Annotated in this window: 45 protein-coding genes and 2 tRNA genes; 3 read left to right on the top strand and 44 right to left on the bottom strand. The window is 41.8% G+C overall.

The features are described from left to right. Positions 1-94: 94 nt before the first annotated feature. From HMPREF2917_RS10010 to HMPREF2917_RS09990, 5 genes are all read right to left on the bottom strand, one after another. Positions 95-1,021, bottom strand: coding sequence for an ATP-binding cassette domain-containing protein (locus tag HMPREF2917_RS10010; protein ID WP_003010296.1), 927 nt, complete (start codon positions 1,019-1,021; stop codon positions 95-97). Positions 1,022-1,031: 10 nt separating this feature from the next. Beyond that, the gene (locus HMPREF2917_RS10005; RefSeq protein ID WP_070590560.1) at positions 1,032-2,099 is read right to left on the bottom strand and encodes an ABC transporter ATP-binding protein; all 1,068 of its coding nucleotides are present in this window, start codon (positions 2,097-2,099) and stop codon (positions 1,032-1,034) included. Positions 2,100-2,110: 11 nt separating this feature from the next. Next, positions 2,111-3,037, bottom strand: a complete 927-nt coding sequence (oppC, locus tag HMPREF2917_RS10000) for an oligopeptide ABC transporter permease OppC (RefSeq protein ID WP_003010290.1) — start codon at positions 3,035-3,037, stop codon at positions 2,111-2,113. Then, positions 3,037-4,536: an ABC transporter permease gene (locus HMPREF2917_RS09995; RefSeq protein WP_070590557.1), complete on the bottom strand. Its 1,500-nt coding sequence runs from the start codon at positions 4,534-4,536 to the stop codon at positions 3,037-3,039. The genes oppC and HMPREF2917_RS09995 overlap by 1 nt, the downstream gene beginning before the upstream one ends. A 73-nt stretch (positions 4,537-4,609) precedes the next feature. Further along, positions 4,610-6,595, bottom strand: coding sequence for a peptide ABC transporter substrate-binding protein (locus HMPREF2917_RS09990; RefSeq protein ID WP_070590554.1), 1,986 nt, complete (start codon positions 6,593-6,595; stop codon positions 4,610-4,612). A 205-nt stretch (positions 6,596-6,800) separates the two neighbouring features. On the opposite strand from HMPREF2917_RS09990, the gene HMPREF2917_RS09985 reads away from it, so the two are divergent. Then, a complete protein-coding gene (locus HMPREF2917_RS09985; protein WP_070590551.1) occupies positions 6,801-8,042 on the top strand; it encodes a serine hydrolase in 1,242 nt (413 codons plus the stop codon). Positions 8,043-8,100: 58 nt separating this feature from the next. On the opposite strand, the gene sufB is transcribed toward HMPREF2917_RS09985, so the two are convergent. From sufB to HMPREF2917_RS09940, 9 genes are all read right to left on the bottom strand, one after another. Continuing rightward, positions 8,101-9,513, bottom strand: a complete 1,413-nt coding sequence (gene sufB / locus HMPREF2917_RS09980; RefSeq protein WP_003010279.1) for a Fe-S cluster assembly protein SufB — start codon at positions 9,511-9,513, stop codon at positions 8,101-8,103. 32 nt (positions 9,514-9,545) lie between these two features. After that, positions 9,546-9,980 (bottom strand): Fe-S cluster assembly sulfur transfer protein SufU, encoded by a 435-nt coding sequence (gene sufU, locus HMPREF2917_RS09975; RefSeq protein ID WP_003010276.1) that lies wholly within the window; start codon positions 9,978-9,980, stop codon positions 9,546-9,548. Continuing rightward, positions 9,967-11,193, bottom strand: coding sequence for a cysteine desulfurase (locus HMPREF2917_RS09970; protein WP_070590550.1), 1,227 nt, complete (start codon positions 11,191-11,193; stop codon positions 9,967-9,969). The genes sufU and HMPREF2917_RS09970 overlap by 14 nt, the downstream gene beginning before the upstream one ends. A 9-nt stretch (positions 11,194-11,202) precedes the next feature. Next, complete coding sequence (sufD, locus tag HMPREF2917_RS09965) at positions 11,203-12,465, bottom strand: Fe-S cluster assembly protein SufD (protein ID WP_070590541.1); 1,263 nt, start codon at positions 12,463-12,465, stop codon at positions 11,203-11,205. 66 nt (positions 12,466-12,531) lie between these two features. Further along, positions 12,532-13,302 carry a Fe-S cluster assembly ATPase SufC gene (sufC, locus tag HMPREF2917_RS09960; RefSeq protein ID WP_003004238.1) on the bottom strand — a complete coding sequence of 257 codons (771 nt, stop codon included), beginning with the start codon at positions 13,300-13,302 and terminating at the stop codon, positions 12,532-12,534. 134 nt (positions 13,303-13,436) lie between these two features. Beyond that, positions 13,437-14,594 (bottom strand): glycosyltransferase family 4 protein, encoded by a 1,158-nt coding sequence (locus HMPREF2917_RS09955; protein ID WP_070590538.1) that lies wholly within the window; start codon positions 14,592-14,594, stop codon positions 13,437-13,439. Then, positions 14,591-15,328 carry an adaptor protein MecA gene (mecA, locus tag HMPREF2917_RS09950; protein WP_003013950.1) on the bottom strand — a complete coding sequence of 246 codons (738 nt, stop codon included), beginning with the start codon at positions 15,326-15,328 and terminating at the stop codon, positions 14,591-14,593. Before mecA ends, HMPREF2917_RS09955 begins: the two co-directional genes overlap by 4 nt. Before the next feature lie 135 nt (positions 15,329-15,463). Beyond that, a complete protein-coding gene (locus HMPREF2917_RS09945) occupies positions 15,464-16,300 on the bottom strand; it encodes an undecaprenyl-diphosphate phosphatase (protein ID WP_070590536.1) in 837 nt (278 codons plus the stop codon). Between the two features lie 108 nt (positions 16,301-16,408). Continuing rightward, positions 16,409-18,316 carry a DUF2207 domain-containing protein gene (locus tag HMPREF2917_RS09940; protein WP_070590531.1) on the bottom strand — a complete coding sequence of 636 codons (1,908 nt, stop codon included), beginning with the start codon at positions 18,314-18,316 and terminating at the stop codon, positions 16,409-16,411. A gap of 117 nt (positions 18,317-18,433) precedes the next feature. On the opposite strand from HMPREF2917_RS09940, the gene HMPREF2917_RS09935 reads away from it, so the two are divergent. Then, a complete protein-coding gene (locus HMPREF2917_RS09935) occupies positions 18,434-19,996 on the top strand; it encodes an ABC transporter substrate-binding protein/permease (RefSeq protein WP_070590528.1) in 1,563 nt (520 codons plus the stop codon). After that, positions 19,996-20,736, top strand: coding sequence for an amino acid ABC transporter ATP-binding protein (locus HMPREF2917_RS09930; RefSeq protein ID WP_003004663.1), 741 nt, complete (start codon positions 19,996-19,998; stop codon positions 20,734-20,736). Before HMPREF2917_RS09935 ends, HMPREF2917_RS09930 begins: the two co-directional genes overlap by 1 nt. Positions 20,737-20,855: 119 nt before the next feature. Here HMPREF2917_RS09930 and HMPREF2917_RS09925 read toward each other — a convergent pair whose 3' ends face one another. From HMPREF2917_RS09925 to HMPREF2917_RS09780, 30 genes are all read right to left on the bottom strand, one after another. Then, positions 20,856-21,071, bottom strand: coding sequence for a capsule biosynthesis transcriptional regulator (locus HMPREF2917_RS09925; protein WP_003004771.1), 216 nt, complete (start codon positions 21,069-21,071; stop codon positions 20,856-20,858). A 108-nt stretch (positions 21,072-21,179) separates the two neighbouring features. Next, positions 21,180-22,073, bottom strand: coding sequence for an SPFH domain-containing protein (locus HMPREF2917_RS09920; RefSeq protein ID WP_003010253.1), 894 nt, complete (start codon positions 22,071-22,073; stop codon positions 21,180-21,182). Between the two features lie 109 nt (positions 22,074-22,182). Beyond that, entirely contained in the window at positions 22,183-23,433 is a 1,251-nt protein-coding gene (ilvA, locus tag HMPREF2917_RS09915; protein ID WP_070590525.1) for a threonine ammonia-lyase IlvA, read from the bottom strand. A gap of 71 nt (positions 23,434-23,504) precedes the next feature. After that, positions 23,505-24,527, bottom strand: coding sequence for a ketol-acid reductoisomerase (gene ilvC / locus HMPREF2917_RS09910; protein WP_003010246.1), 1,023 nt, complete (start codon positions 24,525-24,527; stop codon positions 23,505-23,507). A 68-nt stretch (positions 24,528-24,595) separates the two neighbouring features. Beyond that, complete coding sequence (ilvN, locus tag HMPREF2917_RS09905) at positions 24,596-25,072, bottom strand: acetolactate synthase small subunit (RefSeq protein ID WP_003010242.1); 477 nt, start codon at positions 25,070-25,072, stop codon at positions 24,596-24,598. Then, positions 25,065-26,765: an acetolactate synthase large subunit gene (locus HMPREF2917_RS09900; RefSeq protein WP_049475096.1), complete on the bottom strand. Its 1,701-nt coding sequence runs from the start codon at positions 26,763-26,765 to the stop codon at positions 25,065-25,067. The genes ilvN and HMPREF2917_RS09900 overlap by 8 nt, the downstream gene beginning before the upstream one ends. A 187-nt stretch (positions 26,766-26,952) precedes the next feature. Further along, positions 26,953-27,552: a response regulator transcription factor gene (locus HMPREF2917_RS09895; RefSeq protein ID WP_070590523.1), complete on the bottom strand. Its 600-nt coding sequence runs from the start codon at positions 27,550-27,552 to the stop codon at positions 26,953-26,955. 1 nt (position 27,553) lies between these two features. Further along, entirely contained in the window at positions 27,554-28,651 is a 1,098-nt protein-coding gene (locus tag HMPREF2917_RS09890; protein WP_070590520.1) for a sensor histidine kinase, read from the bottom strand. Then, a complete protein-coding gene (locus HMPREF2917_RS09885) occupies positions 28,648-29,388 on the bottom strand; it encodes an ABC transporter permease (protein ID WP_061604940.1) in 741 nt (246 codons plus the stop codon). Before HMPREF2917_RS09885 ends, HMPREF2917_RS09890 begins: the two co-directional genes overlap by 4 nt. Beyond that, positions 29,357-30,274, bottom strand: coding sequence for an ABC transporter ATP-binding protein (locus tag HMPREF2917_RS09880; RefSeq protein WP_061604941.1), 918 nt, complete (start codon positions 30,272-30,274; stop codon positions 29,357-29,359). Before HMPREF2917_RS09880 ends, HMPREF2917_RS09885 begins: the two co-directional genes overlap by 32 nt. Beyond that, entirely contained in the window at positions 30,261-30,458 is a 198-nt protein-coding gene (locus HMPREF2917_RS09875) for a hypothetical protein (RefSeq protein WP_049475101.1), read from the bottom strand. Before HMPREF2917_RS09875 ends, HMPREF2917_RS09880 begins: the two co-directional genes overlap by 14 nt. Then, the gene (locus HMPREF2917_RS09870; protein ID WP_014712940.1) at positions 30,455-30,646 is read right to left on the bottom strand and encodes a hypothetical protein; all 192 of its coding nucleotides are present in this window, start codon (positions 30,644-30,646) and stop codon (positions 30,455-30,457) included. The genes HMPREF2917_RS09875 and HMPREF2917_RS09870 overlap by 4 nt, the downstream gene beginning before the upstream one ends. Positions 30,647-30,781: 135 nt before the next feature. Beyond that, on the bottom strand, positions 30,782-31,336 hold the full coding sequence (locus tag HMPREF2917_RS09865; protein ID WP_023919327.1) for an SP0191 family lipoprotein: 555 nt from the start codon (positions 31,334-31,336) through the stop codon (positions 30,782-30,784). Between the two features lie 284 nt (positions 31,337-31,620). Next, positions 31,621-33,285, bottom strand: coding sequence for a DAK2 domain-containing protein (locus tag HMPREF2917_RS09860; RefSeq protein WP_070590518.1), 1,665 nt, complete (start codon positions 33,283-33,285; stop codon positions 31,621-31,623). 2 nt (positions 33,286-33,287) lie between these two features. Beyond that, a complete protein-coding gene (locus tag HMPREF2917_RS09855) occupies positions 33,288-33,653 on the bottom strand; it encodes an Asp23/Gls24 family envelope stress response protein (protein WP_003004393.1) in 366 nt (121 codons plus the stop codon). A gap of 142 nt (positions 33,654-33,795) precedes the next feature. After that, positions 33,796-33,984 (bottom strand): 50S ribosomal protein L28, encoded by a 189-nt coding sequence (gene rpmB / locus HMPREF2917_RS09850; RefSeq protein ID WP_001140948.1) that lies wholly within the window; start codon positions 33,982-33,984, stop codon positions 33,796-33,798. Between the two features lie 118 nt (positions 33,985-34,102). After that, positions 34,103-34,798, bottom strand: coding sequence for a LiaF transmembrane domain-containing protein (locus HMPREF2917_RS09845; protein WP_061604943.1), 696 nt, complete (start codon positions 34,796-34,798; stop codon positions 34,103-34,105). Between the two features lie 4 nt (positions 34,799-34,802). Beyond that, positions 34,803-35,249 carry a LytTR family DNA-binding domain-containing protein gene (locus HMPREF2917_RS09840; RefSeq protein WP_070590515.1) on the bottom strand — a complete coding sequence of 149 codons (447 nt, stop codon included), beginning with the start codon at positions 35,247-35,249 and terminating at the stop codon, positions 34,803-34,805. Positions 35,250-35,549: 300 nt separating this feature from the next. Further along, positions 35,550-35,861, bottom strand: coding sequence for a LiaF transmembrane domain-containing protein (locus HMPREF2917_RS09835; RefSeq protein ID WP_070590581.1), 312 nt, complete (start codon positions 35,859-35,861; stop codon positions 35,550-35,552). 200 nt (positions 35,862-36,061) lie between these two features. After that, positions 36,062-36,134 (bottom strand) — tRNA-Thr (locus tag HMPREF2917_RS09830). A gap of 46 nt (positions 36,135-36,180) precedes the next feature. Continuing rightward, positions 36,181-36,642 carry a GNAT family N-acetyltransferase gene (locus HMPREF2917_RS09825; protein WP_070590580.1) on the bottom strand — a complete coding sequence of 154 codons (462 nt, stop codon included), beginning with the start codon at positions 36,640-36,642 and terminating at the stop codon, positions 36,181-36,183. Positions 36,643-36,680: 38 nt separating this feature from the next. Continuing rightward, entirely contained in the window at positions 36,681-37,466 is a 786-nt protein-coding gene (locus HMPREF2917_RS09820; protein ID WP_003014021.1) for an ABC transporter permease, read from the bottom strand. A gap of 1 nt (position 37,467) precedes the next feature. Further along, positions 37,468-38,286, bottom strand: a complete 819-nt coding sequence (locus HMPREF2917_RS09815) for an ABC transporter permease (protein ID WP_061591408.1) — start codon at positions 38,284-38,286, stop codon at positions 37,468-37,470. Position 38,287: 1 nt separating this feature from the next. Then, positions 38,288-39,280 carry an ABC transporter ATP-binding protein gene (locus HMPREF2917_RS09810; protein WP_070590513.1) on the bottom strand — a complete coding sequence of 331 codons (993 nt, stop codon included), beginning with the start codon at positions 39,278-39,280 and terminating at the stop codon, positions 38,288-38,290. Positions 39,281-39,639: 359 nt separating this feature from the next. Then, positions 39,640-40,578: an alpha/beta fold hydrolase gene (locus HMPREF2917_RS09805; RefSeq protein WP_070590511.1), complete on the bottom strand. Its 939-nt coding sequence runs from the start codon at positions 40,576-40,578 to the stop codon at positions 39,640-39,642. Between the two features lie 84 nt (positions 40,579-40,662). Beyond that, positions 40,663-41,544 carry a class II fructose-bisphosphate aldolase gene (locus HMPREF2917_RS09800; protein ID WP_003004573.1) on the bottom strand — a complete coding sequence of 294 codons (882 nt, stop codon included), beginning with the start codon at positions 41,542-41,544 and terminating at the stop codon, positions 40,663-40,665. Between the two features lie 190 nt (positions 41,545-41,734). Beyond that, positions 41,735-42,187: a hypothetical protein gene (locus HMPREF2917_RS09795; protein WP_070590508.1), complete on the bottom strand. Its 453-nt coding sequence runs from the start codon at positions 42,185-42,187 to the stop codon at positions 41,735-41,737. 80 nt (positions 42,188-42,267) lie between these two features. After that, a tRNA-Leu gene (locus tag HMPREF2917_RS09790) sits at positions 42,268-42,353 on the bottom strand. Between the two features lie 124 nt (positions 42,354-42,477). After that, positions 42,478-44,091: a CTP synthase gene (locus tag HMPREF2917_RS09785; protein WP_070590506.1), complete on the bottom strand. Its 1,614-nt coding sequence runs from the start codon at positions 44,089-44,091 to the stop codon at positions 42,478-42,480. A 173-nt stretch (positions 44,092-44,264) separates the two neighbouring features. Beyond that, positions 44,265-44,960: a B3/B4 domain-containing protein gene (locus HMPREF2917_RS09780; protein ID WP_070590505.1), complete on the bottom strand. Its 696-nt coding sequence runs from the start codon at positions 44,958-44,960 to the stop codon at positions 44,265-44,267. Positions 44,961-45,062: the final 102 nt, after the last annotated feature.

Below are 45,062 nucleotides of genomic sequence, written 5' to 3'. Positions count from 1 at the left end.
ATCATGACCTTACCTTACTGTCAACACTTTTTCTCAAAAAATTTTATTTTTTTGAAAGTTTTTTTGAAATAAAAAAATAGAGAGGGAATCCTCTCTATTTATATTCTTGTCTGTATTTGTTTTCTTCAGCTTTGTTAGCCCATACATAATGACCTGGTTTAATTTCAACCATTTGTGGTTTATCTTCAGAGTAATCATGTTGTTCTGGATCATAGATTTTTAGAACTTTTTTACGTTCTAGAATTGGATCTGGAATTGGGACTGCTGAAAGTAGGGATTGTGTGTATGGATGGATTGGGTGGTTAAATAGCTCTTCAGTTTCTGCCACTTCTACAATAACCCCTTTATAGATAACTGCAATACGGTCAGAAATGAAGCGTACAACTGACAAGTCATGGGCAATAAAGAGATAGGTCAAGCCTAATTCTCTTTGGAATTTTTTCAAAAGGTTCAAAACTTGCGCACGTACTGAAACGTCAAGAGCTGAGATTGGTTCATCCGCAATGACAAATTCTGGTTCCATGACAAGTGCACGGGCAATACCGATCCGTTGACGTTGACCACCTGAGAATTCGTGAGGGTAACGTGTCAAATGTTCTGCAAGAAGTCCAACTTCATGCATAATATTTTTTACTTTTTCCTGACGTTCTTCTTCACTGTTAAACAAATGGTGGTTGATCAAACCTTCAGAGATAATATAATCAACTGTTGCACGTTCATTCAAACTTGCTGCTGGGTCTTGGAAGATCATTTGAATCTTACGGATCAACTCTGATTTTTCACTATGAGAGTTTTTTCCGTTGATCTTGCGACCGTCATAAATAATTTCTCCAGCACTTGTATCATTCAAACCGATGATCGCACGTCCAATTGTTGTCTTCCCACTTCCTGATTCACCAACAAGAGAGAACGTTTCTCCCTTATTAATGAAAAAGTTGGCGTTTTTTACAGCAACGAATTTTTTACTTCCTTCACCGAAGGAAATTTCTAAATCTTTAATTTCAACTAATTTTTCAGTCATTTCCTTCCTCCTATTCTGTAATGTGAGTGAAGCCCATTTTTGAGCCAATCTTTTCGTGAAGGTTTTCGATTACTTCTGGTTTATGAACTGTTGGTGCATCTGGATGGAGCAACCATGTCTTCGCCCAGTGAGTATCGGTTACTTTGAAAGCAGGTGCCTCTTCTTCAAAATCAATCTGCATTGCATAGTCTGAACGAAGTGCGAAGGCATCTCCTTTGATTGGAGCATACAATGATGGCGGAGTCCCTGGAATAGAGTAAAGATCACCATCTGAGGTTGACAATTGAGGCAAGCTTGAAAGCAAGCTCCATGTGTATGGATGTTTTGGATCGTAGAAAATTTCTTCTACTTTACCAAACTCAACAATTTCTCCAGCATACATAACGGCTACTTTATCTGCAATACTTGCAACCACACCTAAGTCGTGGGTGATAAAGATAACTGTAAATTGGTATTCTTTTTGAAGGGATTTCAACAAATCAATGATTTGCGCTTGAATGGTTACGTCAAGGGCTGTTGTTGGTTCGTCACAGATTAAGATATCTGGACGGCAGGCCAAGGCGATGGCAATAACGATCCGTTGACGCATCCCACCTGAATATTGGAATGGATACTCATCAAAACGACGTTCCGCATCTGGAATTCCAACTTTCTCCATATAGTCCAAAGCCATTTCTTTGGCTTCTTTAGCTGTTTTCCCTTGGTGTTTGATAATGACTTCTGTAATTTGTGAACCAATTGTGTTGATTGGGTCCAAACTTGTCATTGGGTCTTGGAAAATTGTAGCGATCTTAGATCCACGAATATTTTCCCAATCTTTATTCGATTTCAAATCTGTCAATTCTTGACCACGGTATTTAATCGAACCTTGGGCAATACGGCCGTTATCTTCTAACATTCCGGTGAACGTTTTTGTCAAAACTGATTTCCCTGAACCTGACTCACCAACTAAGGCAAGAACTTCACCTTCTTCTAGCTCAAGCGATACGCCACGAATAGCTGTCAATACGCGATCGCGCACGTCAAATTCCACTACGATATCTTGAGCAGATAAAATAATATTCTTATTTGATGTCATATCTACTCCTCCTATCTATGTGTACGTGGGTCGCTGGCATCGGCCAAGTTTTGTCCGACGATAAAGAATGACAAGGATACTAAAATCAAAACAGTAAGCGGAATCCAGAATAGGTAGGCATTTGTAGTTACGTTTTGAGAATAGTCAGAAATCAAGCGTCCCAAACTTGGAACTGTGATTGGAAGACCAAGTCCGAAGAAGGAAAGGAAAGCTTCGTAAGAAATAAAGCTTGGAAGTAACTGTGATGTTTGTGTCACGATAACAGATACCAATTGAGGCAAAATATTTTTCGTAACAATTTTCAAAGTTGGTGTTCCTAATGTTCGGCTGGCCAAGTTGTACTCCAAATCACGGTAACGCATGATTTGGACACGAATGGTATAGGCAATTCCGATCCATCCAGTTAAGGACATGGCAAGAATCAAGTTCCAGAAACCAGATCCCATTGAGTAAGTCAAGACGATAACGATCAACATAAACGGAATGTTTGAAATAACGTTATAAACTTCCATCATGATACGGTCGATGGATTTTGAGATCCCCCAAATTCCACCAACGATAACTCCGACAACCACGTTAATAACAGTGGCGATGAAGGAAATGATAATTGAATTCCGAGCACCAAACCAAACTCCATCAAAGAGGGATTTACCGTTATTATCTGTACCAAAGAAAGCTTTGGCACTTGGTGGATTCAAACGTGCTGAAAAGTCATTTACCTTACTTACGTCGTTGTAATCAAAATTTGAAAACATAGGATAGACAAAACTCATCAAGAGAATCCCAATCAAAATAGCAAGCATAATGATAGTGGTTCTTTTTTTCAAGAATTGTCTGAATACAGATTTCCAGTATGAATACGCTGGAGCATCGATTACTTCAGAGGCAAAGTCATCACGTTTTACAAACTGAAATTTATTTTTATCGATTGTAGCCATTATTTGCCTCCTTTCGTATTCGTTAATTTAATCCGTGGATCAAGCACTGTCATCAAGATATCACCTAACATGGCAGCAAAGATACCAAGTGATGTGAAGATGAAGACAAGTCCGATGACCATGGTGTTGTTTGATGCTTTAATAGAGTCAATCAACATTTTACCCATACCTGGGAAAGCGAAGACTGTTTCAGTCAACGTCGCACCTGAGATAACTCCAATGATAGCCCCTGGAATTCCAGAAACTAGTGGAACCATCGCATTTTTGAAGATGTGTTTTCTTGAGATCTCACGTTCTGACAATCCTTTTGAACGAGCAAAACGGACGAAATCTTGCGAATGGATATCGATCATATAACGACGAATCCAAACGGCGATAAATGGCGCACTCAATAAACCAAGAATCAGAGACGGCAATACATATGAACGCCAGTCCTGTGCTCCAAGTACTGGGAATGAGTCAGGAAGTCCAAAGAATGAACCTGCTAGACGCACGATATAGACAAGGGCAATGGTTGGGAGAGACATCATAAATGTCAAGACCGCAGTAGAGATGCTATCAAACCATGAGTCCTTGAAAAGAGCCATATAAGATCCTAGCGGGATCGCAATCAAGTAGGCAATCGCAATACCAATCAAACCAATGATTGAAGAAGATGCAATCATGGATGGATTCTCATAGTTGCTCAACGTTGCTGTATAGGCATCCCCTTTACCAAATCGACTGATATCTTGTGAGTCTGCCTTACTTGGTGATTTGTAGGTACGTGAGTAGATATCGATGGAAGATGTCTTTTTACCTGTTGGGAAGTTCACTTCACTCTTCTTAGTCGTTCCTTGTCCTTGGGTAATCACTTGAAGAACTGGGGTATTTGAATAAGTTGGATATGAATTTCCAAGGTTTAAGGTCACAAAGTTTTGGTGTACATATGGGAACTGACCATTGAAGTACAAGAGGTATTTGTGTTTCGTACCAGAACCTACAACTGACCAACCAATAGATGGATCATTTTCAATACGGATATAGCGTTTAAGATTTGGATTCGAGGCATCTTTCACCCAACCTGGATGATCAAATTGAATCAAATTCGCATAGAAGCTAATAACACGTTCAAAAACCGGAATTTCACGCACCGCATAGAAAGACTTACTTTCTGGGAAACGTTTCAACTGCCAACCATGACCTAATTTTTCAATATATTTTTTGTAGATCTTTTCATTGGCATTTGTCGCATCAACCGTTACGGAAGAATCTTCTTTACTTGCTTTTTGTTGCAAGCTCTTTGAATCCATGTATTCCAAATAACCCATGCGATCGTAGACTGTATTTTCGTAGTTGATCTTCGAATCTTTTGTCTTCGCTACTTTATTGTAGTTAGGGTCATTTTTAAAGATGAGATTTCTCGGTGTTAGCGTATAGATAATCATGTAGGTTAATGTCGTGACGAGAAAGATCGACACTAACGAACGCAAAATACGCATAAAAACATATTTTTTCATATTTCATTCCTTTAATGTCCAAAAGAACTTTCTCCCCTAGAAGAGAAAGTTCTAATGAAAAGCAATAATTTAATTATTTAACGTGTTTTTCAAGATCTTGTTGAGCTTTTTTGTTTGACTCAGCTTTTTCTTTTTGCCATTTTTCACGTGCTTGTTCGTATTGTTTCTTAGTAACTGGCTCATCTTGAACTTCAACGTATTTCAAGTATGTTGAACCTTTGTTACCTGTTTGTGATGATGGTTCAGAGAATGGAACTACCTTAGAAACAACTGTTGCAGCACCTGTACTTGACATCGTTGGAATAACAATCGCACTATCTGTCAACCAAGCTTGAGCTGCTGCGTATTTTTCATAACGTTTCACAACATCTTGTGTTTCGTTGTTTGCATCGTCAAGAAGTTTTGCAAACTCATCCAAACCTACAGCTTTTGCTGATGGGTTATCTACACCACCTGCAAAACCAAGGTAAACTTTTGTTTGGTCCTCAGAAGCTGGTTGAAGAGTATCAAGGTAAGTTGATGGATCATCATAGTCTGGGTTCCATCCGACCATTCCTTGAAGATCCCAGTCTGCGTCTGCAGCTGATGGCACATTCAAAGTAATATTCAACACTTCGTCTGAGTCCATCATTTGAAGATCAAGAACGACATTGTCTTTACCAAGAGTATCTTCCACAGTTTGTTTCAGAGATTGCATCCGTGAAACAAAGTTTGTAGAATTTTGTGCTACCGGTACATCAATATGAATTGGGAATTGAACACCATCTTTTTGAAGTTCAGCTTTGGCTTTTTCAAGTTGTGCTTTCGCTTTATCTTTGTTGTAAAGACCATCTTGACCATCTGCAAGGTTGATACCCTTCCATTGGTCTCCATAAGTAGTCAACTTATCTGCAACTACATTTCCGAAGTCTTTTCCATCTACTTGGACAAAGGCTGGTGCTGTGTAGGTATTACGGATAGCTGGTTTAGCAAATTCTTTACCATTGACTTGTGCTGAGTAGTTTTCACGGTTCAAGGCAAAAGTGATGGCCTGACGGAAATCTTTGTTCAAAATTGCTTTCTTAGTCGCAGTTTTTTCAGCATCTGATTTTTTAGCAGTGTGTTTGTAAGATTGACGATCAAGGTTAAAGCCAAGAACTGCTACACCTGATCCTGCTGGTGTAGTAAAGATATCGTCTTTATATTTTTTCTCTACAGTTGCAAAGTTTGAACTTGCAGGGAAAAGGCGAGCTTTTGTATAAGCACCATCAGAGAATCCACGCGCCAATGAATCTTGGTCTGATCCATCGTAATAAGTATATTTTACTTCTTTCAGGTGAACGTTTTTCTTATCCCAGTAGTTGTCATTCTTTTCAAATACAACAGATGATTTTGAAGTGATTGATTTAAGAAGGAAAGGTCCGTTTGCAAGGATTGACTTCACATCGTTTGGTTGACCAAAATCATCTCCCTTACTCTTCAAGAACTCTGTGCTTATTGGGAACAAAATTCCGTTTGTTGTTTTAGAGTTCCAGAAGGTTTCAGGTTTGTTCAATGTGTATTGAAGTGTGTAATCATCAACCGCTTTGACACCAACTTGGCTGAAGTCTGTGATTTTTCCTTGGACATAATCATCCAATCCTTTGACAGAACCTTGAACGAGTGGAAGAGTTTCCGATTTTTTATCAGCAGCGTGTTTCAAACCAGTCACGAAGTCTTTGGCAGTCACTTCGCCGTGTTCTTCACCGTCTGCATCGTACCACTTAACCCCTTTACGAATTTTGTAGGTATAAGTCAAACCGTCTTTTGAAACAGACCAATCTTCTGCAAGTGATGGTACGAGATTACCATACTTGTCATTTGCCATCAAACCGTCTACGACGTTTGTAGTGATATCATGTGTAGCAGCTTTAGAAGAAATTGTATAGTCCAAAGTTGTTGGATCTGAAGTGTAGACATAACCATAGTTTTTGTCTTCGCCTGAGCTTGCTTTGCTAGTATTTGAACTAGAACATGCAGCTAACAATCCAGCTGCAAGGAGTGTTACTCCGGCAACTGCGAATACTTTACCTTTTTTCATAGGAATTCTCCAATAGTTTTTTTAGATTTGTTTAAGATTATATCACAAGTAGAAAAAAAAGTAAACTAAATTTTCTGAATATTCGTTTTATCACTATTCAAAAACCTTGCTATGACTGACTTTTTAGCCTAATTGATGATTTTACAATTTTCCATTAATCATTTGTATGATACAATAGAGAGGACTAAGCAACGAGGAAACAACTGTGAAAAAATTCTTTCTTTCTTTTTTAACCTTCATGCTGCTGTTATGCAGTTTACCTTATCAAGTCGTTCTGGCAGATGAGCTAGAACTTCCTGCTCAAAGTGCTATTGCTGTTGAAGCTGATACAGGTAAAATTTTATATGAAAAGGATTCAGAGAAAAAACGAGATGTGGGGGGACTATCTACACTCTTGACCACTTATCTGATTTTCGAAGCTATTCATGAAAAAAAACTTTCTCTAAAAGATCCTATCAAATTGTCTGAGAAAGCTCTGGCTTTAAATGATATCGAAGGTGCTGGTACTCTTCCTATGGAAGCGAACCAATATACGGTTGAACAGTTATTGACTGCTCTTTTAGTTGGAAATTCTAGTACTGCTGCCTTGGCCTTAGCTGAGAAAGTGGGGGGCTCTGAGAAAAGCTTCGTTGAAAAAATGAAGCAGAAACTTTCTGAATGGGGCATTCAATCTCCTCATTTAATTAATGCTACCGGATTAAATACTCAAACCATCAGCGGAGATCCTGACGGGAAAGGAGACGAAAATCAATTGAGTGCTTATGATATTGCTGTCATTGCCAAGCACTTACTCCAGGATTTTCCTGAAGTGACCAAATATACTTCAAAACCCACTGCTCTTTTTTCAAACACGCAGATTGAAAACCCCAACCTGATGCTAGAAGGCATGCCGAATTACCGGTCGGGAGTCGACGGCCTTCGGGTCAGCAACTCTACCAAAGGTGGTATCACATTTGCTGCATCAACGACGCAAAATGGCATCCACATGATCACGGTTGTCCTAGGAGTGGAGGCAGTTGACGGTGATCCATATGCACGCTTTGTGGCTACTTCTTCTCTGATGAACTACGTGGTACGAACCTTTGTTTCTTCCATTGTCGTCAAAGAAGGAGATCCCTACGGAAAAAGTAAGGCAACTGTCATGGACGGGAAGTCCGAGACTGTTTTAGCTGTTGCAAAAAAAGACTTCTATATCGTTGAAAAGCAAGGCAGTCAAGCGGAACCAAAAATTCAATTCAAGAGCAACCAAGAATCATTCCGAGCACCTGTCAAATCAGGCACAAATCTTGGAAAATTACACTACACTGATCCAGATAAAATCGGACGTGGCTACTTAGAAGATCAAGAGCCAACGGTCGATATGGTAGCAGGAAGAACCATTGAGAAAAGCTTTTTCTTAAAGGTTTGGTGGAATGAATTTGTTCGTTATGTCAACGAAAAGCTATAAGCAAAAAAATCACAATGGAGTCAAATCCATTGTGATTTTATTTTGCTATTAAAACGAATTATCCTACAGATCCTTCCATTTCGTAGCTAATGAGTCGGTTTAACTCAACGGCATATTCCATTGGAAGTTCTTTTGTAAAGGGTTCTACAAATCCCATGACAATCATTTCTGTCGCTTCTGATTCAGACAGACCACGACTCATCAAATAATACAGTTGCTCTTCTGAGATTTTTGAAACCTTGGCTTCGTGCTCCAAAGCAACTTGTGAGTTGTGGATTTCATTAAATGGAATCGTATCTGATGCTGATAAATCATCCATAATAATGGTATCGCACTCGATATGAGAAACTGATTTCTTGGAATTTTTGTTAAAGGTTACTTGTCCACGGTAGTCTACCTTTCCGCCACCTTTCGCGATGGATTTGGATACGATAGACGAGCTAGTGTGAGGGGCATTGTGGATCATCTTGGCACCTGTATCTTGGTGTTGACCTGCATTCGCAAAGGCAATGGACAACATGGTCCCACGCGCTCCTTCTCCATCCAGATAAACAGATGGGTACTTCATGGTTGTCTTGGCTCCTAAGTTCCCATCGATCCACTCAACTGTGGCATCTTTTTGAGCTTTGGCCCGCTTGGTGACCAAGTTGTAGACATTGTCTGACCAGTTTTGGATGGTCGTGTAGCGCATGTAAGCACCATCCAAGGCAAAGATCTCAACAATCGCTGCATGGAGGCTATTACTTGAGTAGGTCGGCGCTGTACAGCCTTCTACATAGTGGACACTTGCTCCCTCATCCACAATAATCAAGGTGCGCTCAAACTGACCTGTATTTTCATTGTTGATACGGAAGTATGTTTGAAGTGGGACATCTACTTTTACGCCTTTTGGTACATAAATGAAGGTTCCACCAGACCAGACTGCTGAGTTGAGGGCAGCCAATTTGTTGTCCGTTGGTGGTACTAACTTCGCAAAATACTGTTTGAAAAGGTCTGGATATTCTTTTAGGGCAGAATCCGTATCGGTAAAGATAATCCCCAACTTTTCAAACTCTTCTTTCATATTGTGGTAAACCACTTCTGATTCATACTGAGCAGAAGCCCCTGCTAAGTAAGCACGTTCTGCTTCAGGAATCCCGATACGCTCAAAGGTTTCCTTAATTTTCTCTGGAACTTCGTCCCATGAACGGGCAGGTTTATCCGAAGGTTTTTGATAATAGATCAAATCATCAAAGTCAATCTCTGATAGATCGGCTCCCCAGGTTTGCATGGGCATCTTTTTGAAGGTTTCAAAAGATTTCAAACGGAATTCGAGCATCCATTCGGGTTCATTTTTTGCTGCAGACAATTCACGAATAACCGCTTCATTCAATCCCTTCCCGGTAGAGAGAATGGGTTGAACGTCATCGTGAAATCCAAATTTATATTCACCGAGATCAATTGGTTTCGGTTCGACTCTTTCTTCAGCCATAATTTCCTTTCTTTCTCTGTTTCTTCTTTTAATTATTTGCTACGTTCGATCGCTTTTTTAAGAGCATTCCAGGAGAGGGTCGCACATTTAATCCGTTGTGGGAATTTTGAGACTCCAGATAAGAAGGCTGCATCTCCCAACTCCTCTTGCCGAGGATCTGATTGGCCTTGGACCATTTCTGAAAAGACCTGTGCCAATTCTTCAACTTCCTCTTTTGTTTTTCCCATTACAGCATCCGTCATCATACTAGCTGAAGCGGTTGAGATCGTACAGCCTGAATTCACAAAGGCAATATCTTCCACCCTGTCATTCTCATCAAATTTCACACTTAACTGGATCACATCTCCACAAGTTGGATTGTTGAGTTGGATCTGATCAACATCTTCAATTTGTCCTTGGTGGTGGGGGTGTTTTGAATGATCGGCTACGACCGCCATGTACAGCGAATCTAATTTAGAAAGTGCCATTGAAAAACTCCTTTGCTTTGATCAATGCCTCAATTAATTTATCACAGTCCGCTTTGGTGTTGTAGATATAAAAACTTGCTCTCGTTGTCGCTGGGACTTGTAGGTATTGAAGGAGCGGTTGTGCACAGTGGTGACCTGCACGAACGGCAATTCCTTCATAATCTAATGCTGTTGCTAAGTCATGCGGATGGAGATCTCCTAGATTGAAGGAAATGACTCCAGAACGTTGGGCTAAGTCTTGGGAGCCATAGATGGTCAAGCCTTCGATAGCCTGTAATTTTGGAAACACATAGGCAATCAATTCTTGCTCATGCGCTTCTACCTGGTCCATACCCAGCTCTTCTAAGTAATCGATTGCTGCACCAAGACCAATTGCGCCCGCCATATTAGGTGTTCCAGCTTCAAATTTCCAAGGTAATTCCTTCCAAGAGGCAGATTGCTCGTAAACAAAGTCAATCATTTCGCCCCCAAACTCGATCGGAGACATTTGTTCTAATATTTCTTCCTTTCCATAGAGGACACCAATCCCTGTTGGTGCAGCCATCTTATGGCCAGAAAAAGCAAAGAAATCCGCATCTAAGTCTTGTACATCAATGGCCATATGAGGGGTTGATTGAGCCCCATCTACGACCATGATCGCTCCAACCTCATGAGCTAATCGAGCAATTTCCTTGATCGGATTGACCACCCCTAAGACGTTCGAAGCATGGGTGATGGAGACAAATTTTGTCTTCTCACTAAGCTTGCTCTTTAAGTCCTGCATATCCAGTAAGCCATCTTTTAGATAGACATAGACCAGTTTTGCTCCTGTCTTCTTGCAGGCTTGCTGCCAAGGAATGATGTTGGAGTGATGTTCCATGATGGAAATCAAGACTTCATCCCCTTCCCTTAGGACTTCTTCTGCATAGCGGGCTACCCAGTTGAGTCCAGTCGTTGTCCCTCTTGTAAAGAGCACTTCCTTGGTTGATGAAGCATTGATAAATTTTCTGACTTTCTCACGCGTTGCCTCATAGGCTGCTGTCGCTCGTTCAGCCAAGGTATGGACTCCACGGTGAACATTGGCGTTATCTTGCAAATAATAGTGATTAACGGCTTCAAGAACACGTTTAGGTTTTTGCGTCGTCGCTGCATTATCTAGATAAACCAAAGGCTCATCGTGAACTAGTTGATCGAGAATGGGAAAATCTTGAGCAATCGTATTTTTATCTAGCATCGTTTCTCCTTAGCGTTGAGATAACTTTTCTTCGATAGTGGCAATCATTTCATCACGTACTTCTTTAACTGGGATTTCAACAATAACAGATCCCAAGAAACCACGCACCACTAAACGTTCTGCTGTGTGTTGATCCAGACCACGACTCATGAGGTAATACATATCTTCTGGGTCCACTTGACCGATCGATGCAGCATGGCCTGCCGTGACGTCATTTTCATCAATCAAGAGGATCGGATTGGCATCTGAACGTGCTTGATCCGATAACATCAAGACACGGCTTTCTTGCTGAGCATCTGCTCCTTTAGCCCCCTTGATAATATGACCAATTCCATTGAAGGTCAAGGTTCCTTTTTCAAGAATAACTCCGTGTTGCAAGATGTTTCCGATCGAGTTGCAACCAAAGTTGGTCACGCGGGTGTCAATTCCTTGCACCTGACGACCGCTTGATAAAGCAACGACTTTCAAATCTGCATGACTTCCGTTTCCAACCAAGTCACTGTCAAAGTCCGCGACCACATTTCCTTCATTCATAACACCGATAGCCCAATCAATGCTGGCATCCTGTCCTAGTTTCCCACGTCGACTGATGTAGGCTGTGACATTTTCACCCAGGCGGTCAATCGCCGCAAATTTCACTTGGGCACCTGAGCGGGCAATCACCTCAACCGTCACATTCGCAGTTGCTGTTGCTGAGCCATCACCTTTTGATTCCAAGCGTTCCAAATAGCTGAACTTGCTGTTTTTGCCTGCAATAATCAAAATGTGTTTATTGAAAGGTACATCACTGTCGCTATCCTGGTAGAAAATGCCTTCGATTGGTTCTGAAATTTCGACGTTATCTGGAATATAGAGAACAGCCCCACTATTAAAGTATGCTGTGTGATAAGCTGCTAGCTTGTCGTCATCGTATTTGACTGAAGACATGAAGTAGTCTTCCACCACCTGTGGAATTTCTTCTAAGGCAGTATGGAAATCTGTGAAAAGGACTCCTTGGTCTGCCAAGGCTTGTGGCACCTGTTCAAATACAGTTTGAGTTCCAACTTGGACCAATTTTAAGTTTGAATCGAGGGCTGTAAAATCAGGAACATTGGCAGAAGCCTCGCTTTCTGTGATCGTCCCATCCCCAAGATTCCAGCGGTGAAATTTGACGCGTTCAATGGCTGGCAATTCCAACTGATCGATCTTGTCAAAAGCTTTTTTTCGTAAATCTTGTAACCAGCTTGGCTCAGCATGCAGTTCCGAAAAGAGGGTAATATTTTCAATACTCATTTTTTTCTCCCAATAAAGATACTATCTGTTTGATTTTATGACAACATTAGATCACTTGTCATCAGGTTATAGTTCTTCTTTATAGTCGTAACCGAGTTCTTCTGCGAGTTGAGCATAGCCTTCACGTTCCAAGCGGGCAGCCAATTCTGGTCCACCTGAAAGCACGACACGGCCTTCCATCATCACATGAACGACGTCAGGAGTAATATAGTTCAACAAACGTTGGTAGTGGGTGATGATCATAGCTCCAAAACCTTCACCTCGCATTGCATTAACCCCTTTAGATACGACCTTAAGAGCATCGATATCCAAACCAGAGTCAATTTCATCCAACAGGGCAAATGTTGGTTCCAACATCAACAATTGAAGGATTTCATTGCGTTTTTTCTCACCACCAGAGAAGCCTTCGTTCAAATAGCGTTCTGCCATTTCTTCTTTCATGTTGAGCAATTCCATCTTTTCATCCAATTTTTTGATGAAATCACGAATAGAGATCTTCTCGTCCTCTTCTTTACCAGCATTCATGGCTGCACGTAAAAATTCTGCATTCGTAATTCCTGGGATTTCTGAAGGGTATTGCATGGCAAGGAACAAGCCCATCCGTGCACGTTCGTCTACTTCCAATTCCAAGATGTTGACACCATCAAAGAGAATCTCCCCTTTGGTTACTTCATAATTTGGGTTTCCCATAATGGCAGCTGACAGAGTAGATTTCCCTGTTCCATTTGGTCCCATGATGGCTGCGATCTCACCAGTTTTTAGGGTCAGGTTTACACCTTTTAAAATTTCTTTGCCTTCAATTTCAACGTGAAGGTCTTTAATTTCTAATGTCGACATTGCATTCCCTTTCTTTTTACTTTGAAGTCTAGAAGGTTCTCAAAGCATCGATTCCTTCATCACAAAGTATTTTTTTACCTTTCAAGTATATCAAAAAAAAGCCTAAATGGCTTTTCTTTTGATTAGAACTATTCTTATTTAGTTTTTTCTTTTCGTTTTTGACGAACTTCCTCCCGATAGGAAGAATTCCCTATATAGCGCAGAACATTTAACAAAGGACTATGATGTGGCCCCAGAATCCCAATCAATTCTGCTAACAACTCTACTCCAAACAAGAGCCCGATCACAAGTAGGACGCCCCCAATGCGACTCGAGATGTTGAGCAAGAGAGAAATCAAGGAGAAGATCATCGAAATTCCGTAGATCACAAGTACAGTTCCCCGATGTGTCAAGCCCAGAGAAAGAAGTCGGTGGTGCAAGTGATTCCGATCCGGTTTATAAAATTTTTGACCAGACAGGGTCCGACGGATAATGGCTAAAAAGGTATCTGTAATCGGTACTCCCAAAATGATCATAGGGGTAACGACAGCAACTGCCGTTGCATTTTTCAAACCTTGCAAGGACAAAACAGAAATCATGAATCCGATAAACAAGGCACCGGTGTCTCCCAAATAGAGAATGGCCGGATGGTAGTTAAAGGGAAAGAAACCTGCGATGGACGCAACCAAGACAAAGATCGTCATGGTCAGAAAGAGATTGGGGACTGGTAGAAAGAAATAGGACACAATCCCCATTGTCACTAGGGAAATAATAGAGACCCCACTCACCAATCCATCTAATCCATCAATCAGATTGACCGCATTGGTAATAGAAACAATCCAAATCACCGTCAAAAGATACGATAGCCATGGTTCAAAATGAAGTAAGGGACCACCGAATGGAATCTTAAAATCATTCAGCCGAAAATCTGTCAAAAACCAGACCAGACTCGCTGCCAGCAGGATGCCGATCATCTTTTTCTTGGCAGACAACTCTTTTACATCATCGATCAAGCCTGTGAGCGCGATAATCCATCCTGCGCCCACGACCGGCAAGGTATAGGATAGGTAACTTTTGATTGGTGCGGTGGTGGATGTCAGCATGGGAATTAACACGAGAGTCGCAATCGAAAAAGCGATCACAATAGCCAGTCCACCCGCGCTTGGCATGGGCTTGGTATTGATCCGACGCGCATTCGGATAATCTACGGCATCAATCTTAAAGGAGAACAAGCGAACCAAGGGCGTCAATACCAAGGCAATCATAAAAGTCCCAATCAGCACCAGAACAAATTGCAAGGAAAAGGACATCATAAGCTAGCAACTTTCTTCAAATTCTCAATCGCACCAGACACCATTAGTAAGTGACCATGTTCCTGCAGAACGGCCCGTGTCACTTCTGAATCATCCGCATACTCCCGAATGATGGCAAGTAACCAGGTTGGATATTGATTTGGTTGATCCTCTGTATCGATCAAGACAGTTAAATAATAATCAGATCCCATTTTGTATAATTCAGAGGTATCCACTGGAAAGCTTACCGTTTTTGAAAAGGCAACTGCTTGCTGGATATTTGAAAAACGCAAAATGTAATAAATATACTGACTTACTGGCGCTTCAGGTGTCGGATCTTGTTCTTGATTGTCCCGCAACTCTTCTTGTTCCAAATGGTGAATAGCTTCTGCATCCCCTTTTGTCTTATCAGAGATTGTTTTTTCCAGGGTTTTGATAAATTCATCTGGCGTCATGCGCGACAACTCTTCCATATCAGGAAGATCTGACAAATCCTCAAAATCCAATTGTTGGTCAATTTTTGATTTGGTAACAAAAACATCCAGTTTATCTGGTTTTGGTGTCACGCGAAAACTCAGCATCCCGCTATCCAGGAAGCTTTCTGGCATTTCGAGTTCATCCAAAATGGCGTAGAAAAATTCTTCTGTTTTTTCTTGCGGAACAAGGAAATCAGCAATTTCCATCCCACGTTCTTCTAAGTCTTCTAGTTGGATCGTGATCTTAATTGTTGAATCACTAATTTGCTTCATCTTCATAGCATAACCTCATACTTCTAGTCTTACTATTATACTAAAAAATTGGATAGAATTCAAAAAAAGGATGCATAGAAAAGAGGTCGGGACAAAAGTCTCCAACCTCGAAAAATAATTTGATCAAGTTCAAGCCTTCTCTTAGAAAATAACACGGAAGAGTCCATACAATAGCAAGATGGAACCAAGAACAATCCGGTATTTCCCAAAGACGGTGAAATCATGATTTTTCACATAATCTGTCAAGAAGCGGATAGCGTACATGCTGACCACAAAGGCCACTCCCATCGCTACCAGTAGAATAAAGAGTTGCCCCAATGCTAGTGAATGTCCGCTAAGAGCGAATTTCCCAACCTTTAAGAGGCTAGCCCCAAACATGGCTGGGATCCCCAAATAAAAGGTAAATTCTGTCACCACCGGGCGGCTAACACCATTGATCAAGCCACCTACAATAGTAGCACCTGAACGGCTTGTTCCTGGAAATAGCGATAAAACTTGGAAGAGTCCGATATAAAGAGCTGTTCGATAAGGTAGCTTATGCAATTCCGTTACTGCTGGCTCAACTTGTTCTCGTCTTTCCAGATAGATAAAGGCAAGCCCGTAAGTGATCAACATAATCGCAACGGAAATCGAATTGTGGAAATGCGCCTCAAACCAATCATCCAATTTAAAAACAAAGACAAGAGGGAGGGTTGCAACCGCAACTTTTGCCCATAATTGCCAGGTCCGACGTACTTCTAGTGGAGATTTACCAGGTTTGAAGGGATACAATTTATCGAAATATATCACCACAACCGCTAGGATTGCACCCAATTGGATCACGACATTGAACATCTCCATAAAGGCTGGATCTTGATTTTTAAACTGCACAAAATCCTGTAACAGAATCAAGTGACCTGTACTTGAGATCGGTAACCATTCTGTAATCCCCTCGACAATCCCAAAAAGAACCGCCTTGATTAATTCGATCAGAAACATCTTTTTCTCCTAAACTTACATTTGCTCTATTATATCATAAATCTATGGACTGGACCAGACCTTCTAAACTAGAAGGGAAAGAGCGACCAAGACCATTCTTAGTGCTGCTTAGAAGGCACCAAAGCCTCCTCCGCCTCCTCCGCCAGAGAAACCTCCTCCACTACCAGAGGAAACTGTGAAATGACTAGCTGTCGATGCTGTCGATCCATAAGTAGACATGGCATGACTTGAGTGGGTCACATCATGATAGAACGGAGTATAAACGAAGGCGTTTAAGGCTTGATTTTCTAAATGAATATTCCGAAGCTTCATGACCTTTGTGACCTGATCAGCTACACCATACAAGGCCGCATAGACCAATAAGCGATTCCATAGGACCAGAGACTGCAACTCTGCATCATTGAGGTGGGCAATCTCTTTCAACATCCGACCAAAACTATCCCAGTAATAGCGTTGCTCAGCACCCGCAAGATTGACAACTCCATCTCGTAGGCAGGCTTTAAAGACACCATTGAAGCGCACTGGCATAAACCAAAGTATGAGGATCCCTATCAAACAAGGAACAGAGAACCAACCCATCCCAAAGATGGCAAAGATTTCTGCTCCAAGAGCGATAAACCAAGCAGCCCAACCAAAGAAGAGACTTCGTCTAGCTTGCGCTTCTTCTTTTGCTTCTAAAGGGCGATAGTAGCTTGGCAAATGGAGATCTTCCACCTTGCGATGAACATCTCGGGCCACTTGGTTGACAGCCGTATCAAAGTGGCCCTGAGCCCAACTTCCTAGTGAACGAATGGCATCTTGATCTGCTTTTTTGGCATGTTTGTATACATCATCACTAAATTTATAATTCTCAAAGAGACGGTTAACAGGACAGGAAACTTGATCCCCAAAAGCCATATTCATAAAGGAGCGTTCAAAATCATCCACATGTCCATGAGACTTTCTCGTCAAAACGACTTCATTTCCTTGTTGCTCGTAGACAATCACTCCACGATCCATCAGATCCAGCAAAGTAGCTTGAAGCATTTTTTCAAATGTGAATACTGGAGGAGTTGCCTTCTCTTTATTGGTCGGGGAGGCCTCGTCTAATTCGGCTGAATAAACAACCGAGCTCATAACAAGAGGTGCAATATCCTGTGGAATCTCGTAAAGACGAGTATCAGTCGGATAGGTCACACCAGGCCAAATCATTTTTTTGAACCGATTGCGACCCAAGAGAGAAAGAAGCCAGAGTGCAATAATGAAGGCTGGCAAGATCCAGTTCCAAAACATGCGTGTCCAGTATTTTTCCTGTTCAATTTTAGCTTGGTTCTTGTGAAATTCATCCAATTTGGTTAATCCTGTATTTCGACCAGAATCATACAAAGTAGTTAGATCTGACTTCAACCAGTAACCATACAACTCCACAGCCTTTCCTTTGCCAAGGTTATAGAAGGTGGCAGAATAGATTCCATCTTCTTTCTTTACAGTCACATCCGGTCCCATAAAGGCTGTATGGATATACAGTTCCGATTGGGCATTAGCTGGTGCAAACTTAGGGATGACACGAAACTGAACTTCATCCACCTTCTGATCACCATCTGTGATCGGTTTCCAGTTCAACTCCAAGATATCCTTGTGTGAATAGAGGAGATTTTTTAATTTCCATGTAACTTTAATTTTGACAGTATCTGTCGCTACACCACTGTTATAAATTTTCACTCGGTAGCCATCACCTAGATTCGTAATCTCGGGTTCTCTTTGAAGATCACGACCTTCCACCTCAACCTTTGGTGGTATCTCAATTGCAAACCCTTGTGGCATGTTGCCCGCAGTTCCTAGGCTAACATACTGCCCTCTATAAGAATCTTTGAAATAATAAACCAGTTCTTCCTCATAGGTGGCGTCGTCCCAAGTGTCCAAGGTCAAGGTTCCACCATAGTAAAGTACATCATAAGATGGACTAGATGCATGGACATTCTGACTAACAAAAAGGCAGGCCAGAAAGGCGAAAAAAACATACAAATACTTTTTCATTTGATCACGCTCCTTTGTATTATTATAGCATTTTTTAAATAAAAAGAGGACCATGTTTGAAATGCAGCCTATTTTACTGTACAATAGGAGAAGTTAAAATAAGGAAGAGGAGAAAAAATGAAAAAAACATTATTCGCGCTCTTAACAGGGCTTTTCATTTGCCTGGGGATCACACAGGTTGCTCATGCAGATGACTATTTACGAATCGGAATGGAAGCAGCCTACGCTCCTTTCAACTGGACCCAAGAAGATGATGCAAATGGAGCTGTTAAAATTGACGGTACCAATCAATATGCCAATGGGTACGATGTCCAAATCGCCAAAAAAGTTGCTGAGGAGTTAGGTAAAAAACCTCTGATCGTAAAAACTTCTTGGAACGGTTTAATTCCAGCCCTCACTTCTGGTAAAATCGACATGATTATCGCTGGGATGAGTCCAACCGCTGAACGTAAAAAAGAGGTCGCCTTCTCCAAGAGCTACTATACCAGTGAACCGGTCATGCTCGTTCGTAAAGATGGAAACTATGCAAACGCCACTAGTCTAGATGACTTTAAGGATGCAAAGGTCACCTCTCAACAAGGGGTCTACCTCTATTCTCTCATTTCCCAACTCAAGGGTGCGAAACAAGAAACTGCAATGGGTGATTTTGCCCAGATGCGTCAAGCTTTAGAATCGGGTGTTATTGATGCCTATGTTTCTGAACGTCCCGAAGCCCTAACCGCCGAGTCCGCTAATTCTAAATTTAAGATGATTCAATTCAAAAAAGGATTTGAAGTTGGGGAAGAAGATGCGACCATCGCTATCGGGATGAAGAAGGGCGACACTAGAATTGACCAAGTCAATGCCGCACTAGCTAAGATTTCGTCTGAAGACCAAGTCAAACTCATGGATGATATGATTAAGAAGCAACCAGCTTCCAGTGATGCTAGTGATGATAAGCAGACATTCTTTAGCCAAATGATGAAGATTTTAAAGGATAATGGCCCACAGTTCTTACGGGGAACTGGAATGACCCTCTTAATCTCTATGACTGGAACTATCGCTGGGTTGATTATCGGTTTGTTAATCGGTGTCTTCCGGACAGCTCCGAAGGCTAAAAATAAATTCCTTGCTGGATGCCAAACTGCCTTTGGTTGGTTCCTCAATGTCTACATTGAAATCTTCCGTGGAACTCCGATGATCGTTCAATCCATGGTCATTTTCTACGGTTCCGCCCAAGCCTTTAACATTTCCTTGGATCGTACCTGGGCCGCCATCTTTATCGTATCCATCAATACCGGAGCTTATATGAGTGAGATTGTTCGTGGTGGGATCTTAGCAGTGGATCCAGGTCAGTTTGAAGCAGCGACTGCTCTAGGAATGACCCATGGACAAACCATGCGCAAGGTCGTCCTTCCACAGGTTGTTCGCAATATCTTGCCAGCAACAGGGAATGAATTTGTTATTAACATCAAGGATACATCTGTTTTGAATGTTATCTCTGTAGTTGAACTGTACTTTACAGGAAATACGGTCGCAACTCAAAACTACCAATACTTCCCAACCTTTACGATCATCGCTGTGATTTACTTCGTTCTCACCTTTACTATCACACGAATCCTTCGCTACATCGAACGTCGCTTAGATTCTGACACCTACACTACAGGCGCCAATCAAATGCAAGTCAAGGAGGTGAAATAATGGCAGAAAAAATTCTTGAAATCAAACATTTAAAAAAATCCTATGGTCAAAATGAGGTTTTGAAAGATATTTCCCTTACGGTTGAAAAAGGAGAGGTGATCTCCATCATCGGGAGCTCTGGTAGCGGAAAATCAACCTTCCTTCGCTCCATCAATCTTCTAGAGACTCCTACTGCTGGAGAGATTCTCTATCGTGGGCAAAATGTTCTTGATCCTGAGTATGATCTTACCCACTACCGCGAGAAATTGGGGATGGTTTTCCAAAGCTTTAATCTCTTCGAAAATTTAAACGTCTTGGAAAATACGATCGTTGCACAAACGACCGTCCTCAAGCGTGATCGTGAAACTGCAGAGAAAGTTGCCAAAGAAAACCTTGAAAAAGTCGGTATGGGATCTCAATATTGGGCTGCCCGTCCGAAACAACTTTCAGGTGGTCAAAAGCAACGGGTCGCCATCGCACGCGCCCTCTCTATGGATCCTGATGCCATTCTCTTCGATGAACCAACTTCTGCCCTAGACCCAGAAATGGTTGGGGAAGTCTTGAAAATCATGCAGGATCTGGCAAAAGAAGGACTCACCATGATTGTCGTCACCCACGAAATGGAATTTGCCCGCGATGTCTCTAGCCGGGTCATCTTCATGGACAAGGGTGTCATCGCTGAGCAAGGAGATCCAAAAGAAATCTTTAGCAATCCAAAAGAAGAACGGACCAAGGAATTCCTTCAACGCTTCTTACATTAATCTCTTGAAACAGTTTGCTTACCAGTATGGAAGCAAGCTGTTTTTTGTATCGCTTCTGCTTTTGAGGCATCGAAAAAAACCAGAGAGCAAACTCTCTGGTTTTCAATTGGAACAACAAATTAATCTTCGAATTTTTGATGATTTTTGTCATAAAAATCAATCAATCCAAGTGCAGTTTCAAACGAGATGTTCTTAACTTTTGCACGTCCTTGAGCCAAGGCAATGATAGACATTTCACGGGCATTTGTTTCTTTGCTGATACGATACCCTGTAATTTTTTTATCACGTACCCATCCAACAACTGATTCTACTTTCTCAAAGTTCGATTTAGCCATGATCTTTCTCCTATATTATTATTTCCAATACTAATATAAATTTTTTTGCACATTTTGTCAACTAAAATCGCTGAAAATACGAACCTTTTTTAAAAAATGATAAAAAGTTTACTTTGCTTTCAGGGCTGATAATATTTGTGTACGAATGTTTTCAACGCCATCAGGGTTTGCTGGTAGGAAAATCGTATTATTCCCTTCTTTATCTGCAAAATTATTTAGGGTATCCAAGTACTGGTTGGTTAAGAGAATAGACATGATTTGTTCTTCGGTCAAGTCTACATTCGCACCTTTTAACTCTTTAATAGAGTCTGCCAATCCATCGACAATGGCCTTCCGTTGCTCGGCAATACCAACCCCGTGCAAACGGTCTTTTTCCGCCTCTGCTTCGGCAGCAGTAACGATCTTGATCTTATCTGCTTCTGCCAACTCCTGAGCTGCCACGCGTTTTCTTTGCGCTGCATTGATCTCGTTCATGGATTGTTTCACTTCGGCATCTGGCTCAACTTTGGTGATCAAGGTTTTAACAATAATATATCCATAAGTTGACATTTCTTCTGCCACTTGTTTTTGAACTTCAAGAGCGATTTCATCTTTTTTCTCAAATAATTCATCCAAGGTCAACTTAGGCACAGAAGAACGAAGAGCATCTTCAATGTATGATTTAATCTGTGATTCTGGACGCATGAGTTTGTAGTAGGCATCCTTTACGTTGCTTTCGTTCACTCGGTATTGCGTCGCCACATTCATGGTAACGAACACGTTATCCTGAGTTTTTGTTTCAACCACGATCTCACTCTGCAAGACGCGCAATTGAACTCGTGCGGCAATTTTATCGATGCCAAAAGGCGCTCGCATATGAATGCCACTATCGCTAATTTTTTGATAACGTCCGAAACGCTCGATGATGGCAACTGATTGTTGCTTGACCACATATAGTGAGCTAATCACAATGAATCCTGCAACCATTAGCAAGAATAAAATAAAGATAAAAAATCCAGGCATAAAAGTTCCTCCTTTTAATTTACGCATATCATATCACAAGTCTTCATAAAAAAGCAATATATTCCATAAAAATATATTGCTTAAATAGTCGATTATTTCTGCATGATACTCAGACCAGCATATTATAGAGAGTTTCATTGCCGTTCAAGTTAATGAAAGACGGATCAAAACGCTCGATACGGTTAACCAAGCCTGCATAGTCATGTTTATTGGCCAAAGTAACCCCAATCAAGACAGGGCCTGTTCCCTTACTAGCACGCTTGATGTATTCAAAACGCGTGATATCATCATTTGGTCCTAGGATATCATTTACAAATTCGCGAAGAGCTCCCGGACGTTGTGGGAAGTTGACGATAAAGTAGTGTTTTACTCCATCGTAAATCAAAGCCCGTTCTTCCATCTCAGGCATACGGTTGATATCATTATTCCCACCTGAGATAATACAACAAATGGTTTTCCCCTTGATGTATTCGCGCAAGATTTCAAGGGATGCTACACTGGCCGCTCCTGCTGGTTCAGCTACGATCCCTTGTTTGGAATAAAGATCAATCAAAGTCTCTGAAATCAAGCCTTCATCGACCGCAACCAAAGTTTCCACATGTTGACGGGTCACTTCATAAGTCAATTGTCCCACTTTTTGCACAGCAATCCCGTCTGCAAACTTATCGATTTCTGGCAATTTGACGGGACCACCTGCTTCAAAAGCAGCCTTCATGGAGCGCGCTCCTTCGGCCTCTACCCCAATGACTTCAATCCGAGGATCCGTTTCTTTGATATAAGTAGAAACACCTGAAATGAGGCCTCCTCCACCGACAGGGACAAGGACAGCATCAAAGGCAATCGATTCTTTTCGAGCTTCCTCAAGAATTTCATAGGCTACTGTCCCTTGGCCAGCCTGTACGTGTGGATCATCAAACGGGTCAATAAAGGTCCGTTTTTCTGCAAGAGTAAATTCTTGGGCCGCCTTCGCTGACGCATCAAAGGTATCCCCGACCAACTTAATCGTTACATAATCCCCACCAAAGAAGCGGACTTGGCCGATCTTTTGTTGCGGTGTTGTAATCGGCATGAAGATGGTCGCTGGAATCTTCATTTCATTACAAGTATAAGCAACTCCTTGCGCGTGGTTTCCCGCAGATGCACACACTACCCCACGCTCACGCTCTTCTTTTGAGAGTTGAGAAATTGCAAAATACGCTCCACGAATCTTGAACGAACGAACACGTTGGGCGTTTTCTTTTTTCAAATAAATCTTTGCCCCATATTTTTCAGATAAATAGTGGTCGTATTCAAGAGGCGTATTAACAACGACTCCTCTTAATATTTTATGGGCCTTAGCCACATCTTTTGCTGTTATCATTTCATACCTCTTGTGTATTGATCAAAAAAGCAAGCCAGGGTGTCCCAACTTGCTTAGTCTTCTACAGACAATTAGTTGTAGATTTTGAATGCGTCGTCGTCGTTTTGACCAACGAATGGCATTGCTTTACGCAATTCAGCACCAACTTTTTCAATTTCAAGGTTAGCAGCTTGTTCACGGTAAGCAGTTAATTTTGGACGTCCAGCTTTGTAGTCGTTAACAAAGTCGTTAGCGAAGTTACCATTTTGAATATCAGCAAGAACAGCTTTCATATTTTCTTTCACTTGTTCAGTGATTACACGTGGGCCTGATACATAGTCACCGTATTCAGCAGTGTTAGAGATTGATTGACGCATTTTCTTGAAGCCACCTTCGTAGATCAAGTCCACAATCAATTTCATTTCGTGAAGAACTTCAAAGTATGCCAATTCTGGAGCATAACCGGCTTCAGTCAATACTTCAAAACCAGCTTCGATAAGGGCAGTCAAACCACCACAAAGTACAGCTTGTTCTCCGAACAAATCTTCTTCCGTTTCTTCTTTGTAGGTTGTTTCAAGAAGACCAACGCGTGCCGCACCAACACCTTTACACCAGTCCATAGCGATATCTTTCGCATTACCTGTAGCATCTTGATAGACTGCGTAAAGTGCTGGTACACCAAATCCTTCAGTATAAGTACGACGAACCAAGTGACCTGGTCCTTTCGGTGCACACATAAAGACATCGACATCCGCTGGAACTTTGATGAATTCAAAGTGGATATTGAATCCGTGTGCAAAACCAACAGCATTACCCGCTTCAAGATTTGGCGCAATTTCTGTTTCGTACAATTCTTGTTGGATTTCATCCGGAGCCAAAATCATGATCACGTCTGCCAATTTAGTCGCTTCTGCTACTGTATAGGTATCAAAACCATCTTCTTTTGCTTTATCGAATGATTTACCTGGACGTACACCGATGATGACATCATGACCTGAGTCACGCAAGTTTTGTGCATGCGCATGTCCTTGTGAACCATAACCGATCACAGCAATTTTCTTACCGTTTAATGCTGCAACTTTAACGTCTTTTTCGTATTCCATTTGAACTGCCATAAGTAAAATCTCTTTTCTATTTTATTATTTGCCTTTTTAAGGCGGAGTTGACAATGTTAAGGTGAGAATTAATCTCGAGTAAATCCGGTTGCACCGGTGCGGGCAATGTTTTTAATCCCATAAGGTCGAATAACACGAATGAGGGCTTCGCTCTTTTCTGCATTTCCCGTCATTTGAACGGTGATAGAGCTTGGGGCTACATCGACCACAGTCGCACGGAAAGGTTGAATAATGGCCAAGATTTCCGCCCGCTTCTCAGCAGGTGCAGAAACTTTCACCAGGATCACTTCGCGCTCCAAGTGTGGTTTATCAGTGATATCCCGGACACGGATCACATCCACTTGGCGGTTGAGCTGTTTAATGATTTGCTCTACTTCATCATGCGAAGCAACATCAATGATAATGGTAATCCGCGATACATTAGGGTTTTCTGTTGCGCCAACAGAGATGCTTTCGATATTGACTTGACGTCTCGACAAGACTCCAGTAAAGCGGTTCAGAACACCTGAGCGGTTTTGAAGTTTGGCTGTTAACATTCTACGCATTAAACTTCACCCCCAACATCTCATGATTACTCTTACCAGCTGGTACCATCGGCAAGACATGCTCTTTCCGAGAAATGTCTACTTCGATGAACATTGGTACATCTTCTGTGATGACTTCCAAATCCTTCTCAAGAGTTTCAGGATTATCAAATTTATAATTCTTGATCCCGTAAGCTTGCGCCATCAATTGGAAATCCGGAAGGCTATCAAAGACTGACTCTGACGTCCGACCATCATAGAAGGCTTCTTGCCATTGACGGACCATCCCAAGCGAGTGGTTGTTGAGCATAACGACCTTGATCGGAACCTTATAAATATTTAAGATCGCCAATTCTTGGTTGGTCATTTGGAAACCACCATCTCCGACAAAGAGAACAACTTCTTTATCTGGATTGGCAATTTTCGCTCCGATAGCTGCAGGAACACCGAATCCCATCGTTCCTAGACCACCAGATGTTACCAATTGGCGCTCATTTTGGTAAGGATAGTATTGAGCCGCCCACATTTGGTGTTGTCCAACGTCTGTGACGACAATAGCGTCACCCTTGGTCAACTCTCCAATGCGTTCGATCACAGCTTGTGGCTGAACAACCCGTTCTTTCTTGTCGTAAGAACGGACCCGGTTCTTATCTTGGGTCACCTTTTCGATCCATTTTTCTGTATTGTTATGAACCGTTGGCTCTGCTAGTAACTGCTGCAAAGCCTTCTTCGCATCGCCGACAACTGGAATGTCAACAGCAATGATTTTGCCAATCTCTGCAGGATCAATATCAATGTGGGCAACCTTAGCATTCTTAGCGAAAGTTTTTGGATTACCTGTTAAACGGTCATCAAATCGACAACCAACACTAATCATGAAATCCGTCTCTGTCATGGCAATGTTAGCAGCGAAGGATCCGTGCATTCCTCCCATTCCTAGGAAAAGAGGATGACTGGTCGCAATCGTTCCTTGACCTAAAAGACTGGTCACTACTGGAATCTGATAGCGCTCTGCAAAAGCAATCAACTCTTTTGCAGCCCCAGCGTAACTTACCCCACCACCAGCAAGAAGAACTGGTTTTTTAGCCTTACTCAATTGCTTCAAAATCTTTTTGATTTGCAATTCATTTGGTTCAATGGTTGGCTGATAGCTTGGAAGCTTCACACTTGGTTCATAGATGAAATCTGTCTCTAAAGCAGAGACGTCTTTCGGTAGATCAATCACCACCGGGCCAGGACGTCCAGTCGTCGCAATATGGACAGCTTCGGTGATAATTCGTGGGATATCTGCTGTCTCACGTACTTGATAGTTGTACTTGGTGATAGGCATGGTAATTCCCACGATATCCGCTTCTTGGAAGGCATCTTTCCCGATTCCTGCGCGATTGACTTGACCAGTGAAGACCAATAAGGGAACGCTATCGCTCATGGCGTCTGCAATCCCTGTAATAGCATTGGTCGCCCCCGGTCCACTCGTGACGACTGCGACACCCAACTTCCCAGTTGATTTGGCATAGCCTTCAGCTTCATGCAAGCACCCTTGTTCGTGTCGTCCAAGAATATGCTTGATACCTTTAAAGCTATAAATAGCATCGTATAAAGGCAACACGGCTCCACCAGGATAACCAAAAATCGTATCGATTCCCAAATCACGCAGGGTTTCAAGGACAAGTTCTGAACCGGTTTTCGCAGTTTCTAAGGTAATTTTCTCCATGTCTCTCCTTTCCAGTACTTTGTTTCTCAAATGAGCATGCTACTATCATACCATTTTTAGGAAATATTTCAAGGAAAAATAGTAAATTTTCTGAATTTTCTATCCAAATCCGAATAATGAGAGTTTCTCTAGAATTTCTAAGTCTATCACAAAAAAGTCTCTAGGAAATCCTAGAAACTTTTCTTCCTTATAACCAACCCTTTTCTTGGGCAATCCTTGCTGCCTCCGTCCGATTTTCTGCATCCAACTTAGTCAAAATAGCCGACATGTAATTGCGGATGGTTCCGTTTGAAAGAAATAAGCGATCGGCAATTTCTTGGTTAGAAGCCCCTTTAGCGACTTCTTTTAGGACCGCTTGCTCCTGAGGGCTTAGAGGATTAGGATGGGTCAAGATTCCTTCCATTAATTCTGGTGAATATTCTTTTTGCCCTGCTAAAACTGCATGAAGAGTCGCCATCAAATCTGTAATGCGACGTTCTTTTAAGACATAGGCATCTACTCCGGCCTTAAGGGCCCGTTCAAAATAGCCTGGTCGTTTAAAGGTGGTAACGATGACAACCTTGAGCTGGGGTTGTTGACGTTTGGCCCATTCCAACACTTCTAACCCTGTTTTGATGGGCATTTCGATATCTAAAATCGCAATATCGACTGGATGTGTTTCGAGTAAACGAATGGCCTCTTGTCCATCGCCAGCCTGCAAGACATCTTCCACATCCTCTTGCAGGAGCAAGAGCTGGCAGAGCGCATCGCGCAACATACTTTGGTCTTCAGCAACTAATAAGCGCATCTTATTTCCTTTCTTGATAGGGGATCCGTATTTCTATCCGGGTCGGCTTGTGTTGATGACTGATCTCCAGCTCTCCTCCCAACAAGGCAATCCGTTCGCGAATCGAGTGCAGGTCTTCGTCAGAGACTTTGTCAAAGCCGATGCCATTATCTTCTGCGACCATTTCCACACCTGTCTCGGTGGAGCGATAAGAGAGAAGGGCCTGCGTCGCTTTGGCGTGTTTGATCATATTGGTGGCTAATTCCAGAGATACCATGGCCAGAGCAGATTCCAGGATTGGCGAGATGCTAGCAGTATCGAGCTCGTTTTGAATCTCCACTTTGATTTGCGCTACTTCCAGCATCTGCTTGACGGTTTCTAGCTCTCTTGCCAGGGTTCGCTGCTTCAAGTTCTCGACAATCTCTCGGACTTGGTGCATGGACTCTTGACTGATGGCTTGAATCTCTTGCACCTGCTCCTGCGCCTTCTCAACCTGACCCAATGCTAAGAATTGATCAGCTAGGTCCGCCTTGACACTGAGCATGGCAAAGGTGTGTCCTAGACTGTCATGCAGATCACGGCCAATCCGATGGCGCTCGTTTTCTGCCAGCAAAAGATTGATCTGGGCATTTTGCTTGGCATGGTCAGCTTTCAACTCTTCCATCATCTCAGCCCGGGCCATACTATAGGTCATAATCGCGATGAACAAGCAGATGATCAGTACAAAAAGCCAATCATTTTCTCTCATCTCCCTATTAAATAACAGGGCTCCAAAAAGGATCAGTAGTGATCCAACAGCCGTCCAAAGAAAGGGCGAGCGAAAATCGCGAATCCCTAAACGATAGAGCAAAATATTGCTCAGATAATAGTAAAACCAACAAAAGCTAGTTCCAACAAAAAAGGTATTTCCTGCAATATAAAGTAGAAGATAAATCCAAAAAAGCCAGGTCAGTTTCTTATTTTCAGTAATGAGGATTCCTAGATAGCTTATCATAAAGAAGATGGCTAAAAAGAAATGCCACCAGGGAATCTGCCCTAAGAAAATAGAAGCAAAGGGAAAGGCCATAAAGATTAAGCCTACGTAAAACATATGGTGAATATGTTTGAGTTTTTCAATCATGAACGAACCTCAGAATGACGACGATAGATGATAACAAGGGCAAACAAGACCAGGGTAAACAAGGTTAAATAGACACTCGCAAAGACATTAACCTGTCCCTTGTTTAAAAAGGTCTTAATCAGTTCCATCAATTGATAGGTTGGTAAGCATTTGCCGATGGCTTGCATCCATTCTGGAAAGAGACTAATCGGCATCCATAGCCCTCCCATGACAGCCAGTCCCATGTAAAGGAGATTACCTACAACAGACATCAATTGACTAGAAGGAAGCAGGGTCAAGACCAGACCGAGAGCCACAAACGCTAGGCTTCCTAGGATGAGAAGGAAGGCTCCTAAGATCCAATCCTGCAGGGGCATATTCACATGCCGCACCACATGGCCTACGGTAAAGACAACTCCAATCGATAGGAGAAAATCGACAAAGAGACCCACAACCTTTATTAGATAATATTCTACCATAGATACGGGGGTATGGCGCAAGACTTTTTGCCAATTATTGAGTCGATCGGTTTCAAGAACGGTTGGAAAAGAAAAGATAGCCGTAGACATCATGGAAAAAGCCGTCATGGACAAAAGATAATCCCTCATAAAGTGAGCGGGTGCCCCTGGCGTGTCCTGGTACATCCCTGAAAAGAAAAGATAAAAGGCCGTGGGCATCCCAATTGATAACAAGTAATAAATGGCTTGGCGACTGGTCAAATGCCACTCAACCACGCCGAGAGCTTTCATGCGTTTCATCTTCTCTACCTACTTCCTTTGTATTTTCAAAAATAGAATCCAATAAACTTCGATTGGTCACTTCGATTTCTTGGATCGAACATCCTTCTTCTTGCAAGCGAGTCCACAAACGATTGGCGTCGCGTGTCACAACCTGAAGAGCATCGGGTTTAATGACCACTTGACCAATGCCTTCCATCTCTGCCACTAGAGCTTGGTAGCGTAGAGGTAGGGTGAAATGTTTTTCTACCTCTTCGCTTCTCATAGCGAGAGGTGTCGTATCCCGAAGCAAATGGCCCTGATGCAAGACCAAGATCCGATCAGCTGTATGTTCTACTTCCTCGATGTAATGCGAAGAATAGACAATGGTCACGCCTTCTTCCTTTAAATGCCCGACGATCTCCCAAAAGCGTTGGCGGGTGGAAGTATCCATTCCAGCAGTTGGCTCGTCCAAAAACAAAAGACTCGGACGACCAATTAAGGTTAGAACAAAAGATAAGAGACGCTTTTGACCACCAGACAACTTACTAGCCAATTGCTTCTTTTGTTCTGAGCTAAAACGTAATAAATCATCAATTTCTTCCCCTGTTAAGGGATTAGGATAAATAGAGCGAAAGAAGTTGATCAGTTCCTGCACGGTTAACTTTTGAACGATAGCATTCTCTTGAGGGAGATAAGAGACACTAGCCTTTAATCGAGGATGACCAGGCGCCTTCTCCTCTACTTCAATGATTCCAGAAGTCACCTTCCTATCTCCCAGAAGACAGTTCATCAAGGTTGTTTTCCCAGCTCCGTTTGGCCCGATCAAGGCCAGACAATCCCCCCGTTCAACCGCAAAAGAAAGATCTTCTAAAATGACTTTTCCTTTGATACTTTTTTTCAAGTTCTCTACTCTAATGATGCTCATGATACTCTCCTTTCAAGCAGGCTTGGCCAGCTGGAATGATGACATAGACGACCAAGGTCACTCCCCAAACCGTTTGGAAAAACCAGCTAGGAAAATGGGCAGAAAACCAGCCCGTCATCATCTCAGTTGCCCAAAGGAGCAAACACAAAACAGCTACCAATCCAATTTCAAACTTCTTTTTCATTGCTCCATCTCCTTTTTAACAGCCTTGATCATTTTCAATCCTTCCTGAACCGCCCAGCTCATGATGCCAATCCCAGCAAATAATTCCCAAGGAAAATGGTAATAGAGACTATCATCCTTTGAAAAGATCAAATAGACGACCATCCCCACCACTGTTAACGTAAACACTTTATAGAACCATTGTTTCATTTTTCCTTACCTCTTACTTTCTGACTATATTATAGCGAAAGAAAATAACAGCCACTAGATAATTTTGTCACTCGCTCACATGACAAAAGTCACTAAAAAAAGCCAAGTGACTTCACTCGACTTTTTCTATTCTTCTTACTGACCTTCTTCTTTCATGCCATGCAGTTTCAAGGCCTTGACCAAGGCATCTGCCTTCATGTTTTTCAAATCATTGAGACCAGCATCTTTGAAGTAAGAAATTTCTTCAAGAGACTTGGCGTCAATTTGGTTGAGGTCAATCACACTGGTTGAGAGCAATTTTTTCTCTGGTGTGACTGTGTATTCCAAACTAAAACCGGGAACGGTTTTTAGCTTCTTATAGTCTTCATTTTGCTCCAGCAAAGCTTGAATGGCTGCTGTGAGCTCTTCAGGTGACTTCTCTGCTGCGATAGTTCCAAGTTGTTGGGGCAGATCAGCTGTCACTTCGATACGAAGGTTTTCAACCTTATCTCCCTTAGATTTGATGATATCCCGGTGTTTTGTTCCATTGATATCTCCTACTAAGGTTGTGGTTTTTTCTTCATTTTTTACTTCTTTTTTAACAGAGGAACTGCTAGATGAGCTAGCGGTTGTAGTTTTCTTTGTTTGGGATTGCGAACAACCAGTCAATACCAAAATGGCTAGCCCAAGGGTTACAAAAAATTTCTTCATTTTTATAACTCTCCTTTCACATACTGATACCAGTATAACATATCGCATCTTTCTTGTCTAAAAACTCCACTGCTCAAACCATTTCCCCCTCTTTTCAAGCTCTTCAATTTGAATAAAAATCTGATGAATATGAGACTTTTTGCAGAAACCTCTTTTTCTCACGAATAAAGCTTCCGTGTAGGGGTCACTTCAATCTCAATTCCTCTGAATCACGCTGATTTCATAGGGAATCTCCTCGTTTTTCTATATACAAAAAAAGGTTCCGAAAGGAACCTTCTGTTCAATTATTCTACACTAAACAAGTATGGGTAGACAGGTTGGCCACCTTGGTGGATTTCTACTTCTACATCTTCATACTTCTCAGCAAGGGCTTGAGCCAATTCGTTTGCCAACTCCTCACTGCCGTCTTCACCGACATAGATGGTCACAATTTCACTATCTTCGTCCAACATATGAGCGAAGGTTTCTTCCAAAGTTTCCACCATATCTGGGTTTGAAACGACGATCTTACCATCGACCATTCCAAGATTGTCATTTTCATGGATTTCAAGGCCGTCGATAGTGGTATCGCGAACCGCTGTTGTCACGCTACCAGACACAACATCGCCCAATGAAGCGCTCATGCGTTCGTAGTTTTCTTCGATCGATTTGCTTTCATCAAAGGCAAGAAGACTGGTCAATCCTTGAGGGATGGTCTTGGTCTCTACAACTGCTGCAGGTTGATCAATCACTTCTGCCGCAGATTGAGCGGCCATCAAGATATTTTTGTTGTTTGGCAAGATAATGATGTTGCGCGCATTCAACTCTTCAACAGCTTTAACAAAGTCTTCTGTTGATGGGTTCATGGTTTGACCGCCAGAGATGATGTAATCCACCCCTTGCGCTTTAAAGATATCAGCCAATCCGTCACCCGCAACGACTGCAATGATCGCATATTCTTTTTCTTCAACTGGTTTGGCTTGACGCTCTTCTTTTTCAACTTGCGCTTCGTGTTGGTTGCGCATGTTGTCAACTTTCACTTTCACCAAGCTTCCGTATTTAAGACCTTCTTGCATGACAAGACCTGGATCTTCTGTATGGACGTGAACTTTGACAATCTCATCGTCATTCACCACCAATAGGGAATCCCCAAGGTTGTTCAAATAGTTACGGAATTCATCGTAATCGAAGTCTTTGACATAGGTTGGACCTTGTTTCAAAGCGACCATGATTTCTGTACAGTAACCAAACTTGATGTCTTCAGTAGCCACATGGCCAGCGACTGACTTGTGGTGTTCTGCATTAATCATTTCTGACATGGTTGCAGGTGTTGCTTGGAACTCTTCAGAAGCGATGAATTCACCTGTCAAAGCTGACAAGAATCCTTCATAGATGAAGACCAAACCTTGACCACCAGAGTCTACCACGCCAACTTCTTTCAAGACTGGCAACATATCTGGAGTCTTCGCAAGAGCTGTTTTAGCTCCTTCAAGAGCTGCACGCATGACTTCTACTGCATCATTAGTAGATTCTGCTTTTTTCTTGGCCCCAATGGCTGCCCCACGAGAAACCGTCAAAATGGTTCCTTCAACCGGCTTCATAACGGCTTTATAAGCAACTTCTACCCCAGATTGGAAGGCTGCTGCAAGCGCTGCTCCATCCAATTCTTCTTTGTCTTTGACACTTTGAGAAAATCCGCGGAACAATTGAGAAGTGATGACTCCTGAGTTCCCACGCGCACCCATCAAGAGACCTTTAGCGAAGATCCCTGCCGCTTCTCCAACAGTTGATGCAGAACGGTCAGATACTTCTTTGGCCCCATTTTCGATGGTCATTCCCATATTAGTCCCTGTATCTCCATCTGGTACAGGAAAGACGTTCAAAGAGTTTACATATTCCGCTTGTTTATTTAAGCGCGTAGCCCCCGCTTGAACCATTTCTTGAAATAAACTTGTAGTAATATTAGCCACGATTATTCTCCCACAATCTTGATATTTTGAATATAGACATTCACAGTATCCGTAGTGATTCCAAGTTGATTTTCCAAACTAAATTTCACACGTTCTTGAATATTTTTTGAGACTTCGCTAATCTTTGTTCCATAGCTCAAAACAGTGTAAACATCAACTGCGATAGTTCCTGCTTCCGTTGTTTTGACAACAACACCTTTAGAGAAGTTTTCTTTCCCTAGGAGGGCTTGGAAATTATCTTTGATCGCATTTTTGCTGGCCATTCCAACCACACCGAAGATCTCAGTAGCGGCACCGCCTACAACAGTTGCGATAACCTCATCAGTCAATTCAATTTGACCGTCCTTTGTATTGATTTTTACTGTCATAATTTCTACCTCAAAAGTATTTTATATTCTATTTTACCATAAAAGAGGTCAACTGTAAAAGGGTAGGGACTATTCTTCTCCCGCTGTGACAGCTGTCTCTAGAGAAAAAGAAAAGAACCTCTATGAGGTTCTATATTCTTTATTAAACGCGTTCTACTTTACCAGATTTCAATGCACGAGCTGAAGCCCAAACTTTTTTAGGTTTACCATCGATAAGGACAGTTACTTTTTGAAGGTTTGGTTTTACGGCACGTTTTGTTTGGTTCATAGCGTGTGAACGGTTGTTACCTGATACAGTCTTACGACCTGTGAAATAACATACTTTAGCCATTTCTGTGTTTCCTCCTATTAGATCTAATATAACGGATGTGCTAGCACCACATACCGTACTATATTACCAAAAAAAATCTCTCTTGGCAAGCTTTTGGCCAAAGTTTTTCATTTCCGACTTAAGAAAACGAATTCGCTCCGACATAGATAATTTCCAGATTTCCTAAGGAAACATCGCCCGTAATGTAGAAATCCTTGCTTGTCAGAGCACTTGGATTTTCCTGATGTTGGATCGCTGAGAGGGAATTATCCACATTTACATGGACACGCCAATCACTTGGTACATAGAGACTCAAACTTCCAAGGGAAACATCGACAACAAACTGAGCAGAAGGACCTTCGATACGGCAATTGTCAAAATAAACCGAAGCTTCTCCCATACTCACATCTGCACTTCCGTGAGTAAAGTGTTGGTCATTGAGATACTTTGTCACTGTTGAAAAAGTGACATCGATGTCATTGCCATCCGACTTACTCATGGACCCAGCAGAATAGGAAGCTAGGCGGGCTTTTGTTTTCTTAGAGGGTTTAAACAAAATGTTGAGCCCAATCACAGCGAGAATTGAGGAGAGGATGACAACTGAATTGGACACTGGAAGGAAATGGTATTGCCCATTGAGACAAAAGAGAGCTAAAAGTCCATAGATGAAGCCCCAACCAAAATGGCGTTTTAAGAAACTAGAGAGGGACAGGACGGCAAGCAAGGTGACCCAAGCCAAGGTCCAGATGCTGATGTCCCATTTTACAAAATAGCCCTGTAAGAGTAGTAAGGCTGCTAATAGAATTAAGAATACCCCAATTAATTTTTTTCTCATGATATTACCTCATTTCATTTAGTCGTTCTTTTAAGAGTTGATAATAGCGTCTAGATACGTGGACCTGCTTATGGGTCTGGTAGAAATTGACCGTGCTGGTCCCTGAAAAAGACTTTTCCAGAGAGTAGATCTGCTTTGCATTGACAATGGTGGATTTGGAAATCCGACAAAAGGCGATAGGAAGCAGCTCCTCCAATTCATAGAGCTTCTGCTTAACCTCATAGGCCTCGTCCTTGGTGTGCCCAAAAATCTTCTCCCCGTCCGTCTCAAAAAAGAGGATCGATGCCACATCCAGAAAATACTCACTTCGATCCTTGTAGAAGGCTAAAGAAGCGATCTTTTGTTCCAGGATTCTCTCTTGCAGCTGGGTCAACTCCGGGGTCAAGCGCGGAGCTCGAATCAAGATCTCAGGCTCGTCCATAGATGGATCCAATTCGATTCTAACTTTCATAAAACTCCTTTCCCAACGTTTTGATAGTACCATTATAACAGCTGTTGAAAACAAAACAAGGGCTTTTCAGTAAGTGGCACCTTTTCCCCATCAAGAGGTAGTTTTTGAGAAGTAAAAGAGAGAGTGGGACAGAAATCGGTAATTCGTTAGAATTCGATTTAGTCGTTCCACCTCCGCACAGTTGAGTAGGCCTGTATAAGCTGATGAAATCAGCGTATTAGAGCCCACTCAACCACTGCGTCTTGCTCTACAATCCAAAGACAATTGAGAGGCTAGGACTTTTATCCCAGCCTCCTTCCTTTATTTATTGCTTTCCTTGTCCGGTAAAAGAAAACTAAGACCTAGGCAAGCAAGCACACCTGCTGTGATGACCAGACCATTTGAGACCGGTAAAAGACCGTAAATCGCATTTGCGATCATCAGAGCAATCAGGGCACAGATAACACTTGCCTTGTAATCTTTTTTCAAGAGATTTTCAAGTGTAAAGAATGCAAATAAGAGAACAGGAAATAGGGGCCAGATGTTCACATCGAGCTTTGGAAAACCAACCATTCCCATTGTGACAATCACAAAAGCAGCCAAAATAAATCCAAGTCCAAGTAGTTTTTTCATCATCATATACCTCATTTTGATTATTCGGAAGTACTTCTTCCTTTGATGATTCTATGATAACAGAGAGCCCCATCGGCGACAAGGACTTTTGACTAAGCGGTCAAAAATGGTGCCTATGCGGTCAAAAAAAGAAACGAGACAGAACGAATATGTGACTAACATCATTCGTCGTCTCGCTCCTTCAAAGCAGATTTTTTCTATGCCGATTGCAGGGATCGAACCTGTGACCTACGCGTTACGAGTGCGTTGCTCTACCAACTGAGCTAAATCGGCGATTACCTTCTTAGTATAGCACTCTGAGAGCGGATGTCAAGCACTTTTAGTTGATCTTTTTTATCAGAATCTGACATGGATTCTGCGAATCCCATAGTTGCGGAAAAATCTCTAATTTTTTAAAACCAAGACTGCGATAAAAGACATTTGTTCGGTCATAATCTTTATTTGAACCTTCTGCGACTGTTTTGACCTGTAGGTAGTCCACTTGTTTGACTGTTTCTCTTTCTATAATCGTAATTAATTCCCTTCCAATTCCTTGACCTTGGAATGATTTTTTCACGCCTAGACAGTCAATTTCAGCACAATCTTCACTCGAATATGATAAACTTATAAACCCTACTACATCACTTTCTTGATAAGCAGCCCAAACTCGTAAATCCTTAGCTCCTTCAATGTAGGCTTGCGTGCTTTCTGGTATTCCAAACCATTCTGGCAAATCCCTTAAAATCTCAGCGACAACTGCCATTTTTTGATCTTCACCCTTGACTTCTTTAATTACAAACATCATAAGTTCCTTTCTTGATTTTAGTCTTACTTTACCTCTTACGAACCAGCACTTTCGTAGGCATCCAATCCCCTGTCCCAAAGTTTGAGGGAAATAACAAAGAAAACAAGGGAAATCAGAATCAAACCACCAATATTAAAGAGTCCATCCTTGTCCTGCAAGAAATAGCTGGCAGGATAGTAGGCCGTAAAGGCGAAAGGTACAATAAAGCTAATTAACCAACGAAGGAGCGAATTGTAAATAGAAATAGGATACTTGGCAAAATCATTAAACATATAGAAAATGTAAATCATGGCACCTGACTGCTTGGTCCAAAAAGCGATGCTGGCTGTCGCAATTTTCAAGGAAGTATAAATCAAGGTCGCAAAAGGAATACAAACTAGGAAAAGCAGGAATTTTGGAAGAGTCCAAGAGATACTAGTTACTGTTGTTCCTAATAGAATGCCACCGACCAAAAGTTCACCCAAGGCATCAATCTGAAAGGTCTCAACGAGGATGTGAAAGAGAGGATTAATAGGACGAGTCAGATACTTGTCAAACTCCCCTTTTCGAACTAGTCGTTGACCTAAAGCCCAGAGATTGTCAAAAAAGAGATGATCTAATCCCTTTGGAATTAAGGAAAATCCATAGATAAAGGCAATCTCTTGAAAGGTCCAACCTTCTAGCGAGGGGATGTGTTGAAAGATGACATTGAGAAACAAGAGGTTCAGGCCTTGAGTCAGAAAGACTCCCAAGACACCAACTACAAAATCCACCTTGTATTCCATGATTTGCTTGATGTATTGTCTGATAAAAATCAGATGCATGCGTTGATATTTTTTCATCCTAACCTCCCTGAATGGTGATAAATGACTGGACTCGTTTCCAAATCAACTGAGACAAGCCCACCATCACTATAAGCCAGAAAAACTGAAGCAAAAGTGCTTGAAGAATCTGACTGGCATCGTATTTCCCAACAATAATCATGACCGGAGTGTAAATTAAGGATGAAAATGGCAATAAGGAGAGAATATCTGAAACCACCTTTGGAAAAAACGTTAAGGGAATCAAACTGCCAGACATAAAGGCCACTATTGAAGTCTTGAGTAGATTGGAACCCCATAAATTTTTAAATACAAAGGCTGAAAATCCAAAGCAGATATTAAAGAAAAAGTTAATCAGATAAGCCAGAGTTAAGCTAAAGAGATAAAGGACAGTTAATCCCAGCACTTCTACAATACCTTGCCCAGATAAGATTTTCATCAAAACAATGACACTTAAAAATGGCAGTCCAACAGAGATAAAAATCAACCACTTGGAACCAAGCTCCGTAAAGAGGTAAGAAGCCGCAAAATGCACTGGTCGCAACAAGCGCATGATAATGGAACCATCCTTGACCTCATCACCAATCATAAAGGAAGAATCCGACCTAGTCAGAAGATTAGTCACAAAACTCATGATGATGTAGAGGGTGATATCCGCCATACTGAAGCCCTGAATCAAAGGCTCCTGGGAGGAATCAAAGACAGCCTTCCATAGATAAAAAGCCACAAAAGCACCCATGACATCGCCAATCCGATAAAGAATAAAGTTGACTCGATAGCTAATCAACTCCTGAATCCCTGCATTGATAAAGGGTTTATAACGTCTCCACAATTTGACCATCTTAGAGCTCCTTTCGATAGAAGCGACGGATAATATCTTCAATATCCGTATCTACCATCTTCAAATCACGGACCTCAAAATCAGATAAGGTTTGCTTGATAATATCGGCCGACTGGTAGCGGGAACTATCGAATTCAATATTGAGAGTATTTCCTTGTCTATCAATGGACATATCAGGCAAACCCTCATAATGAGAGACTAGATGATTTTGACCTGGCGTCAGGTCAAAGGAGAGAGTCTTCATCTTTCCAAAGGTCTCCTTGAGCTGGCTAACCGTTCCATCAAAAATCTCTTGCCCCTTATCAATCATAAAAATCCGATCACAGAGTTGCTCAATATCACTCAAATCATGAGTAGTCAAGAGAATAGTTGTCTCTTCCTCCTGATTAATCTGGGTAATGGCCCGACGAATGTTGTCCTTGACCGACACATCCAAACCAATAGTCGGTTCATCTAAAAAGAGAACTTTGGGATTGTGAAGCAAGGAAGCCGCAATATCCGCCCGCATCCGTTGACCTAGTGAAAGAGTCCGCACAGGATCCTTGATAAATTCCTTCAAATCCAAAACTTCATTCAAAAAGTCCATGCGCTTATGGAAAAGCGAGTCCGGTACATCATAGATCTCTTTCAAAACCGTGTAGGTCTCTTGCAGAGCCAAATCCCACCATAACTGGGTGCGTTGTCCGAAAACGACTCCAATATCCTTGACATAATCTTGGCGATTATCCTGCGGAATCTTGCCGTTAATCCGACAAAAGCCAGATGTGGGCTTCAAAATTCCTGTCAGCATTTTGATGGTGGTTGACTTCCCAGCACCATTTGCCCCGATAAATCCTAAAATCTGCCCTTTTGGAACTTCAAAAGTTAAATCCTTGACCGCTTCAAAGGTCTGCTTTTCAGGATGAATAAAGGAGCGCAAGGCTCCCTTTAACCCCGGCTCCTTAACTGTCTTCACAAAATTTTTCCGAAGATGTTGCACTTCTATCATTGTCATATCTATCTCCCTATCGTAAGAAGCAACATTGTATTTTTGACTACAAATATTCTAAATCCTTACTTTCTACACTTACTCAATATTATTACAGAAGGCTTTATACCAACCTATTATAATCCAATAAAAAAAGGAATGCAAGCGTTTGCTTATTGATTATGAAATTAGAGATTTCTCTCTTAAAATGAAACTTTTAATCAAAAATTCTGTTAAATAGTTTCCTTAAGACACCAAAAAACCTGCCCTTAGGGGCAAGCTTATTGTTAAGAAAAAGAATTTTTTTAATCGAGAAAATTAACGATTCTACTATTAATCCTTCAGCATTTAATTATTATCATCAGTCTCAATGGATTTTCAAGCCCTCAATTATTCTCTAAAAATTCTTTAATACGAGAAACAATAGCATCGCTTTGATAATGATAGAGGTCGTGAGGCGCATCCATATAGTCGACTTGAACATTAGACTGGTTGCTTGCAAATCTCTCTGTATAACGTTGCCACTCTGATTGGCTAAAGGTCGTGCCTTCACCGTTAGAAACCAGGAGTAAGGCTGGAATTTTCGGATTAATGCTAGATGGAACTTTCTTGGCATTTTCCTTTGCCAAACGGGATTCATGAAGCATGGCTTGTGACATCAACTGCTTATATGCTAGTAATTTATATTGTTGTCGTTCAGTTTCAGTCAGAGTCGGATTTTTTATATAAAAGGACTCAGGGAAATAGCGTAATAAGCCAATCTTACTGCTCCAATAAGCCACAGTAAGCAAGGCCTGATTATCCTTTAAATCTTCATAACTCTCTGGCAAGGCCCAATCCAGGCCAATCAAAGCCTTCACTTCATTCGGATATTTCTCTTGCCAAGCAAGACTCTCTAAACTAGCCATAGAATGCGAAATAATCACATAAGGACCTGAAACATGAGCTTGCGCCAAAGCTTGACGGGTCTCAGAAAGGACCTCCATCACATCTCTTGAACGATCACTATCTTCGCTAAAACCATATCCTGCTCGCTCCACGACAACAACCTTGTATTTTTTGGAAAGGGAATCTGATAGATTCTTAAAGTCTAAAATAGGAGAGGCGATACCTGCACCGGAAAGAAAAACGATTGTTTCAGGTCCTTCTCCTTTAACAGAGACATTCATTCGATGTCCATTGACTGTAACTTGTTTACCAATGGGTGTGAGAAGCTTACTTTCATTTCGTAAACTGAATTGATGAAAAATAAATGTAGCACCTAAAAAGAGCAGGAAAAAGCCACAAATGATCCAGCTCCACAGTTTGAATTTTTTCATAGCCATATTGTACAAAAATTAACCTCTGGAAGCAACCTTTCCCATACAAAAAAACAAGATCCACATGGGACCTTGCTTTCCTGTTTTTAATTAAGCTTTGCCTTCTGAACCGAATACGTCGATACGTTCTTCAACAGCTGCAGTAATTGCTTCGAAACCTGGTTTCAAGAATTTACGTGGGTCGAAGAGTTTCTTCTTGTCGTATTCTGCTTCGTTTGCATCGTATTCACGTACGAATTGACGAGTGGCATTTGCAAATGCGATTTGGCATTCAGTGTTAACGTTAACTTTTGCAACACCAAGTTTGATAGCTGCTTGGATTTGATCATCAGGGATACCTGATCCACCGTGCAATACGATTGGGAATCCCGGAACAGCTTCAGTCAATTTTTGCAAGTGGTCAAGGTGAAGACCTTTCCAGTTTGCTGGGTAAGGACCGTGGATGTTACCGATACCTGCAGCCAAGAAGTCGATTCCTGTAGCAACCATTGCTTTAGCGTCTTCGATTGGTGCCAATTCACCGTCACCGATGATACCGTCTTCTTCACCACCGATAGTACCAACTTCAGCTTCTACTGAGATACCTTTAGCATGAGCTTTTTCAACGACATCTTTAGCCAATTTAAGGTTTTCTTCAACTGGAAGGTGTGAACCGTCAAACATGATTGAAGTGTAACCAGCTTCGATACATTCAAGAGCATCGTCGTAGTGACCATGGTCAAGGTGAATAGCAACTGGTACAGTAATACCCATTGATTCTACAAGGTTTTCAATAAGGGCTTTACATACTTTGTAACCACCCATGTATTTAGCAGCACCCATAGAAGTTTGGATAAGTACTGGAGCTTTCTTAGCTTCTGCTGCACGCAAGATAGCTTGAGTCCACTCAAGGTTGTTTGTGTTAAATCCACCAACTGCATAACCATTGTCACGAGCTGCTTGGACAAATTTTTCTGCTGAAACGATTGCCATTTGTTATAGGCCTCCTATAAATTTTTGTGGGGTTAATCCCACTTACATTGTTTATTTTATCACTTTTTAGATGAAATTGCTAGTTTTTCCTGTGCCTTTAAGCGATTTCTTACGATAAATGAGGAGGAACCCTCTCTCTCCTAAGACTTCTATCCTATTCAAAAAGCAAAAAAGGGAGCGCAAGCCCCTTTCAATCCTTCTCTTTAAAATTTTTTAATGAAAGGAGAAAAGCAATCCCGCAAATCACAAGGAGTCCACCTGCGACCCATTGAGAATAGAAATATGCAGCAAATAACTGACTGTCGGTAAACATTTTCCCAAGAAGTCCATTTACCAATCCCTCAAGAAAGGGAATATTCTCACACACAGCAAGGATTGAGGCAAGAAAGAGAATACTACCCGCTATCAGAAAGAGATTGGGAATCCATCTTTTCAGCCTTTTTTCATCTCTGAGCAAATACTTAGAAGCAATCGCCACTAAAAAAATGAAAACATTCCATATGTTTAAGGCGATAAAGTATCTAAAAGTATCCTTGTATGCGCCTATCGCCATCGCTAAAATCAGGATAGGACCGAAAAAATTAATGGCACTTCCCAATAGTGCAAAGAGGCCATCGACCAAAACCAGATACTTCTTCTTCATGTTCTCACCTCATCTCACACCTATTCTACCACAAAGAAATTTGAAAACAAAAAAAGATAGCCGAAGCTATCTTGATCCGATGCGGAGAGAGGGACTTGAACCCTCACGACCTAAAGCGGTCACAGGATCCTTAGTCCTGCGCGTCTGCCAATTCCGCCATCCCCGCGATTGAGTACTTTACTAGTATATCAATCAACGACTTTTTTGTCAAGATTTTTTTCAAACTTTTTTCAGAGTTTGTCATTTTTTCACAAAAAGGGAGCAGGTCGAAGGACCTGCTCCCTTGATTTTTATTTGCTCTCGTGGTTTTCAACTGCCGCTGTGATGAAGGCTGTGTAAAGTCCTTCTGGGCGGTTTGGACGGCTTGACAATTCTGGGTGGTATTGGCAAGCAACAAAGAATTTGTTTTCTGGGATTTCAACGATTTCGACCAAACGGTTGTCTGGTGAAACGCCTGAGAAGACAAAACCTGCTGCTTCGAACTGTTCACGGAAAGCATTGTTAAACTCATAACGGTGACGGTGACGACGTTGTACCACTTCTTGATTGTCATAGGCAGCGGCTGCTTTCGATCCCCGTTTGAGTTTCGATGGGTAAAGACCTAGACGGAGCGTTCCTCCCATGTCTTCCACATTGATTTGGTCCCGCATGATATCGATAATCGGATACTTAGTTTCTGGATCCAATTCTGATGAATTAGCTCCTTCCAAGCCTAAAACGTGACGGGCAAATTCGATACAGGTTAACTGCATACCCAAGCAGACACCCAACATTGGGACGTCTTGTTCACGCGCATACTTGATGGCTTGAATTTTGCCTTCTGTTCCCCGTTGACCAAAACCACCTGGGACGATGATTCCATCTGCATCTCCAAGGAGTTCTGCCACGTTATCAGCAGTCACATCATTGGCATTGACCCAATTAATCTTGACTTCTGCATCGTTGGCATAACCTGAGTGCTTCAAAGCCTCAACGACAGAAATGTAGGCATCTTGCAATTCGACGTATTTTCCAACCAAGGAAATCTTGACCTGCTTCTTGAGGTTCATGACCTTGTCGACCATCGCAGACCATTCTGTCATATCTGCTGCAGGAACATCCAATTTCAAATGGTCACAAACGATTTGGTCCATATTTTGTGCTTGCAAGTTCAATGGGATTTGGTACAAATGTTCCACATCAAGTGACTCGATGACAGCTTCTGGTGCCACATCACAGAATTGAGCCAACTTGTTCTTAATTCCTTGACCAGCTGGTTTTTCTGTACGAATGACCAACATATTTGGTTGAATCCCAAGACCACGCAATTCTTTCACAGAGTGTTGCGTCGGCTTGGTTTTCATTTCTCCCGCAGCTTTCAAGTAAGGAAGAAGAGTGGTGTGGATGTACATAACGTTTTCAGCACCAACATCTGCCTTCATTTGACGAAGAGCTTCAAGGAATGGAAGGGACTCAATGTCTCCAACTGTTCCCCCGACTTCTGTGATGATGACATCTGAATCCGTCGTTGTCGCTGCTCGTTTGATCTTTTCTTTCAAAGCATCTGTAATATGAGGAATAACCTGTACAGTCGCACCCAAGTATTCTCCACGACGTTCCTTGCGAAGGACTTCGCTATAAATTTTCCCTGTTGTCACATTTGAGTACTTATTCAGATTGATATCAATAAAGCGTTCATAGTGACCAAGGTCCAAGTCTGTCTCTGCTCCATCGTCTGTGACAAATACTTCCCCGTGTTGGTAAGGGCTCATCGTCCCTGGGTCGATATTGATATAAGGGTCAAATTTTTGGATGGTCACTTTCAATCCACGATTTTTGAGCAAGCGACCAAGACTTGCTGCGACAATCCCTTTCCCGATGGATGATACGACACCACCCGTGACAAAAATATATTTTGTTGACATGTGCTTTCCTCTTCTTCTAATGTTGTAGAGGCCATTCTTCTTTGCAGAAAAAACAAAAATAGCTCCCTAATCCTTAGGGAGCTCCGACCTCAAAATGAGGTGCCCGAACAATATCTTACCGCAAATGGTCTACTTTGTCAAATTGAAAATTTCATGAAAATAATTTTCGCTGTTTACACGACCTTTTCCACTCCATTTTGTGTGACGAGAAATTTCTCAAATTGAAGTTGAGACATGCAAAGAGCAAGGTCCTTGTGGATTCGTTCCAGCGCTTCTAAACGCATCTCGACCGACGTCTCGGTATTTCCTTGGATGACAAAGAGAGCGTTTTGCGTAGTCTCCTCAAATTTGTAATGGTCACTATCACGTACATCCAACCAAGCCAGAACTCCTTTTTGATCCCGGTAGACAGGATCTGTCGGTGCGACATGTTTTTCGCTAGAAAGGATCGGGAGGAAGAGATCTTCTCTTTGACTCACTGTAAATTCAATCGGTCCCTCAATCTTATCTAGGTCATGTCCTCCGATCGCGAGAAAAGACTTCAGAGATTCGACATTATAGATATCGATGATGCTATTGATCTGAGGAAAAGCTCCTCGATGCTGGATGTTTCGGATGAGAGCTAGGACCGTTGGGGGATTTTTCTTGATGCTACGCCCTACTTTTTGCAAGAGGTCTGTATACCCTTTGATGACAGGAGATGCCACTACTTCTTCTGTCTGACACTGGAGCGCCCATTGTTCAAGCTCTTTCTTCTTTTCAAGAAAAGAAGGGGGCAAAACTGCTTGAGGATCCACATTTCTAGCAATTCCGACCACAACCGTATCAATACCAAGAGCTACTAAACTTTGATCTAAACGAAAGTCCATCTGGAACACCTCCTATTGGGAAACCTTACACGTTTATCATATACCATTTCGCCACTTTTTTCAATGCAAACAAAAAGAGAGTGGGACAGAAATCGGTAATTC

The organism is Streptococcus sp. HMSC061E03, from assembly GCF_001813505.1.
Classification (GTDB): Bacteria; Bacillota; Bacilli; order Lactobacillales; family Streptococcaceae; genus Streptococcus.
The sequence above is the reverse complement of the archived record's forward strand: the minus strand, read 5'-3'. Positions and strand labels throughout refer to the sequence as shown.

Bases quoted from the DNA above. Each gene is read 5' to 3' on its own strand.
- sufB (WP_003010279.1), bottom strand. From the start codon at position 9,513: ATGGCTGAAGAAAGAGTCGAACCGAAACCAATTGATCTCGGTGAATAT.
- HMPREF2917_RS09805 (WP_070590511.1), bottom strand. From the start codon at position 40,578: ATGGCTATGAAAAAATTCAAACTGTGGAGCTGGATCATTTGTGGCTTT.
- HMPREF2917_RS09810 (WP_070590513.1), bottom strand. From the start codon at position 39,280: ATGACAATGATAGAAGTGCAACATCTTCGGAAAAATTTTGTGAAGACA.
- HMPREF2917_RS09955 (WP_070590538.1), bottom strand. From the start codon at position 14,594: ATGATGTCCTTTTCCTTGCAATTTGTTCTGGTGCTGATTGGGACTTTT.
- sufU (WP_003010276.1), bottom strand. From the start codon at position 9,980: ATGGCACTTTCTAAATTAGATTCGCTGTACATGGCGGTCGTAGCCGAT.
- HMPREF2917_RS10010 (WP_003010296.1), bottom strand. From the start codon at position 1,021: ATGACTGAAAAATTAGTTGAAATTAAAGATTTAGAAATTTCCTTCGGT.
- HMPREF2917_RS09825 (WP_070590580.1), bottom strand. From the start codon at position 36,642: ATGTTTGTAATTAAAGAAGTCAAGGGTGAAGATCAAAAAATGGCAGTT.
- HMPREF2917_RS09935 (WP_070590528.1), top strand. From the start codon at position 18,434: ATGAAAAAAACATTATTCGCGCTCTTAACAGGGCTTTTCATTTGCCTG.
- HMPREF2917_RS09815 (WP_061591408.1), bottom strand. From the start codon at position 38,286: ATGGTCAAATTGTGGAGACGTTATAAACCCTTTATCAATGCAGGGATT.
- HMPREF2917_RS09945 (WP_070590536.1), bottom strand. From the start codon at position 16,300: ATGTTTCTGATCGAATTAATCAAGGCGGTTCTTTTTGGGATTGTCGAG.
- ilvN (WP_003010242.1), bottom strand. From the start codon at position 25,072: ATGCGTAGAATGTTAACAGCCAAACTTCAAAACCGCTCAGGTGTTCTG.
- HMPREF2917_RS09795 (WP_070590508.1), bottom strand. From the start codon at position 42,187: ATGAAGAAGAAGTATCTGGTTTTGGTCGATGGCCTCTTTGCACTATTG.
- HMPREF2917_RS09890 (WP_070590520.1), bottom strand. From the start codon at position 28,651: ATGATTGAAAAACTCAAACATATTCACCATATGTTTTACGTAGGCTTA.
- HMPREF2917_RS09845 (WP_061604943.1), bottom strand. From the start codon at position 34,798: ATGAGAAAAAAATTAATTGGGGTATTCTTAATTCTATTAGCAGCCTTA.
- HMPREF2917_RS09930 (WP_003004663.1), top strand. From the start codon at position 19,996: ATGGCAGAAAAAATTCTTGAAATCAAACATTTAAAAAAATCCTATGGT.
- rpmB (WP_001140948.1), bottom strand. From the start codon at position 33,984: ATGGCTAAAGTATGTTATTTCACAGGTCGTAAGACTGTATCAGGTAAC.
- mecA (WP_003013950.1), bottom strand. From the start codon at position 15,328: ATGAAGATGAAGCAAATTAGTGATTCAACAATTAAGATCACGATCCAA.
- HMPREF2917_RS09870 (WP_014712940.1), bottom strand. From the start codon at position 30,646: ATGAAACAATGGTTCTATAAAGTGTTTACGTTAACAGTGGTGGGGATG.
- sufC (WP_003004238.1), bottom strand. From the start codon at position 13,302: ATGTCGACATTAGAAATTAAAGACCTTCACGTTGAAATTGAAGGCAAA.
- HMPREF2917_RS09920 (WP_003010253.1), bottom strand. From the start codon at position 22,073: ATGCCTGGATTTTTTATCTTTATTTTATTCTTGCTAATGGTTGCAGGA.
- HMPREF2917_RS09855 (WP_003004393.1), bottom strand. From the start codon at position 33,653: ATGACAGTAAAAATCAATACAAAGGACGGTCAAATTGAATTGACTGAT.
- HMPREF2917_RS09990 (WP_070590554.1), bottom strand. From the start codon at position 6,595: ATGAAAAAAGGTAAAGTATTCGCAGTTGCCGGAGTAACACTCCTTGCA.
- HMPREF2917_RS09835 (WP_070590581.1), bottom strand. From the start codon at position 35,861: ATGAAAAAACTACTTGGACTTGGATTTATTTTGGCTGCTTTTGTGATT.
- HMPREF2917_RS09800 (WP_003004573.1), bottom strand. From the start codon at position 41,544: ATGGCAATCGTTTCAGCAGAAAAATTTGTCCAAGCAGCTCGTGACAAT.
- HMPREF2917_RS09900 (WP_049475096.1), bottom strand. From the start codon at position 26,765: ATGGAGAAAATTACCTTAGAAACTGCGAAAACCGGTTCAGAACTTGTC.
- HMPREF2917_RS09840 (WP_070590515.1), bottom strand. From the start codon at position 35,249: ATGAAAGTTAGAATCGAATTGGATCCATCTATGGACGAGCCTGAGATC.
- HMPREF2917_RS09995 (WP_070590557.1), bottom strand. From the start codon at position 4,536: ATGAAAAAATATGTTTTTATGCGTATTTTGCGTTCGTTAGTGTCGATC.
- ilvA (WP_070590525.1), bottom strand. From the start codon at position 23,433: ATGATAACAGCAAAAGATGTGGCTAAGGCCCATAAAATATTAAGAGGA.
- HMPREF2917_RS09875 (WP_049475101.1), bottom strand. From the start codon at position 30,458: ATGAAAAAGAAGTTTGAAATTGGATTGGTAGCTGTTTTGTGTTTGCTC.
- sufD (WP_070590541.1), bottom strand. From the start codon at position 12,465: ATGAGTATTGAAAATATTACCCTCTTTTCGGAACTGCATGCTGAGCCA.
- ilvC (WP_003010246.1), bottom strand. From the start codon at position 24,527: ATGGCAGTTCAAATGGAATACGAAAAAGACGTTAAAGTTGCAGCATTA.
- HMPREF2917_RS09780 (WP_070590505.1), bottom strand. From the start codon at position 44,960: ATGGACTTTCGTTTAGATCAAAGTTTAGTAGCTCTTGGTATTGATACG.
- HMPREF2917_RS10005 (WP_070590560.1), bottom strand. From the start codon at position 2,099: ATGACATCAAATAAGAATATTATTTTATCTGCTCAAGATATCGTAGTG.
- HMPREF2917_RS09865 (WP_023919327.1), bottom strand. From the start codon at position 31,336: ATGAAGAAATTTTTTGTAACCCTTGGGCTAGCCATTTTGGTATTGACT.
- HMPREF2917_RS09970 (WP_070590550.1), bottom strand. From the start codon at position 11,193: ATGCTAGATAAAAATACGATTGCTCAAGATTTTCCCATTCTCGATCAA.
- oppC (WP_003010290.1), bottom strand. From the start codon at position 3,037: ATGGCTACAATCGATAAAAATAAATTTCAGTTTGTAAAACGTGATGAC.
- HMPREF2917_RS09895 (WP_070590523.1), bottom strand. From the start codon at position 27,552: ATGCGCTTATTAGTTGCTGAAGACCAAAGTATGTTGCGCGATGCGCTC.
- HMPREF2917_RS09925 (WP_003004771.1), bottom strand. From the start codon at position 21,071: ATGGCTAAATCGAACTTTGAGAAAGTAGAATCAGTTGTTGGATGGGTA.
- HMPREF2917_RS09785 (WP_070590506.1), bottom strand. From the start codon at position 44,091: ATGTCAACAAAATATATTTTTGTCACGGGTGGTGTCGTATCATCCATC.
- HMPREF2917_RS09820 (WP_003014021.1), bottom strand. From the start codon at position 37,466: ATGAAAAAATATCAACGCATGCATCTGATTTTTATCAGACAATACATC.
- HMPREF2917_RS09940 (WP_070590531.1), bottom strand. From the start codon at position 18,316: ATGAAAAAGTATTTGTATGTTTTTTTCGCCTTTCTGGCCTGCCTTTTT.
- HMPREF2917_RS09885 (WP_061604940.1), bottom strand. From the start codon at position 29,388: ATGAAACGCATGAAAGCTCTCGGCGTGGTTGAGTGGCATTTGACCAGT.
- HMPREF2917_RS09880 (WP_061604941.1), bottom strand. From the start codon at position 30,274: ATGAGCATCATTAGAGTAGAGAACTTGAAAAAAAGTATCAAAGGAAAA.